This is a genomic window from Halomonas sp. Ps84H-12, assembly GCF_024124725.1.
GTDB lineage: Bacteria > Pseudomonadota > Gammaproteobacteria > Pseudomonadales > Halomonadaceae > Vreelandella > Vreelandella aquamarina.
This window is the reverse complement of the sequence record NZ_JAMXSJ010000002.1, coordinates 115,343-170,539: the sequence shown is the minus strand read 5'-3', so window position 1 is coordinate 170,539 and position 55,197 is coordinate 115,343. Positions and strand designations below refer to the sequence as shown.

Here is a 55,197-nt window from a genome sequence, read left to right as displayed (position 1 = left end):
GACAGCCCGGCGTGGCTGGTGAGGGTGCGGCGACTGGCGCGGAACTTTATGTTGGGCATGGCACTGTCTGGGTGAATGGCGATAATGGCTATATTGCCATGCAGGTCAGTGGGTTAGAAGTGCTTCCGGGGGGCGGTCTCACGGATTCAGGATTCAGGTCACGCTCAGACCCATATCCCTTTGCTGCGAGTCCACCACAGATCAGAAAGGGGATATTCCTATCTCCCAGTAACTCCACAATCCACTGGGCTGCTAATTGATGCACGGCTCCTCCTTTTGCGCATAACGCCAGTGGTAACGGGCGACAACAGAGCGCAGCGTAGTTGGCGTCCCGTTGACCACCTTGTTAACTTTTGAATCCGAACTGACTGTACTGGTAAGCCAAGTCCGAGTGATTTTCACGAAGCCAATTTACATCTGAATCCCAGTGGGAGACGGCAACCTCATAACCTTTTCGCGAGCGTCTCTGATTCGCAAGCATAGACAAATGGCTTCGAATCTTAGAAAACCTTTTACTGGTACCAGGCTCTCCCCACTCTTGGGCATATTGGCGAGGCACTACTGAAGGGATTTCTGCATACCAAGTAAAGTAGATGATCTCGCGCCGCAGGTGTTCAGGCAGTCCATTCGTTTTGCCGACTTTGTATCCAAAACAAGCAAGTGGTGAAAACTCATGCATGGATTTAAACGCCCCAGGGTTCTGCTGGTATTCAGCTTCAAACTGAGACAATGCTCTTTGCATGTGTTTCGGTAGCGGCTTCTGCATCTCCCGCGAGCGCCTTGCCTGTAATTCCGCATGCTTTTCAGCGTATTCTCGTTCCCTTTTCTTTTTCTCAATTTGGGAAACAATCCAGATATAGGCCGCAATGATCAGGATGACTAGTAGGAGTAGGTCCTCAAACTCCATAACTTAAAGTCTCCTTGGGGCTAGCTGGCGAAAGTTAACGCCAGAGCGCACCGGCGCACTTTAGTGCGTCCGAGTGACGCGAATTGTTATATCGCTGACTCAATGGTCTCGGGGTATACGAACCCCTGTGTTGTAGTGATTGGGACTCGGTTAGGATGACAAAACACATCATGCTTTCCTATGTTGTTGTCGGCTGTATAGGACCAATCCAGTTCCGCGATAACTTTCTTTTCATTCAGCTGCTCGATTTCACGACATTTGTCGGCCACTATATTTGTGACATTGTAGACAAACTTATACATATCAAAACCTAACTCATATACTACACCATCTAGCTTTAGGCTTGGCTTATTACAAAAAACCTCCAAATTTGCTAGCAAATCGGCGGTATAATCAAAAAGCTCCGATATGGCAGCCATCTCTTTATCTACAAATGCCTTCTTTTTGGCGTAATTTCTGTTGCTCTTTGGCAGTGAGTTCTTATCAATAAATGACTTTACGCTTTTAGCGAATGTCTCGAGAGGAATAATTAGATGCTCTGCGTGGCTAATGATCACATTCCGCTCAACATAAACTTTCAACCTAATTTCTTCCACATCGCCAACATGATGAAAATAGTTCCTGATGAGCCGAAGAATTTTGAACTCCGGATACCCTTTAATATCGCAATCAAATTCTTCTTTGAGTCGGTCGGCAGTCGTGTGAAGGTTGTTAAGAAATGTGTAGAGCGTATTCGAATCCCTACCCTCAGTCTCCGTGAGGTCCAATAGCTCATATTGACTATGAAAGAATCGGTCTATGAATCTGTAATTTTCCATTGGTCTCTATTCGATATAACGCCAGCCAGCATGCGCGGCTACGGAATGGAGGCGAAGCCGCAATGCAGTAGGCGTCGCGTGCCTGGCCTTGTTATACACTGCTGAAAAACTTTTCTTCAGCTTCCGATACATATTTTGTGTAGTACTCAAGTCCGAGTTGAGCAACATCCAGCGGAGCAGGCCAAACTAGCTTGGCGCCTTTATGTTGCGACGGAGGGTTGTACCACTTGCTGCCATCTTTGACTGGCAGCAGTTCCACTCTGTTTGGAAGATTCTCAATGACCAATGGCTTGTTGCCGCGATACTCAACAAGCTGGCCATCTTTAATCTCTAGGCGTTCAATGTGTGTGACTCCGGGGCCACCTTCTACATACATAGAACTCGAAGCTGCCTTTTTGTCCATGTTTTCTTGAATGGAATGATGATCTGAATTTCGTGCGTGTTTCAGATACTTTAAGAGAGGGTCTTTTCTTCTCTCGTTCGCGTACTGTCCCTGCCATGGTTGGAACTTGTTTCGAATGTGCTGACAGGCTCTCTCGACTTTAATCCAGCACTTCTCAATTGCGGTGAGATAGGCCTTCCATTCGTCTTCTAGATCCTCAAGCGAGGAGGCCTGCCCCATGCGCTCGATCGCTCTTTGTGCGGCGACCAGCTCTCGCTTCGCATGGTAAAGAGGTGCTTTATCCTGCGCACTCATTTGGCCTCCTCTTCTGTATAACGCCGCGCACACCGGCGCGAGCTTGCGAGCGTCCGACAGCCGAAGGCTGTGTAGTGCTGCGCTTGGTTATGAGTTTTAGTATTGATACCAGAAAACTTCTTTGGACTGAAATGTTTCCATGTCAATGTAAATGCCTCCGTCGCCATCAAGCACACCATGGCCTTCTCTTTTGGATTGGGGTCCAATGTATATAAAACAGCCACCTTCGTCACGATATAACACACCGTCACGCGAAAGTGACTTTGACGGGATGTAGCGAATAGTCTCGGACTCCAGATCTTCGAGAACCGGGGCTATATTCTCAAGGATTTCGGAGCGATGCTGCTCATCCACACGACAATAGTTTCCTGTGCTGGCGCAACCTGCCAGGCATAGAGCCGTCAGTAGCGCTATTCCTCTATGCATACTCATAACGACCATGTTCAACGGCGCATTTATGCGTCCGTTGCGACTGCTTGTTATGGCGTGCTGCCAGGCTCATTTTCGGTCCTTCAATGTCTGGTAAACCTTCCCTTTCTCTCGTTTACCAACGACAAGGACATAGATGACTAACTCCCCATCCACCACTTCATAAACCAAACGGTAGCCCGCTGATCGTAGTTTGATTTTGTACACGGAGCTGTAGCCTCCAAGCTTTGCCGAAGGCACTCTTGGATTAATAAGGCGCTCCTCCAGTTTCTTCTTGAACTGACTTTTTACAGGAGCGCTCAGCTTCTTCCATTCCTTCAGTGCTGATGGTACAAATTTCAGCTTATAAGTCATCCAGTGACACCGCGATGGCTTCTGCGCGCTCACCACGGCGCTCTTCGACCAGCTTGCCCAGTTCGTAGTCCTCAATCATTTCCATAATTGCTTCATACGTATCTGCAGGTATGAGGTATGCAGCAGGCTTGTTATGGTTCAAGACAGCAATTGGAGAGCCACTGGCCTGGGACAGTAGTGACGATGGGTTTTTCTTTAATTCTGAGATGCTTACAGAAAAATCTGCTAATACTTGGCGCATAAAAACCTCATATATGGTCTATATAATGGTCATATTTTAGGTCATTTATGTAGGTTTGACTAGCGGGAAATTGAGCCATAACAGTGATTATACGCCCTGCCATGAAACCTCAATGAACGTGACATCACAATGACTGAGGTTTCATAGCCACCAAATTGAATCTACCTCATTGATTCTACAGCGTGCAAAGAGAATTTTGGCGATGTAGCCAAAATTCGCGGGCTTGCGCGTTTTGCTCGCCTCAATAATACTGTTTTTAAATACAGCATTATTAAGGCATTCTCCCATGAAACTGATGGAACGCGTCAAGGCAACCATGAGAGTCAAGCGCTATAGCTTACGCACCGAAAAAACCTATTGTTACTGGATTCGATTTTACATTCGGTTCAATGATTTACGTCACCCTGCCACGCTAACAGGTCATGAAGTACGGCAATTTTTGGAGTATCTGGCAATCGAAAGGCACGTGGCAGCGGCTACACAGAATCAAGCACTCAATGCCATCGTCTTCCTTTATCGCCATGTGCTGGACCAACCGCTTGGCGAGATTGGTCAATTTAGCCGAGCTAAGCGCCCTCAGCGCTTACCAGTGGTGCTTTCTCATCAGGAAGTAATGGAGGTATTTCAGCGCTTGTCTGGCTCTATGCTTCTCATGGCCTCACTGATGTACGGCTCAGGTTTACGTGTCTCCGAAACCTGTCGGCTTCGCGTCAAAGATATTGATTTCTCAAGGCAAATCATCACGGTGTATGCAGGCAAAGGCAACAAAGACCGCACCACGCTACTGCCGCCTTCTTGCGTCCAGCCATTACATACGCATATACAAATGGCAGAACAACAACTGAACGCTCGCCTTGAAGCCAACGCTACTCCTGTGTCACTGCCATATGCTCTAGGACCGTAAATACCCGAACGCGGGTATTTCACTTGCATGGCAGTGGCTTTTCCCTTCCTCCAGGCCTTGCTTCGATGAGAGGGGGCGCGTCGTTCTACATCACATTCATGCCTCTGCCGTCCAAAAAGCCGTCAAATATGCCATGCGCTCATCTTCTTTAACACGCCCTGGCTCATGCCACTCTTTGCGGCACAGTTTCGCCACTCAGCTACTAAGCCAAGGTACTGACATTCGCACTGTTCAAGAGCTGCTGGGCCATAAAAGTATCGAGACCACCCAAATATATACCCATGTGCTAGGCAATGGGTTTGCGGGTGTCAGAAGTCCATTGGGTTAGTGAAGGGCAGTTATGCTTCCATGAAGCCCGTGTGTTCGATCAAGCTAACGCCCCTTGCATCTCCCCCTCTCGCCTCCTACACTGCGCTGAATACTGCTTGACGGGGTGCCGGTGGAACCGGCTGAGATCGCTATACGGCTGGCTGCTGCAGCAAGTCGTCACGGCGGGGCCCGTTGAACCTGATCCGGCTAGTACCGGCGTAGGAATCAAGCGGTGGTTGGGGTGCGCCGTGTTCACCTGATACCTTGCCCCAACTCACTCTCCCTTCGCCCGTGCGCCGGTTCGCTGTACCACCGGAGGCATCATGGGCTACCGCTTTACCGATCTCACCACCGCTTGCCAGGACGATTGGCGGGCTTATATCGAGCACGATTTCGTGCGCCAGCTGGGCAACGCCACGCTGCCTGATGCGTCGTTTCGCCACTACCTGAAGCAGGATTATCTGTTCTTGATTCACTTTGCCCGCGCCTACGCGCTGGCCGCTTACAAAAGCCCCACCCTAGCGGATCTGCGCCAGGCCCACGAGGGCCTGAAAGCCATTGTGGATGTGGAGCTGGGCCTGCACGTGGGCTTTTGTCAGGAGTGGGGGATTTCCGAGCAGGAGCTTGCCGAACTCCCCGAAGCCCGCGCCACGCTGGCCTACACCCGCTATGTGCTGGATACCGGCAACCGCGGCGACCTGCTCGACTTGCACGTAGCGCTGGCCCCCTGCCTGGTGGGCTACGGCGAAATCGCCAACTGGCTGAACGCGCAGCCTTCCACGCTGCGCGGCGCGCAAAACCCGTTTGATGCCTGGATCGCCATGTACGAAGGCGAGGAGTTCCAGGCCGCCATGCAGGCGGAGCTTGCGTGGCTCGATGCCCGCTTAGCGGATGTCACCCCCGCCCGCTTTGCTGAGCTAAGCAAAATCTTCCGCGATGCCACCCGTCTGGAAATCGACTTCTGGCAGATGGGTTTAGACCTTTCTGAATAATCTCCTACAACATAGAGCAACCGTCATGACCAAGACCGTCAAAAGCAACACCGCACACTTTTTAGCCGAAACCGCCCAGGTCGATGCCGCCGCCGTGGCGCCGCTGCCCGGTTCGCGCAAGGTGTACGTGGAAGGCTCGCGGCCGGATATTCGCGTGCCATTTCGGGAGATCACCCTCTCGCCCACCAAAACCAGCGGCGCGGATGAGCAGAACCCGCCACTGCTGGTGTACGACACCTCCGGCCCCTACACCGACCCCAGCGCCAACATCGATTTGCGCCAGGGCCTGCCGGAGCTACGCCGGGCCTGGATCGAAGAGCGCAACGACACTGAGTTTCTGGATGGCCCCACCAGCCAGTACGGCCAGCGCCGCGCCAACGACCCCACCCTTGCCCAATTGCGCTTTGATTTAAGCCGCACACCCCGCCGGGCGAAAGCGGGCAAGAACGTGACCCAGCTGCACTACGCCCGCCAGGGCATCATCACGCCGGAAATGGAGTTCATCGCTCTGCGGGAAAACCAGCGCCGTCAGGCGTTGGGAACGGCAGAAGTAGAGCGCATTCTGGGCCATCAGCATGCGGGCCAGAGCTTCGGCGCCAGCATTCCGGAGGAGATCACGCCGGAGTTCGTGCGCGATGAGGTGGCCCGTGGGCGGGCGATTATTCCCAACAACATCAACCACCCGGAAAGCGAGCCGATGATCATCGGTCGTAACTTCCTGGTGAAAATCAACGGCAACCTGGGCAACTCGGCGGTCACCTCTTCCATCGAGGAAGAAGTGGACAAGATGACTTGGGGCATCCGCTGGGGCGCGGACACCATCATGGATCTCTCCACCGGCCAGAACATCCATGAAACCCGCGAGTGGATCATCCGCAACTCGCCGGTGCCGATTGGTACGGTGCCCATCTATCAAGCGCTGGAGAAGGTCAACGGCATTGCCGAAAACCTCACCTGGGAGATCTTCCGCGATACGCTGATCGAGCAGGCGGAACAGGGGGTGGATTATTTCACCATTCACGCCGGGGTGCTGCTGCGCTACGTGCCGCTCACCGCCAACCGCGTCACCGGCATTGTCAGCCGTGGCGGCTCCATCATGGCAAAGTGGTGCTTGTATCACCATCAAGAGAGCTTCCTGTATACCCACTTCGAGGAGATCTGCGAGATCTGCAAGCAGTACGATGTGGCGTTCTCGCTGGGCGACGGCCTGCGCCCTGGCTCTATTGCTGATGCAAACGATGAAGCACAAATGGCAGAGCTAAAAACCCTGGGCGAACTGACCCACATTGCCTGGAAGCACGATGTGCAGGTGATGATCGAAGGCCCCGGCCATGTGCCCATGCACCTTGTTAAAGAGAACATGGATAAGCAGCTGGAGTACTGCGACGAAGCGCCCTTCTATACGCTTGGGCCGCTGGTGACGGATATCGCCCCCGGCTACGACCACATTACCTCTGGCATTGGGGCGGCGATGATTGGCTGGTTTGGCTGCGCCATGCTCTGCTACGTGACGCCGAAAGAGCACTTGGGCCTGCCCAATAAAGATGACGTTAAAACCGGCATTATTACCTACAAAATTGCTGCCCACGCGGCGGATCTCGCCAAGGGCCACCCAGCAGCACAGCGTCGCGATAATGCACTCTCCAAGGCGCGTTTCGAGTTCCGCTGGGAAGACCAGTTCAACCTGGGGCTAGACCCGGACACCGCCCGTGAATACCACGACGAAACCCTACCCAAAGACTCCGCCAAGGTAGCCCACTTCTGCTCCATGTGCGGGCCGAAGTTCTGCTCCATGAAGATCAGCCAGGAAGTACGTGACTACGCCAATGAGCACGGCCTCAACGGCGATCAGGAAGCGGTAATGAAGGGTATGGAGGAGCAGGCGGAGAAGTTTCGCCAGAAAGGCAGCGGGCTGTATCAGGAAGTTTAAACTTCACCTCACGCTATCAAAACAGCACCCCGTCGAGAAGACGGGGTGCTGGGGTAACGGGATTAGGCTATTGGTCACATACTCCATACGTCCTGGGTCGGGAGTAGCCACAAGATACCTAAACAGAGTATCGCGGTGACCTGAAACACCGCTGTCAATTGCCAAATCTCGGCACCAAGCCCGGCAAGGGTGGGCGATATCAGTTGACCTGCAGAAATAAGAAAGAAGGTTAGACCAAAGCCAGTGGACGGAGCTTCTGGAAAGCAACTGACACTCCAAATACCGTATAACGCCGTAATAAGAATAAACGTAGCGCCAAACAAAACCGCCGATAGCGTTAGCATCAGTATCCCGTCACTCGCAATGGTGAGTAAAGCTATCGAGGCAGCTATGGCCAGCGTCGCCCACTTCAATGCCTTGGTCAGTCCAAAGTGAGTCACCAGTTCTCCGGCCAAGCCGCCCGCCACGCCGGCAATGCCCACGACAATCCAGAATATCACCCTACCTGTATCAGAAAGGCTTTTTTCTCCCGCGATCAACTCAACAGAGAACGTCCAATAGATTGAGGTTACCAGCCCGAATAGAAGCGCACCCAGCAGTAGGCGACGCACCGAACTATCTTTCAACTTGCGTCTCACAAGGGTAAACATAGGCTCCTGGGAGGCGCCCGGTTTCACTCTGTTTGAGAGCTCATGATTAGGCGCATTGCCCGGCATTATAAAAAAATTCCACAGCGTGGCGATCAGCGCGATAAATGCAAAGCACAACCAAGCCAGTTGCCATTGAGGGCCCGCAATAAGGGCCAATGGGCCAGAAACCATCACCCCAAAACTGGTGCCGGAATTTATAATGGCGTAATAGCGGCTTTGCTTTTCAGCGAGACAGAGTTGCTTGATAGCATCAGAAAGCGGTGGATACGCCAGGCCTGGACTACAACCGGCAAGCGTCACCCCCAATGCTAACCATACCGGGTTACCCGCCAGCGCGACCAACAGCATGCCCAGCGTTGCGGTCATGCCACCCAATATAATCGGCATACGCGGATTAAAATGGCGAACCAGCAGCGGACTCACCAACGTGGCCAGCAGATACCCCAGATAGGAGGCACTGCCAATCGCACCGACGGCCGTTTGGCTTAAATTGAAATCATCCCTGATAGCGGGCACGAACAAGCCATAGGTATAGCGCGACAACCCGTAGGTAGATGCCACAATTAACAAGCCCGCGCCGACAATATTGAAGGCAGAGTTACGCACTAGTAAGCTGGAGAGAACCATATTTCAGGCCTTTCAATTCCGCAGTGTTAATTGATAAGCGACAGTTTGATCGCCGCTAAAAAACTCCTTAACTATTTGAAAATCATTTTCTTTTTGGCGTGCAGCGCGAAACTTATCCTTAGTATATTTAAGGCAACAGTTTGTAAGCAGGTAACGATGATGATCAAATAGCTTATACGGTATGACTGTGGCTGCAGTCATTACTGGACCTAGCTCAGTCTCAATTGGTGTCAGGAAAATCCTATGTTGACCTGCTGGCTTAAGCTGAGCCCGTTCGCAGATTTTTTGGGAAAATTGTTTCATTGGTTGTAAGCTATAAAAATCAATTATTGGTTTCCAGCCAGCCAAACTAGAAAGCTGCATCTCGGAAAGCAGCAAATCACCTTTGCTAGTTAACTTTTTAAGTATCCTCAACATTTTCCTGGGCAGTTCATTTCCTTCTTGAAATCCCATCATAGTAACTACTGTAATACCGTCATGAAAGCCGAAACTGGAAGACTGCAATTCGTTGTAATCGTTAATTTTATAACTAAACCGTTGTTTACCGACAACCGGTTCCAACGCCAAACGCATGGCTTTCTCTGACTCTGGATTAATATCCAAACCAATATAGCTTGTTAAATCCACACCATTTCCAATTAATCTTTTTATTATAAGCTCTGTTTTATAGGGCTCAGGACCAATTTCAATGTAGCGCACCGAAGCGCCATTGACTTTATGAGAAATGTAATCAGCTGTACTTATTAAGCCATCATGAAGGGAAGCATTTCCGGAACGATCAGCACATATCCCGTTGCCACTTACAGCCATTTTATTGAGTGCTGCCATATACCCAAAGACATCTTCTAGAGATGAGCTACCTGCATCTCTGTCATTCTCTGATATTGAGTATTTGCTAGCATTACTAACAGTATCAATCTGATCAGCAGATAAGGGAGTAAAACAACCCAGAGAATCTCGAACAATAACCTCCAGGTTATCTTCATATTCTGTACCATTCATAGGACTGCTCCACTACGATAATGAGAAAGAGTTTTCATAGACGTCTTCATTGCAGAGTCAATCGGCCAATCCTGCATAAAGTTTTGCGCTTGAATAATGGCACCGTCAAAAAGTGAGTAAATAGTATTCACCAACTCGTCAAATACCTCGGGCTCCATCATGGGCCGATATTCATTCAGCACATTATTGGCGACAACTTGTCTTACACGCTCTTTGTGATCACGCACGAGAGCCCTAACCGGACTCTTTTCATCGCTGAATTCCCCAGCCATATTAATAAAGCCACAACCACGGTAGCCTTCTTCGCGAATCTGGTCGTACCACATGGTGTACATAGCGGAAACCCGCTTCTCAGTTAGTTGATGCTGAGAAATTCGCTCAGTTAGCTGTTCAATCCAGCGTTCTTCGCGCTGCCTAAGCCAAGCCATGGCAAGGGCCTCTTTGCTAGGGAAATGCGTATAAAAACTGGCCTTAGCAACCCCCGACTCGCTGATAATCTGATTAATTCCCGTAGAACAGTAACCTTGGCGAAAAAACAAACGACTGGCAGCCTCAATAATGCGTTCGCTAGGCCGTGAGAGTGAAGATGGATTATGCGTCACTATTAAACACCTCCGTACAGACAGGTCTGTCTAAAACCTAGATGCCAATATCCTGAGAGTCAAGACCTAAACGAAAATCAGGAAACGTTGATGGGAAGCATGGGCGATGGATGAACTGGCAGAGACATTTCGCTAGGTAAGGAAGGTAGCAAAAACTGTGCCCATTCGTACTATAAAAGCGAAACTAGTCAATGTTTTTGGAATAATGGTGTTTGTACCATCACCAGGAGAGCTTCCTTTACACCCACTTCGAGGAGATCTGCGAGATCTGCAAGCAGTACGACGTGGCGTTCTCCCTCGGCGATGGCCTGCGCCCCGGCTCAGTGGCGGATGCCAACGACGAAGCGCAGATGGCAGAACTCAAGACCCTCGGCGAGCTGACCCATATCGCCTGGAAGCACGATGTGCAGGTGATGATCGAAGGCCCTGGCCATGTGCCCATGCACCTGGTGAAAGAGAACATGGATAAGCAGCTGGAGTACTGCGACGAAGCGCCCTTCTACACCTTGGGACCGCTGGTAACCGATATCGCCCCCGGCTACGACCATATTACCTCGGGCATTGGTGCCGCGATGATCGGCTGGTTTGGCTGCGCGATGCTCTGCTACGTCACGCCCAAAGAGCACCTGGGCCTGCCCAATAAAGATGACGTTAAAACCGGCATTATTACCTACAAAATTGCTGCCCACGCGGCGGATCTCGCCAAGGGCCACCCAGCAGCACAGCGTCGCGATAATGCACTCTCCAAGGCGCGTTTCGAGTTCCGCTGGGAAGACCAGTTCAACCTGGGGCTAGACCCGGACACCGCCCGTGAATACCACGACGAAACCCTACCCAAAGACTCCGCCAAGGTAGCCCACTTCTGCTCCATGTGCGGGCCGAAGTTCTGCTCCATGAAGATCAGCCAGGAAGTACGTGACACCTACCGCGACCGCACCCCGGAAAACGCCAGCGAAAGCGATGCCGAAGCAGTGAAGCGCGGTATGCAGGAGCAGGCGGAGAAGTTCCGCCGGGAAGGCAGCGCGCTGTACCAGGAGGTGTAGCCCTGTGACACCCCAACCGGAGCCATCATGGGCTCCGGTTGTTCCTTTTGCGCAACAAGCATCACTTTTTCTTCTTGTTCTTCTTGGCCCCTTCCTTGGCATCGCCTTTGCCTTTGACTTCGGCTTTGCTGCTGCCGGTGGCCTTACCGGCGGCTTCTTTGGCTTTCCCGGCGGCTCTTTTCAGCGTAGTGCCTCGTTAAAAAATTACCTCAACTACTTTTCGAGCAGGCGAGTAGGTTCCCAGCGGTTGAGCAGATAGTGCAGACAAATCATCACCGATAGCGTGCCGATCAGCGCTATGCTCATGGACGAAAAGCGATACAGCGCGCTGTAGACCAAGTCCTGCTGTGGCCCCAAGGACTGGCCGAACAGAATGCCCATGGTGGTGAGCCCGCCAAACCCGATGCCGGAACCGCCGCCTTCCAAGACGTGCTCCCGCGCAAACAGCATCAAACCCAGCCAATAAAGCATAATCACCAGCAGAAAGTGGTGGCTTTGGGTGTAGAGCGCCAGCTGCATCACCAGCGCGAGGTTACAGCCCAAAAGCGTGCCCACCGCGCGCTTGGCCGCCGACACCTGCGCGCCAAAGTAGCCCAGCGTAAACAGAATCAAGATGGTGGCCATTTGCGCCGAGAGCGACCCGCGCAGATCGAGCACCTGAAACACTACGAACGAAAGCGTGGCGGTGATGCCGCCAATCAGGGTTTCATGGCGGATTTGCGCCGTCGATTTGCTGCCTCTGGGTGGCGGTTGGCGGGGTTCCCTATCGGGGAACAGGGTGTACATCAGCATGGCGATGAACACCGCCAGCACACTGGCCATGAGGTTGCTGGCCAACAGGTCGCTCAAATCCACACTGGGGTAGCTGGCGAAGTGCAGCAGTATGCTGAGCGTCAACACGCCGTTGGCACCAAACAGAAACAGCGGGCCTTTGGCCATCAAGTTGAAACGCAGCAAAAACAGCCCCAGCACCACCAGCGTCATCACCACGGGCATGTGTTTTAACAGCCCGACCACCAGGCTCACCTCCAGCACGTTGAGGCTCACGTTGGAGAGAAACTGGCGAATGATCGAGCCATTCAACACCGGCACCAACCCCAGCAAGAACATCGGAAAGACGGTAAAGAAGACACCGTAATTCCAGCCCATCAATTGGCTGATGATGAACCCCAAGGTGCCGCCGCCCGCGACCCGCAGGCACTGGCGCAGTCCGTTTTGGCTAAGTCCGCTCTGGCTAAACCCATTCTGACTGAGCGCCGAGGAAGCGGGCACTGAGCGCGTAGCGGATGTTCCCGTACGCGAGGTTGATTGAGTAGGCGATTTAGTAGACATAATGAAGCCAGCTCACGAGCCGAGCCTGCAGCCAGGCAAACGGCTTGGCCAGCGCGTGCTCGCCGGGCACTAGCTGCACCGTGGCCCGCGCGCCGCTGGGTGGAAGCTCGTCCAAAGGCTCGTCCAGCGCGATGTGAATACGCACCCGCTGGGCATCGCGCACCCAGCGGTCGGAGGTCGGAATGTCCACCAGCTGCCCGTCGGCCACCTGCTGCCCTTCCCGCACACCGGCATCGAACGCGCTCACGTGGCCTGCCAACAGTCGTCCCGGCAGCGCATCGAACACCACCGTTGCTTCGTCGCCTTCCTTCACGTGGCGCAAGCTTTTCTCGCGAAAATCGGCCACGACGTCGACACGGCTGGCCACCAGCGCCACGGCGGGCTGGCCGGCCTGTACGTAATCCCCCGGCTGTAGCTGCAGGTTGGTGACTTCGCCCGCCTCCCGCGCTCTTACCGTGGCACGGGCCACGTTTAACTCGGCTTGGGCGAGCGCATTGTCGGCCTGGCGCAGCCGCAGGTTGGCGTCGCCCTCTTCACCTAGCTGCACTTCTAGGCTATCGATTTGCGCGCGGGCAAACGCCACGGCAGCTTGGGCCGTATGCTCGGCGGCCACTTGCTGCTCGTACTGCTGGCGGGAGATGCCCTGCCGCCCTAACAACGCCTCAGCGCGGTGGCGCTCACCGCTGCGTTCTTCGAACGTGGCTTGAGCTGATGCCAGCGAGGCTCGCGCCGCCGCCAATTCGGCGGTTAGCCGAGCGTTCTCCTGCTCGGCCTGCTCGCGATTCAGCGCAGCCTGCTGGCGTGCCAGCTCGAACGGCGTCGTATCTAGCTGAAACAGCACATCGCCCGCGTTCACCCGCTGATGGTCCCGCACCACCACGTCTTTCACCGGCGCGCTGAGCTCCGGCGCAATACGCGTCACGGGCCGCATCGCGCGCGCTTCCGGAGTCATGGGCATAAAGCTATCGGCGAGTAAGAAATAGACGAACAGCACTACAAACGCCGCCAGGGCTATTTTCACCCAGCGGGTAAATCGTTGATCAGGGGTCATGGGTATTACTCGTTCACTGGCCCCCAAGCGGTCACGTGCACTCGGGGTAGCGTTAGATGGAATACCTTAGTCTAACAAATTTATTAGCACGCTAACAATAATCGTAAAAAAACCCCGCTGCCGAGTCTGTGCTCGGTCAGCGGGGTCCTATTCCCTTGATGAATAAGCGCTAAACGCTTGCCGTGTTAAAAGCGGTAGCGAAGGCCTACGCTCGCCGCATCGAAATCGTAGGCGGACTCGTCCAGGTAGCGCATGTAGTCGGCACCAATCGAGACGTTGTTAGCAATGTCCATCTCGGCACCCGCGCCGTAAGAGAGACCACTTTCGCGATTATCGCTGATCTCGACCTCGGAGAAACCCGCTAAACCGTAAAGACGGAAGTTGGGCGCTACCGGGAGGATGCCTTTAGCATACGCACCCGCCAGATGGTCTAGATCGGCGCCGCGATCCGAACCGCCGGTACCTAGGTGGCCCTCGAGGGCGAAATAATCGTTGAATTGGGCACCACCGCGCAGGCGTAGGCCGACATCGTCACGGGAGTCGCCACGGTCAGGGTTGAGGCTCCAAAACATGGCATCGCCACCCACGTATCCTTGTGGGTATTGGAAAGATTCTTGGGCTTGGGCGGATGCCGCAAACGCACCTGCACCTAACAGAAGCGCTGCAGAGGTCAGTGATAGTACGGTCATCTTCATGGGGATCACCTCAGTTAAAAAACAGTGTTTCCTTACGCTTTCGAAGTGTGGCCTAGGCCCATGAAGAACGCAATTCACCTACTGGCACTTGCATCGAGTTTCCTTTTTTCTTGCGCTGTTGATGACGTTTTCTAACGCCCTTTGGAAAGGCTCAGTACGACGATGCCCCCAACCACCACCGCGCCGCCCACGAGTTGGCTAGGGCTGAGCATTTGGCCCAGTACCAGATAGGCTATCAACAGCGACGCCACCGGCTCGAAGTTCATCACCGGAGCGTTGCGGGCCATATCTAGCCGGGGCACGAAAATAAACAGAATCGAGAATCCACTACCGTACAGCAGCGCCAGTAGCGTTAACCCTATCCAGCCAGTACTGTTATCCGGCAGGCTCATACCGCCCGGCATGGCCCCGAGAAACCCTCCAATGATCATGGCGATGAACACGGTTTGCATGGTCAGCAGACTGCGCAGCGTGCTACCTACCCCAGACAGGCGATGCTCGGTGACCCACAACGCGCAGGCAAACGCAAAGGCCGCTAGTAGTCCAAAACCAATGCCTGCCAGCCACTCCGGCCCCATGGCATCGGCGTTGGCCACCCAGCTAGGAATATCCAGCACCACCAACAGGCCAATCAGAATGGTGCCCATAATCAAGCAACTGCGCAGCGATGGCCGAGGGCCGCCCAGCGCCCAACTAATCAGCGCCAGTTGAATAGGAAAGGTATTCACTAGCAGCAGCGCAATCACCACCGGCAAGCGCGCCACGGCGGAATATAAGCTGACACTTTGCAGCGTAATAAGAAGCCCCACCGCGAGCTGCCAGCGCCACGCTCCCGGAGGCAGCCAAAGGCGTTTTTTCTGAAGAATCACCAAGGAAAGCAGAATCAAGCAAGCCACGCCTGAGCGCATCAACACCGCTAAGAGCAATCCTGTGCCATTATCAAACGCCAGCCGAGCTGAGACGTGGTTAGCAGCGAACATCGTCGCCACCGTCATCATCAGCAGAATAGCGAGATGTCGGGGTAGCAGTGTGGGGGAAGATGTTGAGGACATAGGCACAGAACGGCTCACGATAGGTTATATAAGAAACAGGATGCCGACATTTTACATAGACGGCTAACAAAATTCTTCGCTGATTTTCCGCGTCGCAGCATGTTAAACTAAAGTCTATTCCCTTAACTTCCTCATTACGTTACAAAGGTGGTTATGAACGCACCGGTGCTGGTCATTAACTGTGGCTCTTCTTCTATTAAATACGCTTTGATCGATGCGGACCCGCAGGCACCACGCTTGGCCGGGCTAGCGGAGCGCTTAGGCAGCAGCGACGCCCGCTTGAAAGGTAAAGACAGCGCCGGTGAAAGCTTTACCCAACCGCTGCCGAATGCTGACCACGCCGACGCCTTGAACGCCATTCTTCAGCGTTTGGAAGGTCGCGTACCGGGGGCCGTGGGCCACCGCATCGTTCATGGTGGCGAGCACTTCACCCAAGCAGCGCTGATCGATGACAGTGTGATCGAGGCCATCGAGACCACCGCTGCCTTAGCACCGCTGCATAACCCCACCAACCTAGCGGGCATTGCCGCGACTCGTAAGGTGTTTCCGGACCTGCCTCAGGTGGCCGTGTTCGATACGGCGTTCCACCAGACGCTGCCGCCCCGCGCCTATCGCTATGCACTGCCGGAAGCGCTGTATACCGAGCACGGCATTCGCCGCTACGGTTTCCACGGTACCAGCCACGCCTTTGTTAGCCAGCGCGCTGGCGAGCTGAGCAGCCGTGGCGCAGGCGGCTGGCTTACCGCTCACCTGGGCAACGGCTGCTCCACCAGCGCCGTGTGGAACAACCAGAGCCTGGATACCAGCATGGGCCTTACCCCGCTGGAAGGCCTGGTGATGGGCACCCGCAGCGGCGACGTGGATCCCGGCCTGCATGCGCATCTGCACCGCCAGTTAGGTTGGTCGCTAGATGAAATCGATAACGTACTGAACAAGCAGAGCGGCCTGCTGGGGCTTTCCGGCCTGACCAACGATATGCGCGAAGTAGAAGACCAAGCCATGGCCGGGCACCCTGGCGCCAAGTTGGCGCTGGACGTCTTCTGTTACCGCATTGCCAAATCCCTGGCGGCGCTGTCTTGTGCATTACCTAAGTTAGACGGCGTGATCTTCACTGGCGGTATTGGCGAAAACTCGCCTATCGTACGTCGTGAAGTGCTGGCCCTGCTGCCCCACTTTGGTTTCAGCTTAGATGAAGCGGCCAATGAAGCCACCATCCGTGGCAAAGAGGGCAAGCTGGATAGCGCTGGTCATCAAGGCCCGGAAGTGTGGGTGATCCCCACCGATGAAGAGGGCCGCATTGCCATGGAAACCCGCCACTGCGTGGAGACCCCTGAATGAACAGCTCCCCCGAGCAACCCCAAGCCATTCTGCTTGTCCCCACCAGCATGGGGGCAGGCTTGACCTCGGCCTGTCTGGGCCTGATTCAGGCGCTGGACACCATTGGCCTGAAAGCCGGCTTTCTGAAGCCGTTCATGCAGAACGAGCTGAACGGCCCGGGCCTTGACCGCTCGACGGCGCTGGTCTCGCGGACGCTGAACCAGCGCCCGCCCTCGCCTATTTCCCAGGCACGCCTGGAGCGGCTGCTGCGCGACGACCAAACCGACGAGCTGATGGAAAACGTCATCGAGCTCTACGAGCAGGTGGTGCAGCAGGCCTACCGAGACGGCAGCGCGCTGGATCTGATCGTGGTGGAAGGCGTCGTGCCGACCCAGCACACCACCTACGCCACTCAAACCAATGTGCAGCTCGCTCATGCGCTGAACGCGCGGATCATTCTGGTGGGCTCCGGGGATCTCAACGAGCCCCAGACGCTGGCGGAAGAGCTGGATATGCACGCTCGAAGCTTTGGCGGCGTCAGCTCCAGCCGCACCCTGGGCGGCATTCTGATGCGCATGAAAAACCTGCCCTACGGTCAGGAGGATGACCTTTCGGCCGCGCCGGGCACCATCAAACCGCAGTTGGAAGAGCCGGTACTCAACGAACTGCGACGCTACTCCCCGGCGCTAGCCACCGACCGCTTCCACCTGATTGGCGTGGTACCCTACAGCAAGACCCTGAGCGCTCCGCGCACGCTAGACGTAGCCCGGGCGCTGAATGCCAAGATGCTCAACGAAGGTGAAGCCGCCAGCCGCCGCGTCCTCTCTACCAGCCTGTGTGCCAGAAGTGCGGCCAATGCGCTGCATATCTTCACGCCGGGTAGTCTGGTGGTCGCCTCCGGGGACCGTGATGACGTGGTGCTGGCCTCCGCGCTGGCCACCATGAACGGCACCCAGCTGGCGGGCGTTTTGCTCACCAACGGTTTCTTGCCCAACGAGGGCATGATCGAGATGTGCCGCCCAGCGCTGAAAACCGGCTTGCCGGTGCTGGCGGTAGAAACCGACAGCCTGACCACGGCGCAGAACCTGAGCCAGCTCAGCACTGAAATCCCCATGGACGACTTCGAGCGCGCCGAGCAGGTGGCACGCTACGTGGCGGCACACATGGACCTGGAGTGGCTGAAAGCCAAACTGAGCCGTGGCTACCCCCGCCGCCTGTCGCCGTCGGCGTTCCGCCATCAGTTGGTGAAGCTGGCCCAACAGGCCAAAAAGCGCATCGTGCTGCCGGAAGGCGACGAGCCGCGCACCATCGAAGCCGCCATCATCTGCCAGCGCCGTGGTATTGCCGACTGCGTTCTGCTAGGCAAGCGGGAGGACATCGAAAGCGTGGCCCACCACCGTGGCCTGACGCTGCCCGACACGCTGACCATCATCGACCCGGAAAGCACCCGCGCCAACTATATCGGCCCCATGGTCGAACGCCGCCGAGGCAAGCTCAACGAGCTGACCGCCGAAGCACAACTTCAGGACAACGTGGTGCTGGGCACCATGATGCTGCAGCTGGATGAGGTGGACGGCCTGGTGTCGGGCGCGGTACACACCACCGCCAACACGGTTCGCCCGGCGTTTCAGCTGATCAAGACGGCCCCGGAGTACAACCAGGTCTCGTCGATCTTCTTCATGCTGCTGCCCGAGCAAGTGGTGGTGTACGGCGACTGCGCGGTGAACCCAGACCCGGATGCCGAAACGCTTGCCGAAATTGCCCTACAAAGCGCCCGCTCTGCCGAGGCCTTCGGCATCGAGCCGCGCGTGGCGATGATCAGCTACTCCACCGGCGACTCCGGCACCGGCGCCGACGTGGATAAAGTGCGCGAAGCGACCCGCATCGCCAAGGAGCGCGCGCCGCACCTGGCTATCGACGGCCCGCTGCAGTACGACGCCGCCGCCATCGAAAGCGTGGGCAAGCAGAAAGCCCCCGACTCCCCCGTAGCGGGCAAGGCCACCGTGTTCGTGTTCCCCGACCTCAACACCGGCAACACCACCTACAAAGCCGTTCAACGCAGCGCCCGAGTGGTCAGCGTGGGCCCGATGCTGCAGGGTTTGAACAAGCCGGTGAACGACCTGTCCCGCGGCGCCCTGGTGGATGACATCGTCTACACCATCGCCCTCACCGCAATCCAGGCCAGCCAGCGGCAAGGCTAGGCACTCGCCGAGCCCTGTATACGTATCCGCTGAAAGCTGCGCTAAAAAGAACGCCCCGAACAGTTCACTGTTCGGGGCGTTCAAGTTTTGCGTCAGGTTCAATCGTTGTTAGGCATTACACCCACATCGGCACCATGGCTTCCAGCACCATCACTAAGCTCATCGCAGTGATGGTCAGGATAGACACGCCGAACACCTTCTTCGCCCAACGCACGTCGTCTTCTAATCGATAGCCACACAGCGCCAAGTAGAGCCAGTAGCCGCCCATGGTGAGCGCCACGCACAGGTAGCCTGCGCCCGCTTGGCTGGCCAGTACCAGCGCCAGTGACGCGGGAATGAAGGCCACGATATAGCCCAGAATATGGTGTTTGGCACGTTTGATACCGTGAACCACCGGCAGCACGGGTATCGACGCACGGCGATAATCGGCGTAGCGGAAAATCGCGATGGCGTAGGAGTGCGGCATTTGCCACAGGCAGAAAATCACCAGCAGCATGAACGCGCCGCTGTCGAACTGCCCCGTGACCGCGCAGTACCCCACTACCGGCGGCATGGCACCGGAGAGGCTGCCTACCAGCGTGCCGTACTCAGAGTGGCGCTTCATATAGAGGCTATACACCCCCACATACACGCCCCAACCGATTACCGCCAGCGCCACCGTCAACCCATTGGTACCCAGCGCCAAGCAGACCACACCGGCCACCCCCAACAGCGCTGAAATGCCCAGCGCCTGGGTGATTGAGATGCGCCCCTTGGCCAGCGGGCGATGGCGCGTACGCGCCATCAGTGCATCAATATCCCGGTCGATGACGTTGTTACAGGCGCAGCCCGAAGCAATCACCAGCGCAATGCCCATCATCACCGAGGCAAAGGTGACCCAATCGAAGGTGCCGTGAGCGGCTAAAAAGTAGCCGCCCAAGGTCGCAATCAAGTTGCCACCAATGATCCCCGGCTTGGTGAGCGCCAGCACGTCGCGCCAGCGGCTCGGCGCCACGTTCAGCCGATCATCATGTTGAGATGCAGATGCTGCATGATCCATAACGAGCCCCCTACCACCAGGACGAGTATCGTCAGTGTGAAAACGAAGGACATCACGTTCCAGCCTTCGTCGGCTTTGGTATTCATATGCATAAACATGACCAGCTGGACCAAAATCTGCAGCACGGCTGTTATAGCGATGACCACCACCGTCGTGGCGGTGCTCAACGCACCGCTCATAACGACCGCGAACGGAATCACGGTTAGCACTAAAGATAGCAGAAGCCCCGTCACATACGATTTAACGCTTCCGTGAGAAGACGTTGAAGATGATGAATGACTCATGTCACAGCACTCCCATCAGATAAACGAACGAGAAGACGCAGATCCACACGATGTCCAGGAAGTGCCAGAACAGGCTCAGGCACAGAATCCGCGGACGTGTCATCGGGGTGATGCCCTTGGTCGAAAGCTGCACCAGCATCACTAGAATCCACACCAAACCAACGGTCACGTGGAGGCCGTGGGTGCCGACCAGGGTAAAGAACGACGAGAGAAACGCGCTCTGATCAGGGCCGTAGCCCTGATGAATCAAGTGCTGAAACTCGTACACTTCCATACCGACGAACGCGGCACCGAGCAAGAAGGTGATCGCCAGCCACGCTTTTACTTGGCCGACGCGCTCGGCATTCATCGCCAGTACGCCCATGCCAAAGGTGAAGCTACTGAACAGCAGCAGGAAGGTTTCCACCAGCACAAAGGGCAGCTCAAAAATATCTGCCGCCGTTGGCCCGGCGGCCGTGCCTTTCATCAGCACGGCGTAGGTGGCAAACAGTGACCCAAAGATCACCAGGTCACTCATCAAGTAGACCCAGAAGCCAAATACTTTCGTGCCGGTCGCGTCGTGGTGCTCATGGGGCTCGGACGCGGCGCCATGATGTAGGGTATCGGTGGCCATTACGCGCGTGTCTCCACATAGTTGGTCTGTTCACGGTCAGACGCTGCGCTGCTCGGCGCAGACGTTTTGCGCTTTTCGTGCGCGCGCTCGATGCGCGCCACTTCGGCAGCGGGCACGTAGTAGTCGATATCTTCGTTGAATACACGGGCGATGAAACTGACGACGACGCCCAATGCACCCACGGCTGCCAGCCACCAGATATGCCACACCAGCGCAAAGCCTAGAATCAGCGCGAAGAAGCTAATCACCGGACCCGCCACGGTATTGCGCGGCATGTGAATATCGGTGTAGGGCGCTTCGTCCAACTGCTCGTTGCTACGCTGCTTTTGCGACCAGAAGCTGTCGATGTCGCCGACTTCCGGCAGGCGCGCGAAGTTGTAGAACGGTGCAGGCGACGAGGTGGACCACTCCAGCGTGCGGCCATCCCAGGGGTCGCCGGTCAGATCTGCATTCAGCTTGCGGTCACGGATACTGACCCAGAACTGAATGATGGTGCAGGCAATCCCCATCATGATGATCACGGCACCTACCCAGGCCAGAATCATCCAGGGTTGCCACTCAGGATTGGCGTAGGACTGCATGCGACGCACGGCACCGAAGAAGCTCAGCACGTAAAGCGGCATGAACGCGACGTAGAAACCGATGAACCAGCACCAGAACGAGCGCTTTCCCCACTTCTCGCTCAGCGTGAAGCCGAACGCTTTCGGGAACCAGTAGGTCAGGCCCGCCATCATACCGAACACCACGCCGCCGATGATGACGTTGTGGAAGTGAGCAATCACGAACAGACTGTTGTGCAGGACGAAGTTGGCTGCTGGCAGCGCCAGCATCACGCCGGTCATGCCGCCCAGGGTAAAGGTGATGATGAACCCCAGGGTCCATAGCACCGGCGAGGTCAGCTCCAGGCTGCCGCGGAAGATGGTGAACAGCCAGTTGAACACTTTCACCCCGGTGGGGATGGCAATGATCATGGTCATGATGCCGAAGAAGGCATTGACGTTGGCACCGGCCCCCATGGTGAAGAAGTGGTGCAACCAGACGATGAACGACAGCAGCGTAATGGCCACCGTGGCCCACACCATGGTTTTGTAACCAAACAGTCGCTTGCGGGCGAAGGTGGCGATGACTTCAGAGAACACGCCAAAGGCCGGCAGAATCAGAATGTACACTTCCGGGTGACCCCATGCCCAAATGAGGTTGACGTACATCATCATGTTGCCGCCAAAGTCATTGGTGAAGAAGTGCATACCGAAGTAGCGGTCAAGGGTTAACAGCGCGATGGTCGCGGTCAGAATCGGGAAAGAGGCAATGATGAGGACGTTGGCGCACAGCGACGTCCAGGTAAAAATCGGCATGCGGAACAGGGTCATGCCTTTGGTGCGCATTTTCAGAATGGTAACGAAGAAGTTGATGCCGGTGAGCGTCGTGCCTATCCCGGATATTTGCAGTGCCCATATCCAGTAATCAACCCCCACCCCAGGGCTAAACTCTATCCCCGATAAAGGCGCATAAGCGAGCCAGCCGGTTTTGGCGAACTCCCCTACCACGAGGGAAATATTGACCAAAATCGCCGACACGGCGAACAGCCAGAAACTCAGGTTATTCAAAAACGGGAAAGCAACGTCGCGGGCGCCGATTTGCAGCGGCACCACCAGGTTCATCAGGCCGATGACCATGGGCATCGCAACGAAGAAGATCATGATTACGCCGTGGGCGGTAAAGATCTGATCGTAGTGTTCAGGAGGGAGATAACCAGCAGCCCCACCGGCCGCCATGGCCAACTGGGTACGCATCATAATCGCATCGGCAAAGCCGCGAAGCAGCATCACCAAGGCCACCACAAAGTACATAATGCCGAGCTTTTTGTGATCAACGGAGGTGAACCACTCGTTCCACAGCCAGCCCCATTTTCGGTAGTATGTCAGTGCGCCTAGTAGCGCGGTACCCCCAATCGCCATAAAGGCGGCAACGACCATAATGATCGGTTCGTGGTATGGAATGGCTTCTAACGTGAGTTTTCCAAACATGCTTAACCCCCCGCTTCAACGCTTGTGGGATGGCCGCCCATGGCGTGTTCATCACCCGCATGCTGATTGGTAACATGGCCGATCGCGGCCTGCTGTTGAGACGCGCTGGCGCTCTCTAGCTCGCTGGATTCACCGTGGCTATCGTGGGCATCACTGATGGCGTCACCGTGGCTTGCATGACCGCCGTGCCCACTGCCGTCACCACCGTGGAAGCTGCTGACTATCGACTCATAAAGCCCAGGCGTAACCGCCGAGAAGTACGCCACCGGGTGGTATTCCGTCGGCTGCGCTAGGGCTTCGTAACCGTCCGGGAAGGTCAGGGTGTCATCGGCGTCACGCACGTTGTCCACCCAGGCGTCGAATTCCGCCGAAGAGGTCACGTGGGCATCGAAGGTCATGCCAGAGAAGCCAGCACCGCTGTAGTTGGTGGAGCGGCCTGGGTAGACGCCCTCTTCATCGGCGATCAGGTGCACGTCGTTGTCCATGCCCGCCATGGCGTAGATCTGGCTGCCCAGGTGGGGAATGAAGAACGCATTCATCACCGAACCAGAGCTGACCCTGAAGCGCACCGGCGTATCCACCGGGAAGGCCACTTCATTGACACTGGCAATGCCCTGCTCGGGGTAGATGAACAGCCATTTCCAGTCCAGCGCCACCGCCTGTATTTCCATGGGCGCTACGCTGCTTTCGATGGGCTTGTGGGGGTCAAGGGAGTGCGAGGTTTTCCAGGTAAGAAAGGCGAGAACGGCGATGATCAAGCAGGGAACGGTCCAGACGGCAGCTTCAATCGTATTGGAGTGCGCCCAGTCCGGCAGATACTTGGCAACGCTATTGCTGCGCCGGTAGCGCCAGCCAAACAGCAGCGTCATCACAATCACCGGAATGACCACAATCAGCATCAACCCAAAGGAGGTCAGAATCAGCGAGCGTTGTTCAACGCCAATCTGCCCCTTGGGATCCAGCAATGCAGAACTGCAGCCCGTTAACAGCAAGCACAATACGACGAGCACAAAAGTGCCTCGCCTGCGCCAGTGGGTAGGTAGTTGCATGGTGTGATCTCATCAGAGAGTTGTCTAAAACAGCCCACTGCTTGGCTGGCTAACTAGCCAGCTAAGTAGCAAGCTAACTATCACCCCATACTTTTCCCAGAGCAGTGAGAGCGTAAGCGTTGCTCCGGGAAAAATATGCGCCACCGCATGGGGTTGGTGGCGAGCCTCGGCCATGCGCTGATGCGCATCAACTAAGACTAAAGTATTTTCTATTGATCTGAGTCAATCAGAAAGAGACGTTATGCCGCACCCCGCGCACCGGTTTGAAGAGGGCGATACGGAGCTTCGACCGTCTTTCATTAGGCGAGCGTGACGTTAAGCGCGGGCAGCGGATGGCGCTCCAGCAAACCAGGGGCGCGCTCGTCGTCGGTGACGATGACATCGAAGTCTTCCAGCGAGGCAAAATAGGCCGGGCGCACCACGCCAAACTTACTGGAGTCAACAATCAACAGCCGCTGCATCGCGGTGGCAATCGCCGCCTGCTTAGGCCCGACTTCGTGAAAATGAAAGCAGCTTACGCCTCGTTCGCAATCCACGCCGGCAGCAGAGATCAGCGCCTTGTTGATGCCCAAGCGCTCGATGGCCGCGCCCATGCCGTCGCTGCCAAACGATTGAGAGGACGCGTAGAAAAGCCCACCTAGCAATACGAGGCGCACATTGGGCAGCCCAGCGACGGCATTGGCTACGTTGAGCGCATAGGTCACCACGGTAAGCTCTCGGAAACGACTAAGCTGACCCAGCAGTGGAATGAGCGTGGAGCCGCAGTCGATAAACAGCGTATCGCCCTCTTCGATGAAGCTGGCCGCGCGCTGACAAAGCCGCTGTTTGACTTGGTAATGGCTCGCCTGCTGCTCGGTCAAATCGTATACCGGCGTCACGCCGGGGTAGCTGGCCATCACCAATCGCCCGCCCAACAGGCTAATGGCCGACGGCTGCGTCGAGAGATCCCGTCGAATGGTCATTTCGGAGACGCCGCACAGCTTGGCGGCATCGCGAAGATGCAGGGTTCCCCCGCTGGCCAGCGCTTCTTGCAGCATGGCCATGCGCTGTGCGCTGCGATCGTTCATGTCCGGCATCTCCTTATGATTCATTTTGTTATCGGCATTGCGCCCCGCCAGGCATCCTATGCTGAGCTAGGCCCCTGCCAATTTCCACTACTGCGCACTCTTTTCACTGGCGTCCCCCACCCGTGATGCGCTTATCACATTTAAATAGCGTTGATGTGACGATACTTGCAAATCAGCGTTAAAAAAATAACACTCAATGTTATAATTTTAACATCAACGCCAGCCTGCACGACCCACAACGTCGGTATGCCACCTCTCGTGGCACCGTAACAACCTTTGTTGAGGCTTTCATGACCGCTTTATCCCCCTCTCACGTTTCTTCGCTCGTCACGCTTGGCGCTGGCGTTTTACTGACAAGTGCTGCCTTGGCAACGCCGGCCTTTGCCGATGACTCCGAGCCGCATACCCTTGACCGTTTGTGGTCGTTCGCTAACGTATCGATCAACTACCTGGACTGGTCGAACGGCACCGAAGCGCGCACTGCTAGCAACGCAGCGAAAAGCGACTTTACGTATGTTGAAATCGAAGGCGGCGTCGGCTTTAGCTGGGGCGAATTTTACGGCTTCTTCGATTTCGAGAACCCGACCAACGACCAATTCGACCAATCCAGCGGCGGTAAAGACAACTTCCGCACCGCCGGTAAAGTGACCTCGCACATCTACCTGGGCGACAGCCCGCTATCGATTTACGCCCACCTGTACGATTTCCGCGACTACGGCTACGAGTCTCGCGAGCAGGACCAAATCCTGGGTCTGGGCTACCGCACCACGTTTGATAACGGCCTGTGGTTCAAACCGTTTATTGGCGCAGCGCGGGTACAGAGCAATAGCTATACCGGCATGAACGGCTTTATGGCTGGCTGGGTCGCGGGCTACGACTTTACCGCTCTGAACCAGAACTTCAGCGTGACCAACTGGCACGAGCAGACCTTCGGCCGTGACGACGACTACCTGACTCAGAACTACGTGGGCGATAAAGCAGGCAGCGTAGGCACCAACGGCGCACTCAGCCTGTGGTGGCATCCGTCTGATTTGATCACCACGGGCGTGCAGTACCGCTACTCAGAGAATAAACTGGGCACCCCGGATGCTTACCAAAACGCGATGATCTACTCAGTGAAGTTGAACTTACTGTAATCGCTCACACTCCTCACGATCCGAAGGTACTCCCATGACCCTCATCATGAGCCTGGTTGGTATGGTCACCCTAGTGGCCATTGCCCTGATTTTTTCTTACGACCGCAAGTCGATTCGGCTGCGCACCGTACTGGGTGCCTTTGCCATCCAAGCCGGTATTGGCGCGTTTGTGCTCTACGTGCCGTTCGGCCAGGCGGTGCTGCAAGCCATTTCCGCTGGTGTTAGCCAGGTGCTGGTGTACGCCAACGACGGTATCGGTTTTTTGTTTGGTGGCCTTGCCGATGTAGAAAACGTCGGTTTTGTCTTCGCCATCAAAGTCCTGCCGGTCATCATCTTCTTCTCGTCGCTGATTGCCGTGCTCTACTACCTAGGCATCATGCAGTGGGTCATTCGGATTCTGGGCGGCGCACTGCAAAAAGCACTGGGCACCTCGCGCACCGAATCGCTCTCTGCGACCGCCAATATCTTCGTGGGCCAAACCGAGGCTCCGCTTGTCGTACGCCCATTTATTGCCCGCATGACGCCTTCGCAGCTATTTGCGGTGATGTGTGGCGGCTTAGCATCGGTAGCCGGTTCCGTTCTGGCGGGCTACGCAGCGCTGGGCATTCCCATGGAGTATCTGGTGGCGGCCTCGTTCATGGCGGCGCCTGGCGGCCTGCTGTTCGCCAAGCTGATCATGCCGGAAACCCAGAACGTGGAAGATAGCGACAGCGTTTCCAAGGTCGATGAAGAGCTGAAAGAGCAGGACGACAAGCCTACCAACGTACTGGATGCCGCGGCGTCCGGCGCGACCTCCGGCCTGATGCTGGCAGCCAACGTGGGTGCCATGCTGCTGGCGTTCATCGGCTTGATCGCGCTGATCAACGGCATTTTAGGTGGCGTTGGCGGCTGGTTCGGCTTTGAATCGCTGAGCCTCGAGCTGATTCTCGGCTGGCTGTTTGCGCCGCTGGCGTTCCTGCTCGGCGTGCCGTGGGAAGAGGCAACGCTGGCAGGTTCTTTCATCGGCCAAAAGCTGGTGGTCAACGAGTTCGTGGCCTATATCAACCTCGCTCCCTATATCGATGGGGAACAGGTGGTGGCGGCGACGGGTCAACTGATGACCCCGCACACCATGGCGATTCTCTCCTTTGCGCTATGTGGCTTTGCCAACCTGTCGTCCATTGCGATTCTGCTGGGCGGCTTGGGTAGCATTGCGCCCACGCGTCGCAAAGAGATTGCCCGCTTCGGTGTGAAAGCCGTTTTGGCCGGTACGCTCTCTAATTTGATGTCGGCATCCATTGCTGGCTTCTTTATTGCGCTGGGCAACCTGACGGCTTAACGCAGCGAGTACGACACCATGCAACGGGCGCTGCTATGTTTTCGCAGTGCCCGTTTTGTCTTTTATTGATTTGCGAGAATTTCATGAACGCGACTGCCTCCCCCCAGCTCACTCAAGCCCAACTCACCCAAGCCGCTCGCCAAGCGTTGACGCTGATGGATTTGACCAGCCTGAACGACAGCGACACCGACAGCGTGATCGAAGCGCTGTGCCAGCAGGTGAAGACGCCGTTCGGCAACCCGGCGGCGGTGTGCGTTTATCCGCAGTTCATCGTCACCGCTGCCCGCGCGCTCAGCGCCCACAAGCTGGAGAGCCAAGTCAAGATCGCCACGGTCACCAACTTCCCCCACGGCGGCGACGATATCATGGGCGCTGCCCGTGAAACCCGCGAAGCCGTGGCGTCTGGCGCTCACGAAGTCGACGTGGTGTTTCCTTACCGTGCGCTGATGGCAGGCGATGAAGAGACCGGCCGCGAGCTGGTAGAAATGTGTAAAGCCGCCTGCGGCGGACAAGCCCAGCTAAAAGTCATCATCGAATCTGGCGAACTCAAAGAGCCTGCGCTTATCCAACGCGCTAGCGAGCTGGCCATCGAAGGTGGCGCGGACTTTATCAAAACTTCCACCGGTAAAGTACCGGTCAACGCTACCCTGGAAGCCGCCGAGATCATGCTAAAAGCCATCAAAGCCAGCGGTAAAAATGTCGGTTTCAAAGCCGCTGGTGGCGTTCGCACCGCCGAAGAAGCGGCCCAGTACCTGGCGCTGGCTGCCGACATCATGGGCCCACAGTGGGTGACGCCCGAGCACTTCCGGTTCGGTGCATCCAGCCTGCTGAATAACTTATTGAACACGCTAAACGGCAATGCCGATGCCGCGACCAATGGAGGCTACTAAATGTCGTCAAACGCATCTCACCACGCCCTGCTTCCCCAAGAACTGATTCGCCTGAAGCGCGACGGCCAGCCGCTGCCCGCTGAAGAGATCAAAGCCTTCGTACAGGGCATCGCCGACGACCGCATCAGCGACGCGCAGATTGGCGCCTTCACCATGTCGGTGTTTTTAAACGGCATGAGCCGCGAAGAAGTCGTGGCATTGACCACCGCGACGCGCGATTCTGGCCACGTCATGCAGTGGGATTCCCTCAACCTACCCGGCCCGATTGTGGACAAGCACTCCACCGGCGGCGTGGGTGACCTGGTATCGCTGGTGTTAGGCCCCTGGGTCGCCGCCTGCGGCGCGTTCGTGCCGATGATTTCTGGCCGTGGCCTGGGCCACACCGGCGGCACGCTGGACAAGCTGGAATCAATCCCCGGCTACGACCCCTACCCCGCGCCCGAGCGCTTCAGCGATGTCGTAAAATCCACCGGTGTGGCGATTATCGGCCAAACCGGCAACCTCGCCCCGGCGGATAAGCGCATCTACGGCGTGCGCGACGTGACCGCCACTGTGGAATCTATTCCGCTGATCACCGCGTCTATTTTGGGCAAGAAGCTGGCCTCTGGCCTGGATGCCCTGGTGATGGACGTCAAAGTAGGCAGCGGCGCGTTTATGCCCACCCCGGAAAAATCCCGCGAGCTGGCGAAAAGTATCGCCAACGTGGCCACCCAGGCAGGCACACCCACCACCGCCCTGCTCACCGACATGAGCCAGCCACTGGCCCCGTGTGCCGGTAACGCGGTGGAGATCGTCGAAACCCTGGCGCTGCTGCGCGGCGAGCGCGCCAACAGCCGCGTGATGCAGGTCACCCGCGAACTCGCCGTCGAGATGCTGATGGCGGGCAAACTGGTGGCTAACCGCGAAGAAGCCCTTACCAAGCTGGACAAAGCGCTCACCTCCGGCGCGGCCGCAGAAGTCTTCGCCCGCATGGTGCGCGAACTGGGCGGCCCCGCCGACTTTATGGAGCGCTCGGACAGCTACCTGGCCACCGCCCCGGTGACTCAAGCGGTGTATCCCGAGCAGAGCGGTATCGTACAGCGTTTCGATACCCGCGCCGTGGGCATGAGCGTGGTGGAACTGGGCGGCGGTCGCCTGCGTAACGACGCCAGCGTCGATCACAGCGTCGGGTTTAGCGATATCGTCGAAATCGGCGACCGTGTCGACAGCCAGCGCCCGCTGGCCATCGTCCACGCCCGCACCGAAGAGGCCGCCGCCCGCGCCGCCGCCCAGCTACGTGCGGCGGTCACCATCGGTGACGCTGAAGCCACCGCCGACACCCTGCTGCAAGAGACCTTCCGAGGAGAAGCCTAATGCGTCGTGCCGTTGTCTTAGTACTCGACTCTTTTGGAATCGGTAGCGCGCCGGACGCCGCTACCTTTGGCGATCAGGGTGCCGACACCCTGGGCCACATCGCCGCTGCTTGCGCCCGTGGCGAAGCGGATACCGCCGAGCGTTCCGGCCCGTTGAAGCTCCCCAATATGGCCGCGCTCGGCCTGTTCCACGCCCACCGGGATGCCACCGGTAGCGTGGCGGAAGGCGTCAGCCTGCCCGAGCAGTTGAACGGCGCTTACGCCCACGCCAAAGAGATCTCCAGCGGGAAAGACACCCCTTCCGGCCACTGGGAAATTGCCGGTGTGCCGGTGCGCTTTGACTGGGGCTACTTCCTCGATAAAACCAACAGTTTCCCCCTGGAGCTGCTGGATGCCATCGTTCAAGAGGCGGATTTAACGGGCGTGATCGGCAACTGCCACGCCTCAGGCACCGAGATTATTGCCCGCCTGGGCGAAGAGCATATCGCCACCGGCAAACCGATTGTGTATACCTCTGCGGACTCCGTGTTCCAGATTGCCGCCCACGAAGAGCATTTTGGCCTGGAGCGTCTCTATGCCCTGTGCGAAACCGTGCGCGAGCTGCTGGAGCCCTACAACATTGGCCGTGTTATCGCCCGCCCGTTTATCGGCGACGACCGCGAAAGCTTTGCCCGCACCGGCAATCGCCGCGACTACAGCGTTGAGCCGCCCAGCCCCACCGTGCTGCAAAAGCTGGCTGAGGCCGGCGGTGAAGTGGTGTCGATTGGCAAGATCGCCGACATCTACGCCCACTGCGGCATTACCCACAAGGTCAAAGCCAGCGGCCACGACGCGCTGATGGAGGCCACCCTGGCGGAAGTGGCGCGCACCGCCAACGAAACCAGCGACCGCCCGACCATGATCATGACCAACTTCGTCGATTTCGATTCGGTCTATGGCCACCGCCGGGACGTGCCGGGCTACGCCGCTGCGCTGGAGCACTTCGATGCCCGCCTGCCGGAGCTGCTCGCCACGCTCAACGACGACGACCTGCTGCTGCTCACCGCCGACCACGGCTGCGACCCCAGTTGGGAAGGCACCGAGCACACCCGTGAATACGTGCCGATCATGGTACGCGGCGCAGGCTTCACCCCCGGCCCGCTGGGCGAGCGCGGCACCTTCGCCGACATTGGCCAAACCCTCGCGGCGTTCTTCGCCGTCGATGCCATGGCCGATGGCGAGAGCTTTTTACCGAACGCGGCATAAAAGCCGACAACCCCATTAGCACGCTGATGTGCACGGCCTGAATGCCACTGATTGGGTTATTCAGGCCAAACATTTTTTAGAGAGGAGTGTTCCATGGCTACCCCACATATCAATGCCGAGAAGGGCGATTTCGCTGATACCGTACTGATGCCCGGCGACCCGCTGCGCGCCAAGTACATCGCCGACACTTACCTGGAGAACGTGCGCCAGGTGAACGACGTGCGCAATATGTTCGGCTACACCGGCACCTACAAAGGCCGCGAGATTTCCGTCATGGGCCACGGCATGGGTATTCCTTCCGTGTCCATTTACGCCAAAGAGCTGATTACCGATTACGGCGTGAAGTCGATCATTCGCGTGGGCTCCTGCGGCGCGGTACGCGACGATGTCAACGTGCGCGACGTGGTGATCGGGCTGGGTGCCAGCACCGACTCCAAAGTGAACCGCATGCGCTTCAATGACCACGACCTGGCCGCCATTGCCGACTTCGAGCTGGCCAGCCACGCCGTGGCGGCCGCCAAAGCGCAGAACGTCGCCGTGAAAGTCGGCAACATCTTCTCGGCGGACCTGTTCTACAACCCGCAAACCGACATGGCCGAGCTGATGAAGCGCTACGGCATCCTCGGCGTCGAGATGGAAGCCGCAGGCCTGTACGGCGTGGCCGCCGAGTTCGGTGTCCGTGCACTGACCATCTGCACCGTCTCCGACCACATTCTGAAAGGTGACTCGCTCTCCAGTGCCGACCGCCAAACCACCTTCAACGACATGATGGTGATTGCCCTCGACACCGTTCTGCGCGATGACGCCGCCAAGGCGTAATGCCCGGCGTCTTGAGCCCATAGACATCCTGAACACAGAGAGAGAATAGCGCCATGAGCCACGCGGATCAGGCATTGGTCGACACGCTGCTGAGCACCCTGGGCAACGCCTACGCGCCCTACTCCAACCACCCCGTGGCGGCGGTGATGGAGTGCCCCGACGGCCAGCAGTTTGCCGGTAGCAACGTGGAAGTCGCCCACTACAAAGGGCTGTGTGCCGAAGCCTCGGCGATTTCTGCCATGGTTACCGCTGGCCAGCGCGAGCTGGCCAAGGTCTACGTGATGGGCCCCGGCGAGCACCTCTGCACGCCCTGCGGCGACTGCCGCCAGCGCATCCGCGAATTCGCCACCCCCAGCACGCAAATCATGGTGCTCTCCAAACAGGGCGAGGTGTTGAAAACCTACACCATGGACAGCCTGCTGCCCGACGCTTTTGGGCCGGAGCAGCTGCCGGGGCGTTAGAAGGCCATGATTTACGTTATGAGCGCAGGCCAGACAAGGCGAAATTAACCGAAAAAGCGGAGTTTACAGATAGTAAATGAGCATTTTGAGGTTAATTTCAACGCAGTATGGACAAGCGTAATAGTAAATCGGGGTCTTCTTAGCTCGTTTCTCGCAACACAAGCGCCACCGGCAGCGACACGTGCCGGGGCGCTTTTCCCGCCAGTGCTTCGCTCAATAGCTCGACACTCATCGCCGCAATGGCCGCAATATCCTGGCGCACGGTGGTTAAGCCCGTCGCCAAGGTAGGCAGGTCGTCAAAGCCGGTAACGGCCACGTCTTCGGGCACACGAATATCGCGATCTTCCAGCGCGGCGACACAGCCGAGCGCCAGCTCGTCGGTAGCGCAGACCAGCGCATCGAACGGTAGTGGGTCGTCATGGTTGAGAATACGGTTAAGGTAGCGGTAGCTAGTGAGCGAGTCGGACGTAAACCGATAGGGCAGGCTGAGTAACTGCTCGCTAAGCGCTGCCTCTGCCATCGCTTGCTGGTAACCGGAAAGGCGGCTGTGGGGGCGCGGTACGTCCAACTCTCCGCCCACAAAGGCAATCCGCGTTCGCCCTTGTTGAATCAGATGCTGAGTGATCTGGTATAGCCCGGAGACATCGTCCGGAGCCACCGAAAAGCCTTCCCCCGCATTGCCAATGCGTACAAACGGTATGCCCGCCGCGCGCAGTACGCCTGGGCGCTCGTCTTCACCCGTTTCCCCTAGCAAAATCGCCGCGCCCGCCCGTTCTGGCAGCTCATGGGTTTGGTCGTGGTGGAAAAAGATCGGCACCATACCCTGCTGGTGCAGCGCGACGGTCAGGTGCTGGTAGAGCAGAATATAGTAAGGGCGCAGCTCGATATCTTGCCGCCCAAGGGAGATTCCTACGACGGCGGCTTTGCCGCTGATGAGCTGCCGCGCCGCCGCGCTGGGCTGATAGGCCACTTCGCGGCTGATGGTGAGAATCTTGTCGCGCAGCGCGTCGCTGATCCCCGGCTTGCCGTTCAGCGCCCGGCTTACCGAGGCAATCGAGACCTCGGCACGCCGGGCAATTTCACGAATGGTGGCGGTTTGCGCGCTCGGTTTGTTCTGTTTCATGCCATGCCTCAGCCAGTCGGGCCCTGATTGTACAAAAAGCGGGGCCGAAAAGCGCTGAATGCACAGGCTGCCGAGCAATCAGCGCTACCAGCCACGCCGCCCCAGTCGCGCCAGCTCGCTATCCAACTGCTGCACCGCCTGCTCCGGCGTGATACTACCGGACAGCGCATCGTGCACGCGGTTGAAGATCGCGTTGGAGACCCGCGGATAGGCATCGCCGGTAATGCTGGCCGGGCGCGGCACGCCGTTCATCACCGTCTCATATAGCTCGCCGATAAACGGCTGCGCGGCCAGCACGTCTTCGTCCTCATAGAGCGCTGGGCGCGTGGGGTTACGGCCAAACTCAATGGCGTGGGCTTTTTGCTGGGCTTCGGCGGTGAGATAAGCCACCAGATCAGCGGCCGCCTGCGGCTCATCCGAGTAACGGGACACCGCCCAGTTCCAACCGCCCAGCGTTGCCACCGACTGCCCTTCTGGCCCGCTGGGCAGCGGCGCTACGCTAAACTTGTTCTGGATCGGCGTGCCGTCCGCTTGCCCCAGCGACCACACGTAGGGCCAGTTGCGCATAAACACCGCGTTGCCCGCCTGGAAAACGCCGCGAGCCTGCTCCTCCATGTAGTTACGCACACCTTCTGGACTGATATCCCCCACCCAAGAGGCCGCTAGCGCCAGGGCTTCCACCGCCTGGGGGTTGTTAACCGTCACCTGCCCCTCGGCATCCACGAACGTACCGCCGCCGTAGCTGGTCACCCACTCCAGGGCGTTAGTGGTCAGCCCTTCGTAAGCGCGCCCTTGAAAGACGAAACCATGCATGCGCTCGTTGCCCGCTTCCCGTTCAGCGTTTTGAATGCGTCGGGCGGTGTCGGTCAGCGCTTGCCACGTCTGCGGCACCTCTTCACCGTACTGCTCGAGCAGATCATGACGGTAGTAGAGCAGCCCGGCATCGGTAAACCAGGGCAGCGCGACCAGCTTGCCCTGCACGGTGTTGTTCTCCATCAGCGAGGGAATAAATCCTTCTGCTGCGCCTTCCGGCAGGTAATCGTGCAAATCCACCAAGTGCTCTGCCAGCAGCCCCGGCCAGACGATATCCACCATCAGCACATCGACATCTTGGGATTGGCTGCCCAGCAGCTGTTGATAAAGCGAAAGCTTTTCCGTAGGCGAGGCTGGCGTGGTGACGATATTGACCTGATGGCCGTTGGCCTCGGCCCAGCGCTGGGCAAGCGCCGGGCAGAAGTCCGCCGCACCGCCATCGCCACAGGCCACGGTGATCTCGGCGGCCAGAGCAGGCAGTGCCACAGGCAGTAACGTCATCAGCAGCAACGGTGTTTTCAATGTTGAGCGCATCGTGGAATCCTCATTTTGTTATTGGGTGTCGTACGTTTAAAGATGCGTGTTGCAACGTGCTCGTTAGCTGGCAATCGCCATGCTGCGATCTTCCAGACTGGACACAAAGCAGGCGTCTAGCACGGTTTGAATGGCCGCACCGCGAGCAAAATCGGGCTGGTCGTTCTCCCCCGTGCGAATGCTCTCGATGAAGCGCTGATAAATGCTGGGCGTGGGCGGCGCCTTGACCGTGCTCCAGCGGGCAGGATGCACATCGTCGTTCAGGCACACCTGTACCTCGTCTTTGGAGGCATCCAGATCCACGCGGATGGCGCCTTTATCACCGTGAACGCTCAGCGTTAACGAGTTGTGGTGGCCGGTGGCCCAGCGGGTCGCCTGGATGGTGCCCATGGCACCGTTAGCAAAACGTACGCGCATCAGCGCCGTGTCGTTGGCGTCCAGCACGTAGTCGCCAATGCGGTTATCCGGCGCTTTATCGAAGCAGGTCAGCTCGCAGTTCACCCGAGTGATATCGCCCACCGGGAAGCTGGCGAAATCGACGATATGCACGCCCACATCGCCTAGCACCCCTTTGCTGCCGTGGGCTTCCGAGAGCCGCCATAGCCATTGGCTCTCTTGGTCCCAGCGGCCCCAGGCGTTGCTGACCAGCCAGCTTTGGCGGTAGCTGGCGTCCACATGGCGCACGGTGCCAATGGCGCCGCCGGTGACGAGCGCGCGGGCGTGCTGAATGGCAGGGGCGTCCCGGTAGCTCAAGTTGACCATGTTGATGACGTTGGCGGCCTGGGCGGCGGCGGCCATCTCATGGGCATCCTCGGCGTTGGTAGCCAGGGGCTTTTCGCACAGGATATGTTTGCCCGCCGCGATGGCGGCCAGCGACGTGGCCTTGTGCACGCCATCCGGAGTGACATTGCTCACCGCGTGGATATCGTCGCGGGCCAGCATGTCGTCCAGCGACTGGTAAACATCGGCAATGCCATGGCGCTCGGCGAAGGCCTGGGCCTTGGGGAAATCACGGTCGCATACGGCAACCACTTCGACACCTTCGAGTCGGCCATAGTGCTTGGCGTGCTCGCCCGCCATGCTGCCCGCGCCAATAATCGCGATACGGATCATTTGAACCCCTCCTCACCGGGTTTGTGCAGGCTTTCGCCCTTGATCTCGACCGGGTTGGGCGCCTGGTCGGCGGGGACGTTGGGGCAGCTGTCGATCCACCGGGAGCCTTCCGGCTGCGCCCAGACCACGGCATTTTTGAGCACCCGCTTGACCTGCTCGTCGTAGTAGATCGGGTAGGTTTCGTGGCCGGGGCGGAAGTAGAAAACCTTGCCGTTGCCACGCTTGTAGGTCAGGCCGGAGCGGAACACTTCGCCGCCTTCGAAGGCACTGATGAAAATCACTTCGTCCGGGTTGGGTACCGCAAAGGGTTCGCCGTACATTTCGGTATGGGGCAGTTCAATGTAATCGCCGAGCCCTTGCACGATGGGGTGGCCAGGATTCACTACCCAGAGCCGCTCACGCTCGCCGGCTTCTCGCCATTTCAGCGAGCAGGTGGTGCCCATCAGCCGTTTGAAAATTTTGGAGTAGTGGCCGGAGTGCAGCACAATCAAGCCCATGCCCTGCAGCACGCGCTTTTGCACCCGGTCAACGGTCTCTTCCAGCACGTCGCCGTGGGCGGCGTGGCCCCACCACAGCAGCACATCGGTATTCTCCAACGTCTCTTCGCTGAGCCCTTGTTCTGGGTCTTGCAGCGTGACGGCGGTAGCGGACAGCGCCTCTGACTCATTCAAACCGTCGGCGATGCACTGGTGCATCCCGGTAGGATAAATGCGCGCTACCACCTCGTTGGTTTGCTCGTGGACGTTTTCGCCCCACACGGTGACGTTAAGGGTCATCTGTTCTCCTTATACAGCTCTGGCAGTTGAATCAAAAGGGCATTAATTAGAGCCTCGATCGTTAAAGTAAACGTTTACGGACAATGCGTAAACGTTTACTCAGGTGCAACTTTAGTCATACCCATGCGTATACCCTAGTGATGAACACTATTGGCATCGCGGCGAGGTTATCCGTATTCTGAGACGTAACCACGCGCTTTAGAGTGACTAACTAACTGTTCTAACAGTAGGAGAACGCCATGGCTGGTTTACTGCCGAACGTCGATCCCGACGGCTTGCTTGAGTACTCAGTGGTCTACACGGACCGCTCCTTGAATCACATGTCACAACAGTTTCAAACGGTGATGCGCGATATTTCTGCCACGTTGAAAGAGGTGTATAACGCGCACGCGGCGGTGATCGTGCCCGGTAGCGGCACCTTTGGTATGGAAGCAGTGGCGCGTCAGTTTGCTCTTGACCAGAAAACGCTGGTCATTCGCAACGGCTGGTTTAGCTATCGCTGGACACAAATTATTGAAATGGGTCGCTTAACTGACCAGCACACCGTACTTAAAGCACGACGCCTGAATGCCGATGAGCCGCACTCCTCCTTTCAGCCAGTGCCCATTGACGAGGCCGTTGCACGGATTCACAGCGAGCAACCCGCGGTAGTATTTGCGCCTCAGGTCGAAACCTCCGCAGGTTTGCTGCTTCCAGATGACTATATTCAGGCGCTAGCGCAGGCAACTCACGCGGTAGGCGGCCTGTTCGTATTGGATGCCATTGCTGCTGGTACCCTATGGGTGGATATGCAGGCACTGGACATTGATGTGGTAGTGAGTGCGCCGCAGAAAGGGTGGAGTGGCCCCCCCTGCTGCGCCATGGTGATGCTCTCAGAGCGTGCCACCCAGCGCTTGAACGAGACCCAGAGCAATAGCTTCGCCTGTGACCTGGGCAAGTGGCATAGCATCATGCAGGCCTATGAAAACGGTGGTCACGCTTATCACGCCACTATGCCCACAGATGCCTTGCGAACACTGCGCGATATCATGCAAGAGACACGCGACTACGGTTTTGCCAAAGTTAAAGAGGAGCAGCAGGCGGTTGGACGTGAAGTACGCGCCATGCTGAAACGCCACGGATTTGTAAGCGTTGCTGCACCAGGCTTTGAAGCACCCGGCGTAGTGGTGTGCTATAGCGAGGATAGCGGCCTGGTGGGCAAGCTTGCCCAGGCGGGTGTGCAAGTGGCAGGCGGTGTACCGCTGATGTGCGATGAGGGCGACAACTTCCAAACTTTCCGCATAGGCCTGTTTGGGCTGGATAAGCTGCACCATACGGAGCGCAGCGTGGAAAGCCTGGAACAAGCAATCAAGGCAGTCTCATAAGGTAGAAAATGCCCGCTAGTGCATAGCTGCATAGCGGGCACGATCATTGAGACTATTGTGATCTAGCGCAGTTTATTGCCATTTTGTTCAGCGCTGCTCTCCGCGACTCTTTCCACCGCGACGATGCCAGAGCGGCTGACCACGACCTTCCAGCGCGCCAAATAAGGCGTATCTTCACTGCCCGTTTCACGGATTACCAAGTTGAATAGATGACGCCGCTCCACACTCTCGCGCACCACCTGACCATCTTTGAGCCGGTAGATGTGATGTTTCTCTTTGCTCATTAGGCGGGTCAGCATCGAGAGATCGATATGCAGCGTTTCGCGGGTGTGTTCATAACCACTGAGAAAGCGCGTTGGCGACATGCGCGAGCTGGAGCGATAGTGCATCACCACCTCGTCACGCTGGGCCACGGTGCGCCGCCGCATCTGCTGAATATCGTCATCCAGAGCGGAATAGCGCTTGTAGTCGAACCACTCAAGTTGCCGCCCTACCAGGGCGTTGCGGGTGGGGTCGATGTATTGGCGACGCCATTTGGGGCGGCCACGGCGTAGCCAGCGCCATAGCGTGTTACGCAGGTCATCTTTGAAGACTTCCCGCAGCGCATAGAGCAGCGCCATGGCCAGCACAAACAGTGCGGTAATATCCCCCAAGGCGTTGCGTAGCTGCAGAACACCCAGCGACACAAACGCCATCACCACCGCCGTGGCCAGCGCTTTGACCGCCTTTTGTTCGCCGCTACCCAGCTCCAGGGTACGCTGCTTGAGGGTGATCGGTTGCTCAATCAAGAGCCGCAGCAGGCGCATTTTATTCGACATGCGAGTCGGATCTTCCATGACCCGTTCGGCGTTGTACTCCTGGGCCTGACGGTACTCCCCTTCGCGCTGGCAAATGGTAATAAAGCGCCGCTTGATATCACTAAACGGCCCGCCCCGTGGCATATGCGCGACTAGAGCTAATAGCTGCTGCTCGGTGAACCAGGAGAGGTAGTTGTCGATATTGGCAAAGTATTTATAAAGACGCTCGTCGCTGGGCGGGTTGCGCCGCAGGCGTTTGAGAATGCCGTCACTCAGGTCACTCATTTCCGCGAGCCGTTCGGTCAGTGCGTTGGCCTTCTCATTCCAGGCGTCTGGCTCATCGGTTGGCTCGCGACGCAGCTTACGGGCGTCAGCCAGCAAGGCTTGGGTGGTGCGCTCCAAGGCCCCCACGTATTGATAGGCGTAAAGGCTGAGGCTCAAGCGGTAAGAGTCGCTACCCAACTGGTTACGGCTAGCCAATCGGCTATGCACCAGCGGCAAGTGATACTCGTCGCTGTAGTAAGTGCGCGAGACACTGATCGCACCATGATAAAATGCCTCTTCGGAAATGACGTGAGTGCTCAACCCAAGCTCTTTGGGCACGAACAAATACACATCGAGCGTATGCGAGGTTTCTTCTTTTAGCCGCCGCGATAGGCGCAGTTGGAAGCTATTTTTACGCTCAACGTTGATCACCTCACGAATCTCCTACTTCATTGCCAAACACGATGATATACCATGGTGAGCTCGCCATAGTGGTCTGCTAAACAGAGGCTACGGTTTACTACTTCGCCTTGGAGCTAGGGAATGTCCACCGCCCGTTTTTCACCCTTTGAGCTGCTGCTGCTCAAAAGCCGCAGCCAAGTGGATACGGCCACACTACTACTGCTGGGCTGGGTGCTGGTGCACCGCCAGCACGTCTCGGAAGGCCAGCGGCGTCGCCGCTTGGCCCAGGTGACATCGCAGTTTCGCCACGGACACGAACTGGGGCCGGTGATGAGTATTGCCCACAGCCAAGACCTGCACGCCATTCAGCTGGCCGCCGAGGTGGTACGCAAAGAGTGTTCTAAAGAGCGTAGCCTGAGTGTGATGCACCAAGCGATTACCGTGGCCACGGACGACGGCGATATCTCGCTTGCCAACCATTATATCCTGCGTTTTTTAGCCGATTTGCTAAACGTAGCGCCGGCCACCTTGGGCACGCTTTTTCAGGAACTGACTGGCCAGCCGCTGCGCCAGCCGGAAGACCCAAGCCGCGACGCCTATTGGCAAACCCACGACCCGGCTTATTACGCCCAGAAGGCGCAAGAAGAGGCCGACGCCGCCCAACGCGAGAAGGCATCGCAAGAACAGGCTGAACAGCAGCAGCGGGCCAAAGCGGATAAACAGCAGGAAAAGAAGCAGAAGCAGCAGGAAAAAAAGCAGCAAAAAGAGGACGCCCGCCGTGCCAAAGCGCGGGCGGAGCAGTCCAGCGCCGAACAGAAAGCGGAGAAGGCCAGAGCCGAGCAGGCACGCCAGGAGCAGGCGCGGCAAGAGGAGTCACGACAACGCCAGCAACGTAGCAGCCCACCGCCTCCCGATCGCACCACTCGCGCCCTCGCCGTCCTGGGGCTGACGCCAGGGGCGAGCAAAACCGATGTACGCCGCGCCTATCGCCGCATGGCCCAGCTTCACCACCCAGATCGCTTCTACTCCGATAGCGAGCACCAGGTCGCTCTAGCGTCGGCGCGTTTTCAACGCATCAAAAATGCCTATGATTATTTGATGCAAACCTACTAATCACTACGCTTGGAAAGAGACTTCCTGGATTATGCGCGACCTGTATCAACGCCTCGCTCTGTCGCCTGACGCGAACGACCATCAGATCAACAGTGCCCTGGCCCGCTGCCCCAATAGCGCACTACGCCAGGATGCTACCTCCGTGCTCGCCGTTGCCCCACACCGGGAAACCTACGACACCCTTCACCACACCCTGAGCGACATTGGGCGCCTGCGCGCCCGGTTGGGCCTAACCCACGGTGCCCATTGGCAGGGCGATGTGGCCAATGATTTTTCGCTGCCGCCGGATAACGCGATCTCACGCCACGATGAGCTAGTTGACCGCGTCAGTCACGCGGTCTCGCTCTATAACCGCTGGCGTCGCCTGCGGGGGCCATGGTTACTCATCGCCGTTTTCACCGTGGGGGCGGGCATAGGCCTCGCTTTGGGGTTTGCCTTGAGCTTGGGGCTTGGCTTGGGCTGACGTGCCGTGGCGCTCCCGCTCGTCTTGACGGATTTCCGCCTGAGTGGGGCGTGGTGCGGGCTTCGGGGGCGCGGGCTTTTTATGTGGCTCTTCATTGGAAGAAGAACGGCTCTCCTCGCCCCGCTCCATGCTTAAATCGGTGCCGGAGGTGTCTTCCATACGCGACTCAGAGCGCGCTTCCATGCTGACACTCAAACGCGGTACACCCAGGTCGATCTCTTGTGCTTCCATGCGCTGCTTCAGCAGCAGGTTAAAGGCGCGGGAAACATCCCACTGCATTTCCGGTGCGGTGCGAAAACGCATCCGCAGGATGGGGCAGCCCTCTTCAAAGCCCTGCACGCCCTGCATCTCCAGCGGCGACCAGATGTAGTGGCGCATCATCGGGTCTTTACGTAGCTCCTGGGCGGTCTCCTGCATCAGGGTAATCGCATCGTCGATTTTCATATCGTAAGGAATGCGAATACGCATCAGCGCAATACCGAACTGGCGGGACATATTGTGGATCGATTCGATACGACTGAAGGTGATGATGTGCAGCACGCCGTCCAGGTCACGCAGTCGCACGGTGCGCAGTGTTAACCCTTCTACTGTGCCCATATGGCCGTTGATCTGCACAAAGTCATCCACCGCCAACGAGTCTTCAATCAGAATAAAAATACCAGTGATTAAATCCTGCACCAGGGTTTGGGCACCAAAACCAATCGCCAGACCGATCACACCGGCACCCGCCAGCAGTGGCGTGACGTTCACCCCAAGGTTGGCTAGCCCCGCGATCACCGCGATGATCAAAATAGCGACAAAAATCACGTTGCGAATCATCGGCGTAATGGTTTGCGCACGGGCTTGATTTACCCGCCGCCCGCGGGAGCGAGCCGAAGAGGTCAACGCCCGCTGAATGGCCGTATCGGCAAAGATCCATACCAGCCAGGCCAGCAAAATCGTAGCACCAAGGCTCACCAGCGCTTGCCCGATGCGGGCGCTGGCCACCGCCTGCTGGCCTAAACCAAACAGCGAACCGCCCCACACTTGCATAGAGAGCTCGGCGAACACCATCCACGCGCAAATATGTGCCAGCACGAACCCGAAACGTTCCAAACGCTTGCGGTACTGACTGAAGCGGCGGCGATGCCGGCGCTTGTTGAGCCGCTCGGCTTGGCGGCGCAGCAGCCCGGTCACGACTAGCGTCAGCACTAGTAAACTGGCAGAGACAATCGAGCGCGCCAGGGCCGTGCCCACATCCCCTACGGTAATAAAAATCGCCAGCAGCGAGCCACCAACCATTAAAAGCGCCGGGATATGCCACAGCCCTCCCAAGGTACGAATCATCTCAACCGCGGCGCTGGCATCGCGGCGCTGCTTATAAGGCCGGTTGCAAATCAGATGACGTATGGGGCGCTTAAACTTAAAGATAAAGCGCGCCGATAGCAGCGCTGCCAGCATGTTCGCCAGCACCGATACCAAGCCGGAAAGCTCTGCGCCCAGTAGTTCTACTAAGCGCGTGGAGTTCACCGCATCGCCCAGAGCAATCAACGCGCCAATCACAAACAGGCCACGCAGCGCTTTATGCTGTAGCACCTGCACCGCAGGGAAACGGTGCCCACGGCTGAAGAAGGCGATCACGGTCTCAAACACGACCGAGAGCGCGCGACCACACAGGCAGATATACGCCACGACAAGCACCACGGCACGGCCAGGGCTGTAGGGCAGAATTTGGCCAATGCCGAGCGTGATGGCAAACGCCAGGGTCCACGGCAGCATGCGACGTAAAAAGTGCACCGCCAGCAGCCACGCTTTGGGGTCGCGGGGAAGATCCAACGGCCAGTGGCGTCGCGTGGCGACTAAGCGGCCAAAGGCAATCATCACTACCAACAGCGCGCTCCATACAAAGGCCAACACGGCGCCGTCGGCCACCGCGCGAATGATCTCCCCTTGGTCAGCGCCATCATGTAAAGCGCGTAAGTCATCCGCCCCCTGCACTAGCTGGCGTGACCACTCGTCAATCGGTGAATCTCCCGCCTGGGCCTGTTCGCCAATGTCGGTTAGCGTATCGGCCAGCGCGCCTAACAACCCCTGGCGAACGACACCATCCTCCTCGGCGGCCTCGGTGCTCACCTGCAGCTCGCGCAGCGAGTCCAGTAGTGCGGTGCGCTGCTCCTCGTTTTCGAGCATGGAGATCACATTGCCAAGCGAGCGCTGAAAATCTTCGTTACTTACCTCGGACTGTTCCGACGAGTCGCCACCCGTCAGGTTAGGCAAGGAAACACTCTGCGCCAGTGCCGCCGCGCTGAGCAGCATGCTGAGCACTACGCCTACGATGATTTGGGTTATCCAGTGCTGTCGCACGCATTACTCCCGACATAGACCGGTCACAGGTACCGGTGATTAACATTTACTTCGTTGATTACGCTCAGCCTCAACGCGTGACTATGATAGGCTGACCCTTCAAACGTTCCTCTCAAGGATACCGAGATGACGCTGCAAGCCCCACCCAAACGCGTAAATAAAGATGGCCAAACACGCTGCGTCGGCGTTGAAATCGAGTTTGCCGGGCTACCGCCCCGCGAGACGGCTGAGCTGGTGCGCACGCTATTTGGTGGGGAGCTTAACGTGGTCAGCCCTCATCGGCTACAGGTGGAAGGCACACGTTGGGGAGAGTTTGGCATTGAGCTGGATACCCAATACGCCCACCCTGATAAAGCACTGCTGGAAGAGCACCATGAAAGCGACAGTGAATGGGCGCGCCAGCAGCACCAGCGGCGAGTAGAGTTTCACCAAAAAACCCGCGAGCTGATCGGCGATATGGTGACCGGCTTGGTGCCCACCGAAATCGTCTGCCCGCCTATTCCTTGGGACGAGCTAGAAACACTCGATACGCTCTTTGAAACGCTGCGGGAAAAAGGCGCCAAAGGCACCGATGCCAGCCTGCTCTATGGTTTTGGTCTACACCTGAACCCTGAGGTGGAAAGCCAGGAGGTGGAGTACCTGCTCGCCATGATGCGCGCCTACCTGCTGCTAGCCAATTGGCTGCGTGAAGAAATTAAGGTGGATATCACCCGCGAAGTGCTGCCTCACGCCAACCCGTTTCCCAAGGAGTACGCCCGTAAGGTGCTGGATCTGCGTTACCAGCCGGACCTAGATACCTTCATCGACGACTACCTGGCCGATAACCCTACCCGTAACCGCGAGCTGGACCTTCTGCCGCTGTTTGCCCACCTGCGCCCGGAACACCCTCACGCGCTGCTGCACGGCCAGTTGACCAAGCCACGGCCCACCTTCCATTATCGGTTGCCCAATGCGCAGCTGTCGCAGCCGGGCTGGGGCAGCGTAATGGAGTGGAACCGCTGGGTGGAGGTAGAGAAGCTGGCCCACGATCAGGACAACCTTCACGCCCGCTGCCAGGAGTACATGGCCGAACAGCGCCAGCCCTGGTGGCAGCGCCTCAAGCGCAGACTGTTTGGCTATGTCTAGACCCTTGATCGGCATCACGACCTCGGATTACAAAAGCCAGCTTGCCTGGTGCTTTGACTGGTTTGCCGTCTGGCGTCACGGCGGCAGGCCGCTGCGGCTTTCCCCTTCCCGCCCCTTGCCAGAGCATCTGGACGGCCTGATCATTGGCGGCGGGGACGACATTCAAGCCCACCTGTACGGCGGTGAAGTGCAGCTGGACGTGCGCCTGGACCCGGCTCGTGACGAGCTGGAACTCGGCCTGCTGAAGCGCTTCATACCCCGCCATACGCCAGTACTGGGCATCTGCCGAGGTGCGCAGCTGATCAACGTGCATCTGGGCGGCACGCTGGATCCCGATATCTATACCACCCATGAAGGCTTGAAGCGGCGGCGTACCGTGCTGCCCCGTAAAACGGTCGATATCGTCGGCGGCAGCCAACTGTATCAACTGCTGGGGGTGACCTGGTGCCGTGTGAATAGCCTGCATCACCAGGCCGTTAACCAGGCGGGAAAAGACATTAAAATCGTCGCGAGAGACAGAGATGGGCTAGTGCAGGGGATTGAGTCCGAAGCTCACGACTTTCTGATTGGCGTACAGTGGCATCCCGAATGGCTAATCTTCAACCGCCCCCAGCAGCGCTTGATTAGCGCGCTGGTGGCGGCTGCCAAACAAGGGCGCGAACGAATTAGCCGTTGAGCACCGCGAGAGCCGCTTCGTAATCCGGCTCGTCTTTCAGCTCGCTAACCAGCTCGCTGTGCAGCACGCGGTTGTCCGCATCCAGTACAACGACCGCACGGGCACACAGCCCTTCCATGCTGTTGTTACACAGCGCCACGCCCCAGGCTTCCTGGAATTCCCGATGGCGGAAGGTGGAGAGCATCTCAACGTTATCCAGCCCTTCGGCTCCGCAGAAGCGCTTGGCGGCGAACGGCAGGTCAGCCGAGACTACCAGTACAACGGTATCTTGCAGGCTGGAGGCCAGCTCATTAAACCGCCGGGTAGACATCGCACAGGTGGGCGTGTCCACACTGGGTATAATGTTCAACACTTTACGTTTGCCTTGGTAGGTGTCCAGCGTGACATCTTCCAGGTCGCTGTTGGTCAGCGTCATCGCTGGGGCAGCTTGCCCAACGACAGGTAGAGTACCTGCTACATCTATCGGCTGCCCTGCACGAGTAATCTGTTGCATATCAAGCTCCTAATGTATGGTAAAACGGTAATTAAACAAGACGTTTCAGCTTACAGCGTAATGACCTGATTCGGCTATCTTTCCACCGCCGCGACACGATAACGAGAATGCCATGGCCTCTTTAGTCATTATTAAAACCGGGGACGCCTTCCCTGAAGTGGTCGACCAACACGGTGATTTTGAGCAGCTGTTTATCCGGCGGCTGAACGATACGTTACCCGAGCAGTTAACGCTCAAGGTGTGGGATGCGCGGCTGACGGCGACGCCTCCCGACGACATTGCAGGTGCCGTGATTACCGGTTCTCACAGCATGGTGAGCGAGCAGCCCTCCTGGAGCGAGGCGCTAAAACCCTGGCTGCAGCAAGCACTGGCCGATAACCTGCCGCTGCTGGGCGTTTGTTATGGCCATCAGCTAATGGCGGCGGCGTTTGGCGGTATTAGCGACTATCACCCCGCTGGCCGAGAATCGGGCACTCGGACGGTACGCTTAACCCAGGCAGGCCAGCAAGACCCGCTCTTTAGCCAACTACCCGTGCACTTCCCTGCTCACCTCACCCACGCTCAGTCGGTGATGCAGCTTCCTCATGGCGCTACTATTCTGGCCCACAACTGCCACGACGCCCACCAAGCGCTACGCTACGGGCCGCGCCAATGGAGCGTGCAGTTTCACCCTGAGTTTTCACCGCCCGTCATGCGCGCCTACATTGAGCGCCAGCGCGCAGCCCTGCGTGACCAGGGTGACAACCCAGACCAGCTACTCAATGAGATTAGCGAGACGCCAGAAGCGACCAGCCTGCTGCAGCTTTTTATCGACTTTATTTAACGCTTCTTTTGATCTCGCCGCGATGCCAGCCGATCTGCCAAGCGGGTCGGCTCAGGCAGCTTGGTTGGGCCCAGGCAGCGCATTACCCACTCAAGGGAGGTATCCAGCGAAAGCCGATGCCCCGGCGAGACGAATACCGGCTTTACGTTCCCCCGCGAGCGTAGTACGGCACCAATCACCTCTTGCCCGGCCATGAGCGGTACCCAATCGCCCCGCGCTTCACCAACCTCTGCATGCTTACCAGTCAACCGTGACTTGGCGATACCGATGGTAGGTAGATCAAGCCAAAGCCCTAGATGTGCCGCGACCCCTAGCCGCCTGGGGTGGGCGATGCCTTGGCCATCGACCATCACCAGCTGTGGCTGAGTCTTGAGCTTGGCAAACGCACCTAGCACAGCGGGGATTTCGCGAAAGGAGAGTAGCCCTGGAATATAGGGCATGCGTGTGGGTTCGCGATGCACCACTTGCTCGACCACCGGTAGATACGGAGCCTCTTCTGGCAACCACTGCAACACCACCACTGCCGCCCGCGTCACCGCCCCGCCCTCTTCAAAGCCAATGTCTACCCCCGCGATATACCTCACCGGGTTGATGCGGTCACGGCTCTCTAACTGCTGGGCGAGTTGTGACTGCAGCGCAATCGCCTGTTTGGGTGACAGGCTCCATTCGTGTAGCGCAGCGTCCATGCATGCTCCTTGTGACTATCAAAGTGAAGTACGTATAGCGTAGCCAAAAAAAATCCCCCTACGCCAGTTGGCGCGAGGCCAGTGGCATAGGGGGATCGACGTGACTCAAGCGTTAGGCGATGTTAAGCGCCCAAGACTGAGTTACGCACGTTCGCGGCGGCGAACCGGCGCATCACCATCGTCACGACGGCGGCGCGGTGCACGCTCAGACGCACGGTCTTCGCTGATTTCCAGCGGGCGACCGGCCACACGGGCACGAGCCATCTTGGCCAGAATGGTAGACGGCAGACCGCTAGGCAGTTCAACGACCGAGAAAGCGTTGCGAATATCGATACGACCGATACGCGCGCCTTCAATGCCGCCTTCGTTCGCCAGCGCGCCGACCAGTTGACCCGGCTTCACACCGTCTTTATGGCCAACGGAAACACGGTAGCGGGTCATGCCTTCGCTGGGCGCGCTGGAGCGCTCGCGACGAGCACCGCCCGGCTTGCCCGGTGCGCCATCGCGCGGGGCACGCTCTTTGCGCGGTGCCTGAAGACGACCAATCGGCGCTTCGTCGGCGCGGGCCATGGCGGCAAACGCGCAGGCCAGCTCGACGGCGTCGTGACCCTCTTCCACCAAACGCTCGACCAGGGCACGCTGCTCTTCTGCACCTTTCGTCAGCGCGGCAACAACGCGATGATGGAACACTTCATCACGGTGGGCGCGAATAGCGGCTTCGTCAGGCAGCGGCATTTCAGTCATTTTCTGACCGGTTGCCTGCTCCATCCAACCCACTTTGCGACCTTCACGGAAGCCCGCGAAAGTGATTGCGATGCCGCTACGGCCCGCACGACCGGTACGACCGATACGGTGGGTGTAGGCTTCAGCGTCTTGCGGCAGGTCGTAGTTGATAACGTGCGTAATACGCGGAACGTCAAGACCACGGGCAGCAACGTCAGTCGCAATCAGCACGTCCACTTTGCCACGCTTCAAGCGGGTAATCGTGCGCTCACGCAGGCTCTGATCTAGATCACCCGATAGGCCAGCGGCGTTGACGCCACGAGCAGTCAACTGCTCGACCAGCGTGGTACAGGCAGCACGTGTACGTACGAACACGATGGCCGCATCCACCGGCTCCACTTCGAGAATACGCGCCAGCGCTTCCAGCTTGGCACCACCGTCGACACGCACGAGGCGCTGCTCGATGTTTTCACCTGTGGTGGTACGCGACTCGATCGCCACCTTTACCGGGTTGACCAAATAACGGTTGACGATGCGCTCGATTTCAGTCGGCAGGGTCGCCGAGAAAAACACACGCTGAGCATCTTTCGGGGTATCGGCAACCACGCGTTTTACGTCGTCGATAAAGCCCATGCGCAGCATTTCGTCGGCTTCGTCCAGCACCAGCGCAGACAGGCCATCTAACTTCAGGCTGCCACGATCCAGGTGGTCAATCACGCGGCCCGGCGTGCCCACTACCACTTGGGCACCACGCTTCAGCGCCCCTAACTGCTCACGGTACTCTTGACCACCGCAGAGGGTAGCCACTTCCAACCCCTGAAGGTTTTGGCCATAACGGCTAAAAGAGACGGCGACCTGTTGAGCCAGTTCGCGGGTCGGCGCAAGCACCAGTACCTGGGGCTCGCGACGCTGCATGTCGAGACGCGACAGCAGCGGTAGTGCGAAAGCAGCGGTTTTGCCGGTACCCGTTTGCGCTTGGCCCAGCATATCGCGACCTTCCAGCAAAGCAGGAATGGTCTGCGCCTGGATGGGTGAAGGAGTTTCATAGCCCTGTGCTTCAACAGCAGACAGAACGGCAGGCAATAGAGCCAGATCGCCGAAGCTCGGCGAGGCGACAGAAGTCGAGGTCATTAATCACACCTTGGTAGGCCGGAAGAACCGGCAAAAAACATCGTAAGCGTCTCTGACTCTGTTTTCATGCAGCGCGTAACAGTACGCTGCAAAAGAACAAGGCTCCGCATCGCGGATATCGTCATCAGTGGAGTCGGAGACGCCGGTCGCACCTGGCATTCGGCTGGCAACACCGCATTTGCGGGCCAACCGCTGTGGCGACCTTCTGCGCCGATTTCACCCGTTTGGTGAAATGCTGGAGGCGCGCCATCTTCACAGCAATGAACATCCAGTCGAGGGGATGTTCCTGCAAACGTTCTGCTCAATGCCACAAGGCCACTGAATCAACGCTTGCCGTCGTGATGGAGGGGTCAACACATGCGAGGAGCGCGCATCCTACCACCCCACTGGTGAGCTGACCAGCTTTTTTACTTTAACCAATATCATCCTGAAACTTGCACTTGTTCACTATTGGTCTAACCTGAGAGGTGCCTCACGTTGTTCAAGAACTTCAAGGCGTGATGCACATGAACTGGGATCAGATTATTGTTAGCGTTAAAACGCTACTTTTATAGCCACATGGAGAGAAGCTATGCGTAAATCAATCCTCACGACTGCAATTACAACGGCACTGCTTGGCGGTATGGCCTTTAATGTTCAGGCGCAAACAGAGCCGCAGGGTATGTACTCTGCCGATGATATCCTTGATGCAGAAGTGTTCTTTGCCAATGGGTCAGGCGAAGAGATTGGCGAAGTCGATGACATTTTGTTTGACGAAGAGATGCGTATTTCAGCCCTCGTAATCGAGAGTGGTGCTGTACTTGGCTTAGGCGGACGCGAAATTGTAGTGAACACTGACCAATTTACGCTTGAAACGCATACTGAAAACGATGGCGACACTGAGCATCGCATCATGTTGGAAGCTACATCTGAAGAAGTGGAGTCATTCCCAACGTATGATCGCGACTGGTGGGAACAAACCAAAGCGAACGCACGCGATGCTTGGCAAACCACTAAAGAAGGTGCACAGAGCGCTTGGCAGTCTACTCGTGAAGCAATAGATGCCAACGAGTAACACGTTTGTTTGCTGATACACAGCAATATAGGAAAGGGCCACCCAAGCGGATGGCCCTTTTTCGTACATAGCGTACAGCATTTAGCGGCGACGTATCCCCTGTCCCGGTAAACGCTCCCGGTCGTGCGGGCGCATAAAGTCCAGTAGCGGGCCTGCTGGTACAATACGCGTGGGGTTAATCGTGTCGTGGCTGTAATAGTAGTGTCGCTTGATATGATCCATATTGACGGTCTCCGCCACACCCGGCCACTGGTAAAGCTCACGCACGTAGTTGGAAAGGTTCGGGTAATCTTCAATGCGTTTGAAATTGCATTTGAAGTGGCCAAAGTAGACCGCGTCAAAGCGAATTAGCGTTGTGAAGAGGCGAATATCCGCTTCGGTGAGCCACTCCCCCGCGAGGTAGCGATGCTCTGCCAGTCGCTTCTCAATGCGCTCTAACGCATCAAAGAGTGCGGTCACGTGCTTCTCATACACCTGCTGCTCGGTGGCGAACCCGGATTTGTAAACGCCATTATTGATATGGTCGTATACGTCATCATTTACTTCGTCGATGACGCTGCGCAGATCTTCTGGGTAGAAATCCAGATTATTGCCTGTCAGCTCATCGAAGGCTCGGTTGAAGATACGCAGCAAATCAGCGGATTCGTTATTGATAATCGCGCTGCGCTGTTTATCCCACAATACCGGCACCGTGACCCGCCCAGTGTAGGTCGGGTTGGTCATGGTATAGAGCTGGTGGTGAAACTCAGCGTGATTGATCGGATCGCCGCTGGCGCCTTCGTCTTGATGGTATGTCCAACCGTTGCCCAGCATCAGCGGGCTAACGTGAGAAGTACCTATCAACGGTTCCAGACCTTTCAGTTTGCGCATGATCAGCGCACGGTGCGCCCAGGGGCAGGCGAGCGATACATAAAAGTGGTAGCGATCCGCTTGGGCCGGATAACTGTCGCCTTGCGACTCTTCACTACTGCCCACCCAATCGCGCAGTTGCGCGGACTCACGTACAAACTCACCGCCATGCTTTTTGGTGTCATACCACTGGTCTACCCACTCACCGTTTACAAGCAGTCCCATCAGGCGTCTCCTACGTTGAACGTTTTATACTGTGATTGACGTTCAGCATACCCCCGACTGATTCAGGCTCAAGCGCATGTTTTACGGCTGTTCATTCGAGGGAATCGAACGTTGCTCGCAGACTTCTTTTACTGCCCGCTTTAACGCTGCCGCCATGGCATGGGCCGCAGGGCCTGCGCGGTCACGGTCACGGAAGATCAATTGAACGGGGACTTCGCGTATACCCCCGGCGCTTAGCGGCAGCGGCTTCAACTGACCGCTGGCCAGCTCATCGGCAATACGCGTTTCCGGTATCCAGGCAAACCCTAGCCCGCGACGCAGCATATCTAATGACGTACTCACATGCCCGACCGTCCAGCGCTGCTCGGCTTTTAACCAGCCAGCGTTGGTAGACTGGCGTAGCGCCGAGTCGCGCACCACTAACTGTCGATGCTGCGCCAAGTCGCGCAAATCCAGCGAGCGCCCCAACTGATGCAGCGCATGGCCTGGATGCGCGACGGCCACAAAACGCACATTCACTAGCGGCTCCCCCAGAAATCCCTGCGCTTCGATGCCAGAAATCACCAAGTCCGCCCGGCCGTCGTAGAGCATTTCAGTACCGCCATTGAGCACGCTCTCGTGAAGCTGCACTCTGACCTGCGGGTAGGTGTCAGAGAAGCGCTCCAACGCTTTTGCCTGAGCAGCCGCAGGAAAAATTTGGTCGATGGCCACCACCACTTCAGCCTCTAAACCCGCCGCAAGCCGCGACGCTACATCTTCCAGTGACTCCGCACTCTCGATCAATTGGCGCGCACGGCGAAGCAGCAGCTCGCCTGCTTCTGTTAGGCGTACCTGTCGACCTACCGGCTCAAGCACCTGAATACCCAACTGCTCTTCTAATTTATGGACCGCATGATTAAGCGTGGAGGGACTTTTGTGGATAGCCTCTGCCGCCCGTGCGAATCCACCGTGATCCACCACGGCGGCCAGCATCTGCCACTGCGCTAGTGTTACCCGAGACATTTCGATTTCCTCGACGCCATACAGCGAAACAACCCACTTCATCTTCGAAAAAATACCACTAGAATGCCAGGAAATAGCGTCGAGTACTCGTTCTCTGACAAACACTGCGTAAACGGCAGCGCGCTAAGACAAAAGCTCACTCGCCAAAAATACAAAAAATTACAAAAAACCTGTTCGTTATCTTTAACGCTGCCTCAATTATTTGAGTAATGATCATCGTATAGGCTGCTAACGTGGTGTAGATCCTCTCACTTAGACCCTGTTTGGCTGCTCATTAAAGTCGCAAAAAGAGATAAAAGCCTTTTAAATTAGACACAAGCTGTATAACAGCTTTCGCAATGCCTAACTTACATCCATGGTTAAGAGCAAAATAATGAGGGCCGTCGCACACCAGCATGCACGTTCAACGTTACTTTTGTTAGCAAACGGCGTTCATAAATCCTCACCCAAGTTGAATAATTCCGCTTTTTAGCGAAAGTATGTTTTGTGTATAGATGTACAGTCTATTCACTCCTGCCTCCATGGGGTATGGTTCCCGAGATTGCTTACTATCATGTTACTTTTATTTCACGAACTCGGCGGCCCATTTACCCATGTTGCGAATCCTTCATTCGCTGCCCCGCACGCATAAATTATTACTGTTACCCGTGGCCACCATGGTCACCGTGCTGGGCGCACAGAAACTTATCACCACGTACCACGATTTAAACCAACCCCAGACTCCGCTGGAAAGCGTGTTAGTTCCGCTTCCCAGTGATTCTGCCCCGGGCGTGCCTTCGCTTCGCCAAGAGCGAGCGCCCGTTGCAGAAGCGATTGACCGTGCCTCGCGCGCGCTCGACGCTACCCGGGAACATATCCCCTTAAGTGAATTAGCTGCCACCGAGATCGTTGATCTCGACGTGATTACCAGCGCAGAAGCCTCTATGGCGAGTGAAGCTGAGCCACGCGATGCCCAATCTCAGGTAGCGCTGCACGAGGGGGCACTGGATGACGGCGCCCTTCATATGGCCATCGTGTTAGGCACGATTACAAGCGGCATGCTCAATGTCGACGACTCCGTCGAAATCGCTGATGCCACTTCTTACGAGGATTATGGGGTCGAACTCTACGAGGACGATGTCTCGTTCCTGGAACTGGAGCTGGCAGCCGAAGAGCCGTTCGTTCCTGAGTGGGAAACTCATATCGTCGAGCCTGGCGAGACGTTTGCCGTGTTAGCGCAAAACGAGCTGGGCTTGGGGTACAGCGAAGTGCTCGCCCTGCTGGACGACCTACCAGATCCTCGCATGTTGACGCATTGGCGTGCAGGTCACAGCTTCGACTACCAGTTGGACGAAACGGGCCGGTTATTGGCACTGCGCATGATGAAGAACACGCGCGAAGGCGTTCTACTAGAGCGGGATAGTGACCAATACGCCATTACGGCTATCGAACGTCAGGGTGAGCCCGTACAGCGCCTTTATGCCGGTAGCGTAACGGGCAGCTTTGCTCGCTCAGCCCAAGCCACCGGCTTGAGCAGCAGCTCCGTCACGGAGCTTACGCGCATCTTGCAAAAAAAGCTGGACTTCCGTCGTGACAGCCGCCGGGGGGATCAGTTTCAGGTCTTGGTCGAATCTGACATGATCGATGGCGAGACACTTGATTCGCGTGTACTGGCCGTTAAGTATGACGGCGAGCGCATGGACCTGACCGTCGTGCGCAATACCACCGACGATAATTTTTACACGCCCGAAGGCAGCAGCCTCGATCCGGCCTTTGCGCGTCATCCTTTCGAAGGTAATTATCGTCTTAGCTCCAACTTCAACCCACGCCGCCTACACCCGGTCACCGGTCGAGTGAGCCCGCACAACGGCACCGACTTTGCGATGCCCATTGGTACCCCTATCACCGCGCCAGCCAATGGCCGTGTCGAGCGTGTCGGCAACCACCACGCTGCCGGTCGTTACATCGTTGTGCGCCATGACAACGGCTACCGCACCCGCTATTTGCATTTGTCGCAACCATTGGTCAGCCAGGGCGAGCGCGTCACGATGGGCGATCGTATTGCGCTGTCCGGTAATACCGGCCGCAGCACAGGCCCCCACCTGCATTATGAAGTCATCGTCAATAACACGCCGGTGAACGCGATGACGGTCGAACTGCCCGAGAACACTAGCCTAAGCGGCGACACGCTGATCGCGTTCCAACGCCAAGCCGAGCCGATGTTGGCCGCGCTGGAGAGTGGCGAAACCGGCACCATTAGCGTGGCTAACTACGAGCGCGATAACGACAGCGACGAAAGCCTCCAATAAGTACTCTCCACGGCGATACGAAAAAGCCGCTCCACACGACGTGGGGCGGCTTTTTTGATACTACCCGTAGTGATGAACAGTAGTGATGAATGACGAGCGACTTACACTGCTTTGAGCGCTGCGAGCAGCGCCGCATCGCGGTGATAGATATCCTCTCTAAACACTACATCGCCTTGCCCGTTGGGCCAAGCAGTCAGATAGTGCAGCGCTACCGGAATACGGTTAGGCAAGTTCACGTTTTGATCGCTGCGGCCATTCGCGATCAGCGTATTGAGTTGATAACGGCTGCCGCTGTCATGCAGTAGGAGCTGGGCAAATTCCGTTACCCCCTCAACCCGCACACAGCCAGAGCTCAGCGCCCTGTGCTCACGCTGAAAGAGCCCTCTTGCCGGGGTATCGTGCAAGTAAATCATGTCGTTATTGGGAAAACGCACCACGACACGTCCCAGAGGATTGCTGCTCCCTGCCACTTGGCGAAGCATCACGCCTCCAGGACGCTGCCAATCGATCGTGCTCGCATCCAGCGTTTCTCCAGATAGGCTCACTACCTGAATGTTCTGCCGC

General features: G+C 57.3%; 52 protein-coding genes, 1 pseudogene and 1 riboswitch (1 of these 54 running past the window's edge). Of the genes and pseudogenes, 22 read left to right on the top strand and 31 right to left on the bottom strand.

Annotated features, from left to right (window positions below; all coding sequences use genetic code 11):
• Positions 1–346 precede the first annotated feature (346 nt).
• From NH344_RS01825 to NH344_RS01800, 6 genes are all read right to left on the bottom strand, one after another.
• Positions 347–907: a hypothetical protein gene (locus NH344_RS01825; RefSeq protein WP_253027467.1), complete on the bottom strand. Its 561-nt coding sequence runs from the start codon at positions 905–907 to the stop codon at positions 347–349.
• Positions 908–993: 86 nt separating this feature from the next.
• Positions 994–1,674, bottom strand: coding sequence for a hypothetical protein (locus NH344_RS01820; protein WP_253027465.1), 681 nt, complete (start codon positions 1,672–1,674; stop codon positions 994–996).
• 142 nt (positions 1,675–1,816) lie between these two features.
• Positions 1,817–2,422: a hypothetical protein gene (locus tag NH344_RS01815; protein WP_253027463.1), complete on the bottom strand. Its 606-nt coding sequence runs from the start codon at positions 2,420–2,422 to the stop codon at positions 1,817–1,819.
• Between the two features lie 96 nt (positions 2,423–2,518).
• Positions 2,519–2,776, bottom strand: coding sequence for a hypothetical protein (locus NH344_RS01810; protein ID WP_253027461.1), 258 nt, complete (start codon positions 2,774–2,776; stop codon positions 2,519–2,521).
• Positions 2,777–2,920: 144 nt separating this feature from the next.
• Positions 2,921–3,205: a type II toxin-antitoxin system RelE/ParE family toxin gene (locus NH344_RS01805; protein ID WP_044629030.1), complete on the bottom strand. Its 285-nt coding sequence runs from the start codon at positions 3,203–3,205 to the stop codon at positions 2,921–2,923.
• On the bottom strand, positions 3,195–3,446 hold the full coding sequence (locus tag NH344_RS01800; protein ID WP_044629029.1) for a type II toxin-antitoxin system prevent-host-death family antitoxin: 252 nt from the start codon (positions 3,444–3,446) through the stop codon (positions 3,195–3,197). Before NH344_RS01800 ends, NH344_RS01805 begins: the two co-directional genes overlap by 11 nt.
• A gap of 286 nt (positions 3,447–3,732) precedes the next feature.
• Between NH344_RS01800 and NH344_RS01795 the strand changes: the two genes are divergently transcribed.
• From NH344_RS01795 to thiC, 4 genes are all read left to right on the top strand, one after another.
• Positions 3,733–4,350, top strand: a complete 618-nt coding sequence (locus NH344_RS01795) for a phage integrase N-terminal SAM-like domain-containing protein (protein ID WP_290443928.1) — start codon at positions 3,733–3,735, stop codon at positions 4,348–4,350.
• Positions 4,351–4,366: 16 nt separating this feature from the next.
• Positions 4,367–4,678: a tyrosine-type recombinase/integrase gene (locus NH344_RS18240; protein WP_338107211.1), complete on the top strand. Its 312-nt coding sequence runs from the start codon at positions 4,367–4,369 to the stop codon at positions 4,676–4,678.
• Positions 4,679–4,769: 91 nt separating this feature from the next.
• A riboswitch (TPP riboswitch) is annotated at positions 4,770–4,901 on the top strand.
• Positions 4,902–4,982: 81 nt separating this feature from the next.
• Entirely contained in the window at positions 4,983–5,651 is a 669-nt protein-coding gene (gene tenA, locus NH344_RS01790; protein ID WP_058575970.1) for a thiaminase II, read from the top strand.
• 25 nt (positions 5,652–5,676) lie between these two features.
• Positions 5,677–7,581: a phosphomethylpyrimidine synthase ThiC gene (gene thiC, locus NH344_RS01785; RefSeq protein WP_044629027.1), complete on the top strand. Its 1,905-nt coding sequence runs from the start codon at positions 5,677–5,679 to the stop codon at positions 7,579–7,581.
• Positions 7,582–7,655: 74 nt separating this feature from the next.
• On the opposite strand, the gene NH344_RS01780 is transcribed toward thiC, so the two are convergent.
• Genes NH344_RS01780 through NH344_RS18235 form a run of 3 tightly spaced genes read right to left on the bottom strand, consistent with a single transcriptional unit; the run spans position 7,656 to position 10,462 of the window.
• Positions 7,656–8,858: an MFS transporter gene (locus tag NH344_RS01780; RefSeq protein ID WP_052509929.1), complete on the bottom strand. Its 1,203-nt coding sequence runs from the start codon at positions 8,856–8,858 to the stop codon at positions 7,656–7,658.
• Positions 8,859–8,870: 12 nt separating this feature from the next.
• Complete coding sequence (locus tag NH344_RS01775) at positions 8,871–9,860, bottom strand: hypothetical protein (RefSeq protein WP_253027459.1); 990 nt, start codon at positions 9,858–9,860, stop codon at positions 8,871–8,873.
• The gene (locus NH344_RS18235) at positions 9,857–10,462 is read right to left on the bottom strand and encodes a TetR/AcrR family transcriptional regulator (protein ID WP_058576283.1); all 606 of its coding nucleotides are present in this window, start codon (positions 10,460–10,462) and stop codon (positions 9,857–9,859) included. Before NH344_RS18235 ends, NH344_RS01775 begins: the two co-directional genes overlap by 4 nt.
• Before the next feature lie 206 nt (positions 10,463–10,668).
• On the opposite strand from NH344_RS18235, the pseudogene NH344_RS01765 reads away from it, so the two are divergent.
• Positions 10,669–11,505, top strand: a pseudogene (locus tag NH344_RS01765) (phosphomethylpyrimidine synthase ThiC); the annotation flags it as partial.
• Positions 11,506–11,718: 213 nt separating this feature from the next.
• On the opposite strand, the gene NH344_RS01760 reads toward NH344_RS01765, so the two are convergent.
• The 4 genes from NH344_RS01760 to NH344_RS01745 form a co-directional block, all read right to left on the bottom strand.
• Positions 11,719–12,837 (bottom strand): DUF2955 domain-containing protein, encoded by a 1,119-nt coding sequence (locus NH344_RS01760; protein WP_253027458.1) that lies wholly within the window; start codon positions 12,835–12,837, stop codon positions 11,719–11,721.
• Positions 12,827–13,888 (bottom strand): HlyD family secretion protein, encoded by a 1,062-nt coding sequence (locus tag NH344_RS01755; protein WP_253027457.1) that lies wholly within the window; start codon positions 13,886–13,888, stop codon positions 12,827–12,829. Before NH344_RS01755 ends, NH344_RS01760 begins: the two co-directional genes overlap by 11 nt.
• A gap of 185 nt (positions 13,889–14,073) precedes the next feature.
• Entirely contained in the window at positions 14,074–14,583 is a 510-nt protein-coding gene (locus NH344_RS01750; protein ID WP_058575966.1) for a porin family protein, read from the bottom strand.
• Positions 14,584–14,714: 131 nt separating this feature from the next.
• Positions 14,715–15,635, bottom strand: a complete 921-nt coding sequence (locus tag NH344_RS01745; protein WP_253027456.1) for a DMT family transporter — start codon at positions 15,633–15,635, stop codon at positions 14,715–14,717.
• A gap of 153 nt (positions 15,636–15,788) precedes the next feature.
• On the opposite strand from NH344_RS01745, the gene NH344_RS01740 reads away from it, so the two are divergent.
• Both NH344_RS01740 and pta read left to right on the top strand, forming a co-directional pair.
• On the top strand, positions 15,789–16,973 hold the full coding sequence (locus tag NH344_RS01740; protein ID WP_062374788.1) for an acetate kinase: 1,185 nt from the start codon (positions 15,789–15,791) through the stop codon (positions 16,971–16,973).
• Positions 16,970–19,153: a phosphate acetyltransferase gene (gene pta, locus NH344_RS01735; protein WP_137094284.1), complete on the top strand. Its 2,184-nt coding sequence runs from the start codon at positions 16,970–16,972 to the stop codon at positions 19,151–19,153. The genes NH344_RS01740 and pta overlap by 4 nt, the downstream gene beginning before the upstream one ends.
• A 115-nt stretch (positions 19,154–19,268) precedes the next feature.
• On the opposite strand, the gene cyoE is transcribed toward pta, so the two are convergent.
• From cyoE to NH344_RS01705, 6 genes are all read right to left on the bottom strand, one after another.
• Entirely contained in the window at positions 19,269–20,192 is a 924-nt protein-coding gene (gene cyoE, locus NH344_RS01730) for a heme o synthase (protein ID WP_044629018.1), read from the bottom strand.
• Positions 20,150–20,476, bottom strand: coding sequence for a cytochrome o ubiquinol oxidase subunit IV (cyoD, locus tag NH344_RS01725; protein WP_044629017.1), 327 nt, complete (start codon positions 20,474–20,476; stop codon positions 20,150–20,152). The genes cyoE and cyoD overlap by 43 nt, the downstream gene beginning before the upstream one ends.
• A 1-nt stretch (position 20,477) precedes the next feature.
• Positions 20,478–21,089, bottom strand: a complete 612-nt coding sequence (cyoC, locus tag NH344_RS01720; protein WP_044629016.1) for a cytochrome o ubiquinol oxidase subunit III — start codon at positions 21,087–21,089, stop codon at positions 20,478–20,480.
• On the bottom strand, positions 21,089–23,116 hold the full coding sequence (gene cyoB, locus NH344_RS01715; protein WP_253027455.1) for a cytochrome o ubiquinol oxidase subunit I: 2,028 nt from the start codon (positions 23,114–23,116) through the stop codon (positions 21,089–21,091). The genes cyoC and cyoB overlap by 1 nt, the downstream gene beginning before the upstream one ends.
• 2 nt (positions 23,117–23,118) lie before the next feature.
• Positions 23,119–24,165 carry a ubiquinol oxidase subunit II gene (gene cyoA, locus NH344_RS01710; protein WP_253027454.1) on the bottom strand — a complete coding sequence of 349 codons (1,047 nt, stop codon included), beginning with the start codon at positions 24,163–24,165 and terminating at the stop codon, positions 23,119–23,121.
• Between the two features lie 299 nt (positions 24,166–24,464).
• Positions 24,465–25,232 carry a DeoR/GlpR family DNA-binding transcription regulator gene (locus NH344_RS01705; RefSeq protein WP_253027453.1) on the bottom strand — a complete coding sequence of 256 codons (768 nt, stop codon included), beginning with the start codon at positions 25,230–25,232 and terminating at the stop codon, positions 24,465–24,467.
• 290 nt (positions 25,233–25,522) lie between these two features.
• Between NH344_RS01705 and NH344_RS01700 the strand changes: the two genes are divergently transcribed.
• The 7 genes from NH344_RS01700 (at position 25,523) to cdd (ending at position 32,453) form a co-directional block, all read left to right on the top strand.
• Positions 25,523–26,368: an outer membrane protein OmpK gene (locus tag NH344_RS01700; RefSeq protein ID WP_253027452.1), complete on the top strand. Its 846-nt coding sequence runs from the start codon at positions 25,523–25,525 to the stop codon at positions 26,366–26,368.
• A 34-nt stretch (positions 26,369–26,402) separates the two neighbouring features.
• Positions 26,403–27,686: a NupC/NupG family nucleoside CNT transporter gene (locus NH344_RS01695; protein ID WP_253027451.1), complete on the top strand. Its 1,284-nt coding sequence runs from the start codon at positions 26,403–26,405 to the stop codon at positions 27,684–27,686.
• Between the two features lie 83 nt (positions 27,687–27,769).
• The gene (gene deoC, locus NH344_RS01690; RefSeq protein WP_044629010.1) at positions 27,770–28,576 is read left to right on the top strand and encodes a deoxyribose-phosphate aldolase; all 807 of its coding nucleotides are present in this window, start codon (positions 27,770–27,772) and stop codon (positions 28,574–28,576) included.
• Positions 28,577–29,929: a thymidine phosphorylase gene (deoA, locus tag NH344_RS01685; RefSeq protein ID WP_253027450.1), complete on the top strand. Its 1,353-nt coding sequence runs from the start codon at positions 28,577–28,579 to the stop codon at positions 29,927–29,929. It abuts the gene before it with no gap.
• Entirely contained in the window at positions 29,929–31,173 is a 1,245-nt protein-coding gene (locus tag NH344_RS01680) for a phosphopentomutase (protein WP_253027448.1), read from the top strand. Before deoA ends, NH344_RS01680 begins: the two co-directional genes overlap by 1 nt.
• Positions 31,174–31,266: 93 nt before the next feature.
• Entirely contained in the window at positions 31,267–31,992 is a 726-nt protein-coding gene (gene deoD, locus NH344_RS01675) for a purine-nucleoside phosphorylase (protein ID WP_253027446.1), read from the top strand.
• Positions 31,993–32,045: 53 nt separating this feature from the next.
• On the top strand, positions 32,046–32,453 hold the full coding sequence (gene cdd, locus NH344_RS01670) for a cytidine deaminase (protein ID WP_189464142.1): 408 nt from the start codon (positions 32,046–32,048) through the stop codon (positions 32,451–32,453).
• Positions 32,454–32,592: 139 nt separating this feature from the next.
• On the opposite strand, the gene NH344_RS01665 is transcribed toward cdd, so the two are convergent.
• From NH344_RS01665 to NH344_RS01650, 4 genes are all read right to left on the bottom strand, one after another.
• Positions 32,593–33,576 carry a LacI family DNA-binding transcriptional regulator gene (locus NH344_RS01665; protein ID WP_213262301.1) on the bottom strand — a complete coding sequence of 328 codons (984 nt, stop codon included), beginning with the start codon at positions 33,574–33,576 and terminating at the stop codon, positions 32,593–32,595.
• Positions 33,577–33,660: 84 nt separating this feature from the next.
• Entirely contained in the window at positions 33,661–34,923 is a 1,263-nt protein-coding gene (locus NH344_RS01660; RefSeq protein WP_213262302.1) for an ABC transporter substrate-binding protein, read from the bottom strand.
• A 63-nt stretch (positions 34,924–34,986) separates the two neighbouring features.
• Positions 34,987–36,036: a Gfo/Idh/MocA family oxidoreductase gene (locus NH344_RS01655; protein ID WP_054641373.1), complete on the bottom strand. Its 1,050-nt coding sequence runs from the start codon at positions 36,034–36,036 to the stop codon at positions 34,987–34,989.
• On the bottom strand, positions 36,033–36,812 hold the full coding sequence (locus NH344_RS01650) for a ThuA domain-containing protein (protein ID WP_253027444.1): 780 nt from the start codon (positions 36,810–36,812) through the stop codon (positions 36,033–36,035). The genes NH344_RS01655 and NH344_RS01650 overlap by 4 nt, the downstream gene beginning before the upstream one ends.
• Before the next feature lie 239 nt (positions 36,813–37,051).
• Between NH344_RS01650 and NH344_RS01645 the strand changes: the two genes are divergently transcribed.
• Positions 37,052–38,176, top strand: coding sequence for an aminotransferase class V-fold PLP-dependent enzyme (locus NH344_RS01645; protein WP_137094262.1), 1,125 nt, complete (start codon positions 37,052–37,054; stop codon positions 38,174–38,176).
• A gap of 62 nt (positions 38,177–38,238) precedes the next feature.
• On the opposite strand, the gene NH344_RS01640 is transcribed toward NH344_RS01645, so the two are convergent.
• Positions 38,239–39,669 (bottom strand): hypothetical protein, encoded by a 1,431-nt coding sequence (locus NH344_RS01640; protein ID WP_062361411.1) that lies wholly within the window; start codon positions 39,667–39,669, stop codon positions 38,239–38,241.
• Between the two features lie 111 nt (positions 39,670–39,780).
• On the opposite strand from NH344_RS01640, the gene NH344_RS01635 reads away from it, so the two are divergent.
• Positions 39,781–40,752, top strand: a complete 972-nt coding sequence (locus tag NH344_RS01635; RefSeq protein WP_062361415.1) for a DnaJ domain-containing protein — start codon at positions 39,781–39,783, stop codon at positions 40,750–40,752.
• A 31-nt stretch (positions 40,753–40,783) separates the two neighbouring features.
• Positions 40,784–41,215 (top strand): hypothetical protein, encoded by a 432-nt coding sequence (locus tag NH344_RS01630; protein ID WP_054641371.1) that lies wholly within the window; start codon positions 40,784–40,786, stop codon positions 41,213–41,215.
• Here the strand turns inward: NH344_RS01630 and NH344_RS01625 are convergent.
• Entirely contained in the window at positions 41,132–43,558 is a 2,427-nt protein-coding gene (locus NH344_RS01625) for a mechanosensitive ion channel family protein (protein ID WP_137094260.1), read from the bottom strand. The genes NH344_RS01630 and NH344_RS01625 overlap by 84 nt on opposite strands.
• Positions 43,559–43,684: 126 nt before the next feature.
• On the opposite strand from NH344_RS01625, the gene NH344_RS01620 reads away from it, so the two are divergent.
• Together NH344_RS01620 and NH344_RS01615 are read left to right on the top strand one after the other, a co-directional pair.
• A complete protein-coding gene (locus tag NH344_RS01620; protein ID WP_058575947.1) occupies positions 43,685–44,683 on the top strand; it encodes an amidoligase family protein in 999 nt (332 codons plus the stop codon).
• On the top strand, positions 44,676–45,359 hold the full coding sequence (locus tag NH344_RS01615; RefSeq protein ID WP_253027442.1) for a type 1 glutamine amidotransferase: 684 nt from the start codon (positions 44,676–44,678) through the stop codon (positions 45,357–45,359). The genes NH344_RS01620 and NH344_RS01615 overlap by 8 nt, the downstream gene beginning before the upstream one ends.
• On the opposite strand, the gene tpx is transcribed toward NH344_RS01615, so the two are convergent.
• Positions 45,349–45,852, bottom strand: a complete 504-nt coding sequence (gene tpx, locus NH344_RS01610; protein WP_253027440.1) for a thiol peroxidase — start codon at positions 45,850–45,852, stop codon at positions 45,349–45,351. The genes NH344_RS01615 and tpx overlap by 11 nt on opposite strands.
• Positions 45,853–45,964: 112 nt before the next feature.
• Here tpx and NH344_RS01605 point away from each other — a divergent pair, with 112 nt between their 5' ends.
• Positions 45,965–46,675, top strand: coding sequence for a glutamine amidotransferase (locus tag NH344_RS01605; RefSeq protein WP_058575944.1), 711 nt, complete (start codon positions 45,965–45,967; stop codon positions 46,673–46,675).
• On the opposite strand, the gene nfi is transcribed toward NH344_RS01605, so the two are convergent.
• Positions 46,672–47,361 (bottom strand): deoxyribonuclease V, encoded by a 690-nt coding sequence (gene nfi, locus NH344_RS01600; protein ID WP_044628993.1) that lies wholly within the window; start codon positions 47,359–47,361, stop codon positions 46,672–46,674. The two genes, NH344_RS01605 and nfi, sit on opposite strands and share 4 nt — an antisense overlap.
• Before the next feature lie 141 nt (positions 47,362–47,502).
• Positions 47,503–49,215 carry a DEAD/DEAH box helicase gene (locus tag NH344_RS01595; protein WP_044628992.1) on the bottom strand — a complete coding sequence of 571 codons (1,713 nt, stop codon included), beginning with the start codon at positions 49,213–49,215 and terminating at the stop codon, positions 47,503–47,505.
• A 571-nt stretch (positions 49,216–49,786) separates the two neighbouring features.
• On the opposite strand from NH344_RS01595, the gene NH344_RS01590 reads away from it, so the two are divergent.
• Positions 49,787–50,269: a PRC-barrel domain-containing protein gene (locus NH344_RS01590; RefSeq protein WP_044628991.1), complete on the top strand. Its 483-nt coding sequence runs from the start codon at positions 49,787–49,789 to the stop codon at positions 50,267–50,269.
• An 81-nt stretch (positions 50,270–50,350) separates the two neighbouring features.
• Here NH344_RS01590 and NH344_RS01585 read toward each other — a convergent pair whose 3' ends face one another.
• Entirely contained in the window at positions 50,351–51,343 is a 993-nt protein-coding gene (locus NH344_RS01585; protein ID WP_253027438.1) for a glutathione S-transferase family protein, read from the bottom strand.
• Positions 51,344–51,424: 81 nt separating this feature from the next.
• Positions 51,425–52,345, bottom strand: coding sequence for a LysR family transcriptional regulator (locus tag NH344_RS01580; protein ID WP_044628989.1), 921 nt, complete (start codon positions 52,343–52,345; stop codon positions 51,425–51,427).
• A gap of 593 nt (positions 52,346–52,938) precedes the next feature.
• On the opposite strand from NH344_RS01580, the gene NH344_RS01575 reads away from it, so the two are divergent.
• Positions 52,939–54,633: a peptidoglycan DD-metalloendopeptidase family protein gene (locus tag NH344_RS01575; protein WP_044628988.1), complete on the top strand. Its 1,695-nt coding sequence runs from the start codon at positions 52,939–52,941 to the stop codon at positions 54,631–54,633.
• Positions 54,634–54,734: 101 nt separating this feature from the next.
• Here NH344_RS01575 and NH344_RS01570 read toward each other — a convergent pair whose 3' ends face one another.
• Positions 54,735–55,197: the end of a L,D-transpeptidase family protein gene (locus tag NH344_RS01570; RefSeq protein ID WP_253027437.1), read on the bottom strand. 1,169 nt of this gene lie beyond the right edge of the window; 463 of the gene's 1,632 nt are visible here — the last part of the coding sequence; its start codon lies off the right edge, out of view — the gene reads right to left on this strand; the stop codon is at positions 54,735–54,737.

Bases quoted from the DNA above. Each gene is read 5' to 3' on its own strand.
- NH344_RS01825 (WP_253027467.1), bottom strand. From the start codon at position 907: ATGGAGTTTGAGGACCTACTCCTACTAGTCATCCTGATCATTGCGGCC.
- NH344_RS01815 (WP_253027463.1), bottom strand. From the start codon at position 2,422: ATGAGTGCGCAGGATAAAGCACCTCTTTACCATGCGAAGCGAGAGCTG.
- NH344_RS01805 (WP_044629030.1), bottom strand. From the start codon at position 3,205: ATGACTTATAAGCTGAAATTTGTACCATCAGCACTGAAGGAATGGAAG.
- NH344_RS01800 (WP_044629029.1), bottom strand. From the start codon at position 3,446: ATGCGCCAAGTATTAGCAGATTTTTCTGTAAGCATCTCAGAATTAAAG.
- NH344_RS01795 (WP_290443928.1), top strand. From the start codon at position 3,733: ATGAAACTGATGGAACGCGTCAAGGCAACCATGAGAGTCAAGCGCTAT.
- tenA (WP_058575970.1), top strand. From the start codon at position 4,983: ATGGGCTACCGCTTTACCGATCTCACCACCGCTTGCCAGGACGATTGG.
- thiC (WP_044629027.1), top strand. From the start codon at position 5,677: ATGACCAAGACCGTCAAAAGCAACACCGCACACTTTTTAGCCGAAACC.
- NH344_RS01780 (WP_052509929.1), bottom strand. From the start codon at position 8,858: ATGGTTCTCTCCAGCTTACTAGTGCGTAACTCTGCCTTCAATATTGTC.
- NH344_RS01775 (WP_253027459.1), bottom strand. From the start codon at position 9,860: ATGAATGGTACAGAATATGAAGATAACCTGGAGGTTATTGTTCGAGAT.
- NH344_RS01760 (WP_253027458.1), bottom strand. From the start codon at position 12,837: ATGTCTACTAAATCGCCTACTCAATCAACCTCGCGTACGGGAACATCC.
- NH344_RS01755 (WP_253027457.1), bottom strand. From the start codon at position 13,888: ATGACCCCTGATCAACGATTTACCCGCTGGGTGAAAATAGCCCTGGCG.
- NH344_RS01750 (WP_058575966.1), bottom strand. From the start codon at position 14,583: ATGAAGATGACCGTACTATCACTGACCTCTGCAGCGCTTCTGTTAGGT.
- NH344_RS01745 (WP_253027456.1), bottom strand. From the start codon at position 15,635: ATGTCCTCAACATCTTCCCCCACACTGCTACCCCGACATCTCGCTATT.
- NH344_RS01740 (WP_062374788.1), top strand. From the start codon at position 15,789: ATGAACGCACCGGTGCTGGTCATTAACTGTGGCTCTTCTTCTATTAAA.
- pta (WP_137094284.1), top strand. From the start codon at position 16,970: ATGAACAGCTCCCCCGAGCAACCCCAAGCCATTCTGCTTGTCCCCACC.
- cyoE (WP_044629018.1), bottom strand. From the start codon at position 20,192: ATGGATCATGCAGCATCTGCATCTCAACATGATGATCGGCTGAACGTG.
- cyoD (WP_044629017.1), bottom strand. From the start codon at position 20,476: ATGAGTCATTCATCATCTTCAACGTCTTCTCACGGAAGCGTTAAATCG.
- cyoC (WP_044629016.1), bottom strand. From the start codon at position 21,089: ATGGCCACCGATACCCTACATCATGGCGCCGCGTCCGAGCCCCATGAG.
- cyoB (WP_253027455.1), bottom strand. From the start codon at position 23,116: ATGTTTGGAAAACTCACGTTAGAAGCCATTCCATACCACGAACCGATC.
- cyoA (WP_253027454.1), bottom strand. From the start codon at position 24,165: ATGCAACTACCTACCCACTGGCGCAGGCGAGGCACTTTTGTGCTCGTC.
- NH344_RS01705 (WP_253027453.1), bottom strand. From the start codon at position 25,232: ATGAACGATCGCAGCGCACAGCGCATGGCCATGCTGCAAGAAGCGCTG.
- NH344_RS01700 (WP_253027452.1), top strand. From the start codon at position 25,523: ATGACCGCTTTATCCCCCTCTCACGTTTCTTCGCTCGTCACGCTTGGC.
- NH344_RS01695 (WP_253027451.1), top strand. From the start codon at position 26,403: ATGACCCTCATCATGAGCCTGGTTGGTATGGTCACCCTAGTGGCCATT.
- deoC (WP_044629010.1), top strand. From the start codon at position 27,770: ATGAACGCGACTGCCTCCCCCCAGCTCACTCAAGCCCAACTCACCCAA.
- deoA (WP_253027450.1), top strand. From the start codon at position 28,577: ATGTCGTCAAACGCATCTCACCACGCCCTGCTTCCCCAAGAACTGATT.
- NH344_RS01680 (WP_253027448.1), top strand. From the start codon at position 29,929: ATGCGTCGTGCCGTTGTCTTAGTACTCGACTCTTTTGGAATCGGTAGC.
- deoD (WP_253027446.1), top strand. From the start codon at position 31,267: ATGGCTACCCCACATATCAATGCCGAGAAGGGCGATTTCGCTGATACC.
- cdd (WP_189464142.1), top strand. From the start codon at position 32,046: ATGAGCCACGCGGATCAGGCATTGGTCGACACGCTGCTGAGCACCCTG.
- NH344_RS01665 (WP_213262301.1), bottom strand. From the start codon at position 33,576: ATGAAACAGAACAAACCGAGCGCGCAAACCGCCACCATTCGTGAAATT.
- NH344_RS01660 (WP_213262302.1), bottom strand. From the start codon at position 34,923: ATGCGCTCAACATTGAAAACACCGTTGCTGCTGATGACGTTACTGCCT.
- NH344_RS01655 (WP_054641373.1), bottom strand. From the start codon at position 36,036: ATGATCCGTATCGCGATTATTGGCGCGGGCAGCATGGCGGGCGAGCAC.
- NH344_RS01650 (WP_253027444.1), bottom strand. From the start codon at position 36,812: ATGACCCTTAACGTCACCGTGTGGGGCGAAAACGTCCACGAGCAAACC.
- NH344_RS01645 (WP_137094262.1), top strand. From the start codon at position 37,052: ATGGCTGGTTTACTGCCGAACGTCGATCCCGACGGCTTGCTTGAGTAC.
- NH344_RS01635 (WP_062361415.1), top strand. From the start codon at position 39,781: ATGTCCACCGCCCGTTTTTCACCCTTTGAGCTGCTGCTGCTCAAAAGC.
- NH344_RS01630 (WP_054641371.1), top strand. From the start codon at position 40,784: ATGCGCGACCTGTATCAACGCCTCGCTCTGTCGCCTGACGCGAACGAC.
- NH344_RS01620 (WP_058575947.1), top strand. From the start codon at position 43,685: ATGACGCTGCAAGCCCCACCCAAACGCGTAAATAAAGATGGCCAAACA.
- NH344_RS01615 (WP_253027442.1), top strand. From the start codon at position 44,676: ATGTCTAGACCCTTGATCGGCATCACGACCTCGGATTACAAAAGCCAG.
- tpx (WP_253027440.1), bottom strand. From the start codon at position 45,852: ATGCAACAGATTACTCGTGCAGGGCAGCCGATAGATGTAGCAGGTACT.
- NH344_RS01605 (WP_058575944.1), top strand. From the start codon at position 45,965: ATGGCCTCTTTAGTCATTATTAAAACCGGGGACGCCTTCCCTGAAGTG.
- nfi (WP_044628993.1), bottom strand. From the start codon at position 47,361: ATGGACGCTGCGCTACACGAATGGAGCCTGTCACCCAAACAGGCGATT.
- NH344_RS01595 (WP_044628992.1), bottom strand. From the start codon at position 49,215: ATGACCTCGACTTCTGTCGCCTCGCCGAGCTTCGGCGATCTGGCTCTA.
- NH344_RS01590 (WP_044628991.1), top strand. From the start codon at position 49,787: ATGCGTAAATCAATCCTCACGACTGCAATTACAACGGCACTGCTTGGC.
- NH344_RS01585 (WP_253027438.1), bottom strand. From the start codon at position 51,343: ATGGGACTGCTTGTAAACGGTGAGTGGGTAGACCAGTGGTATGACACC.
- NH344_RS01580 (WP_044628989.1), bottom strand. From the start codon at position 52,345: ATGTCTCGGGTAACACTAGCGCAGTGGCAGATGCTGGCCGCCGTGGTG.
- NH344_RS01575 (WP_044628988.1), top strand. From the start codon at position 52,939: ATGTTGCGAATCCTTCATTCGCTGCCCCGCACGCATAAATTATTACTG.